This is a genomic window from Duganella sp. SG902, from assembly GCF_013376005.1.
Taxonomy (GTDB): domain Bacteria; phylum Pseudomonadota; class Gammaproteobacteria; order Burkholderiales; family Burkholderiaceae_D; genus Rugamonas.
The window spans coordinates 512,159-568,608 of sequence record NZ_JABMJK010000001.1; the positions used below are offsets into that span (position 1 = coordinate 512,159).

51 protein-coding genes and 1 riboswitch (2 of these 52 running past the window's edge) are annotated in these 56,450 nt (G+C 64.6%); of the genes, 20 read left to right on the top strand and 31 right to left on the bottom strand.

The window, feature by feature from the left end:
- A protein-coding gene (locus FHW83_RS02275; RefSeq protein ID WP_176644720.1) for a LysR family transcriptional regulator crosses the window boundary here: on the top strand, window positions 1-664 show its 3' portion. Its footprint begins 227 nt before the window's first position; only the last 664 of its 891 coding nucleotides appear in the window; the start codon falls outside the window, past its left edge; the stop codon is at window positions 662-664.
- Between the two features lie 10 nt (window positions 665-674).
- On the opposite strand, the gene FHW83_RS02280 is transcribed toward FHW83_RS02275, so the two are convergent.
- The 3 genes from FHW83_RS02280 to FHW83_RS02290 form a co-directional block, all read right to left on the bottom strand.
- Window positions 675-2,543: a flagellar assembly protein A gene (locus FHW83_RS02280; RefSeq protein ID WP_373997155.1), complete on the bottom strand. Its 1,869-nt coding sequence runs from the start codon at window positions 2,541-2,543 to the stop codon at window positions 675-677.
- Between the two features lie 111 nt (window positions 2,544-2,654).
- Window positions 2,655-4,448, bottom strand: coding sequence for a flagellar assembly protein A (locus tag FHW83_RS02285; RefSeq protein WP_229223985.1), 1,794 nt, complete (start codon window positions 4,446-4,448; stop codon window positions 2,655-2,657).
- 302 nt (window positions 4,449-4,750) lie between these two features.
- Window positions 4,751-5,068, bottom strand: coding sequence for a hypothetical protein (locus tag FHW83_RS02290; protein WP_229223986.1), 318 nt, complete (start codon window positions 5,066-5,068; stop codon window positions 4,751-4,753).
- A 236-nt stretch (window positions 5,069-5,304) separates the two neighbouring features.
- On the opposite strand from FHW83_RS02290, the gene ompR reads away from it, so the two are divergent.
- Genes ompR through FHW83_RS02305 form a run of 3 tightly spaced genes read left to right on the top strand, consistent with a single transcriptional unit; the run spans window position 5,305 to window position 8,114 of the window.
- The gene (gene ompR, locus FHW83_RS02295) at window positions 5,305-6,072 is read left to right on the top strand and encodes a two-component system response regulator OmpR (RefSeq protein WP_155465452.1); all 768 of its coding nucleotides are present in this window, start codon (window positions 5,305-5,307) and stop codon (window positions 6,070-6,072) included.
- A 15-nt stretch (window positions 6,073-6,087) separates the two neighbouring features.
- Entirely contained in the window at window positions 6,088-7,437 is a 1,350-nt protein-coding gene (locus tag FHW83_RS02300) for a sensor histidine kinase (protein ID WP_176644723.1), read from the top strand.
- Complete coding sequence (locus FHW83_RS02305; protein WP_176644724.1) at window positions 7,437-8,114, top strand: hypothetical protein; 678 nt, start codon at window positions 7,437-7,439, stop codon at window positions 8,112-8,114. The genes FHW83_RS02300 and FHW83_RS02305 overlap by 1 nt, the downstream gene beginning before the upstream one ends.
- Here the strand turns inward: FHW83_RS02305 and FHW83_RS02310 are convergent.
- Entirely contained in the window at window positions 8,095-8,586 is a 492-nt protein-coding gene (locus tag FHW83_RS02310; protein ID WP_176644725.1) for an Imm26 family immunity protein, read from the bottom strand. The two genes, FHW83_RS02305 and FHW83_RS02310, sit on opposite strands and share 20 nt — an antisense overlap.
- A gap of 184 nt (window positions 8,587-8,770) precedes the next feature.
- Window positions 8,771-8,869: riboswitch (TPP riboswitch) on the top strand.
- 56 nt (window positions 8,870-8,925) lie between these two features.
- On the opposite strand from FHW83_RS02310, the gene FHW83_RS02315 reads away from it, so the two are divergent.
- The gene (locus tag FHW83_RS02315; protein ID WP_176644726.1) at window positions 8,926-11,058 is read left to right on the top strand and encodes a TonB-dependent siderophore receptor; all 2,133 of its coding nucleotides are present in this window, start codon (window positions 8,926-8,928) and stop codon (window positions 11,056-11,058) included.
- Here the strand turns inward: FHW83_RS02315 and FHW83_RS02320 are convergent.
- Both FHW83_RS02320 and pnuC read right to left on the bottom strand, forming a co-directional pair.
- Window positions 11,055-11,570 carry an AAA family ATPase gene (locus tag FHW83_RS02320; protein ID WP_176644727.1) on the bottom strand — a complete coding sequence of 172 codons (516 nt, stop codon included), beginning with the start codon at window positions 11,568-11,570 and terminating at the stop codon, window positions 11,055-11,057. The two genes, FHW83_RS02315 and FHW83_RS02320, sit on opposite strands and share 4 nt — an antisense overlap.
- On the bottom strand, window positions 11,567-12,214 hold the full coding sequence (pnuC, locus tag FHW83_RS02325; protein ID WP_176644728.1) for a nicotinamide riboside transporter PnuC: 648 nt from the start codon (window positions 12,212-12,214) through the stop codon (window positions 11,567-11,569). Before pnuC ends, FHW83_RS02320 begins: the two co-directional genes overlap by 4 nt.
- Window positions 12,215-12,394: 180 nt before the next feature.
- Between pnuC and FHW83_RS02330 the strand changes: the two genes are divergently transcribed.
- Complete coding sequence (locus tag FHW83_RS02330; RefSeq protein ID WP_176644729.1) at window positions 12,395-13,378, top strand: hypothetical protein; 984 nt, start codon at window positions 12,395-12,397, stop codon at window positions 13,376-13,378.
- 57 nt (window positions 13,379-13,435) lie between these two features.
- Here the strand turns inward: FHW83_RS02330 and FHW83_RS02335 are convergent, their stop codons facing one another.
- From FHW83_RS02335 to FHW83_RS02355, 5 genes are all read right to left on the bottom strand, one after another.
- Entirely contained in the window at window positions 13,436-15,571 is a 2,136-nt protein-coding gene (locus FHW83_RS02335; RefSeq protein WP_176644730.1) for a S46 family peptidase, read from the bottom strand.
- A 77-nt stretch (window positions 15,572-15,648) separates the two neighbouring features.
- On the bottom strand, window positions 15,649-17,070 hold the full coding sequence (locus tag FHW83_RS02340; protein ID WP_176644731.1) for an efflux transporter outer membrane subunit: 1,422 nt from the start codon (window positions 17,068-17,070) through the stop codon (window positions 15,649-15,651).
- Entirely contained in the window at window positions 17,067-20,387 is a 3,321-nt protein-coding gene (locus FHW83_RS02345) for an efflux RND transporter permease subunit (protein WP_176644732.1), read from the bottom strand. The genes FHW83_RS02340 and FHW83_RS02345 overlap by 4 nt, the downstream gene beginning before the upstream one ends.
- The gene (locus FHW83_RS02350; protein WP_176644733.1) at window positions 20,384-23,482 is read right to left on the bottom strand and encodes an efflux RND transporter permease subunit; all 3,099 of its coding nucleotides are present in this window, start codon (window positions 23,480-23,482) and stop codon (window positions 20,384-20,386) included. Before FHW83_RS02350 ends, FHW83_RS02345 begins: the two co-directional genes overlap by 4 nt.
- Window positions 23,479-24,876 (bottom strand): efflux RND transporter periplasmic adaptor subunit, encoded by a 1,398-nt coding sequence (locus tag FHW83_RS02355; RefSeq protein WP_176644734.1) that lies wholly within the window; start codon window positions 24,874-24,876, stop codon window positions 23,479-23,481. The genes FHW83_RS02350 and FHW83_RS02355 overlap by 4 nt, the downstream gene beginning before the upstream one ends.
- 243 nt (window positions 24,877-25,119) lie before the next feature.
- Here FHW83_RS02355 and FHW83_RS02360 point away from each other — a divergent pair, with 243 nt between their 5' ends.
- From FHW83_RS02360 to FHW83_RS02370, 3 genes are read left to right on the top strand one after another with little or no spacing between them, the layout of a single operon-like run.
- Window positions 25,120-25,554 (top strand): Spy/CpxP family protein refolding chaperone, encoded by a 435-nt coding sequence (locus FHW83_RS02360; protein WP_176644735.1) that lies wholly within the window; start codon window positions 25,120-25,122, stop codon window positions 25,552-25,554.
- 13 nt (window positions 25,555-25,567) lie between these two features.
- A complete protein-coding gene (locus tag FHW83_RS02365) occupies window positions 25,568-26,296 on the top strand; it encodes a response regulator (protein WP_176644736.1) in 729 nt (242 codons plus the stop codon).
- Window positions 26,296-27,549 carry a HAMP domain-containing sensor histidine kinase gene (locus FHW83_RS02370; RefSeq protein WP_176644737.1) on the top strand — a complete coding sequence of 418 codons (1,254 nt, stop codon included), beginning with the start codon at window positions 26,296-26,298 and terminating at the stop codon, window positions 27,547-27,549. Before FHW83_RS02365 ends, FHW83_RS02370 begins: the two co-directional genes overlap by 1 nt.
- On the opposite strand, the gene sppA is transcribed toward FHW83_RS02370, so the two are convergent.
- The 3 genes from sppA to FHW83_RS02385 are packed head-to-tail and all read right to left on the bottom strand — an operon-like array spanning window position 27,546 to window position 32,167.
- Window positions 27,546-29,432 (bottom strand): signal peptide peptidase SppA, encoded by a 1,887-nt coding sequence (gene sppA / locus FHW83_RS02375; RefSeq protein WP_176644738.1) that lies wholly within the window; start codon window positions 29,430-29,432, stop codon window positions 27,546-27,548. The genes FHW83_RS02370 and sppA overlap by 4 nt on opposite strands.
- A 19-nt stretch (window positions 29,433-29,451) precedes the next feature.
- Window positions 29,452-30,909: a sodium:solute symporter gene (locus tag FHW83_RS02380; RefSeq protein WP_176644739.1), complete on the bottom strand. Its 1,458-nt coding sequence runs from the start codon at window positions 30,907-30,909 to the stop codon at window positions 29,452-29,454.
- Window positions 30,910-30,955: 46 nt separating this feature from the next.
- Entirely contained in the window at window positions 30,956-32,167 is a 1,212-nt protein-coding gene (locus FHW83_RS02385) for an MFS transporter (protein WP_176644740.1), read from the bottom strand.
- Window positions 32,168-32,390: 223 nt separating this feature from the next.
- Between FHW83_RS02385 and FHW83_RS02390 the strand changes: the two genes are divergently transcribed.
- From FHW83_RS02390 to FHW83_RS02400, 3 genes are read left to right on the top strand one after another with little or no spacing between them, the layout of a single operon-like run.
- Window positions 32,391-32,615, top strand: a complete 225-nt coding sequence (locus FHW83_RS02390) for a DUF3820 family protein (RefSeq protein ID WP_176644741.1) — start codon at window positions 32,391-32,393, stop codon at window positions 32,613-32,615.
- A gap of 59 nt (window positions 32,616-32,674) precedes the next feature.
- A complete protein-coding gene (locus FHW83_RS02395; protein ID WP_176644742.1) occupies window positions 32,675-33,700 on the top strand; it encodes a M4 family metallopeptidase in 1,026 nt (341 codons plus the stop codon).
- An 8-nt stretch (window positions 33,701-33,708) separates the two neighbouring features.
- Entirely contained in the window at window positions 33,709-34,014 is a 306-nt protein-coding gene (locus FHW83_RS02400) for a protealysin inhibitor emfourin (RefSeq protein WP_229223987.1), read from the top strand.
- Here FHW83_RS02400 and FHW83_RS02405 read toward each other — a convergent pair.
- The 6 genes from FHW83_RS02405 to FHW83_RS02430 form a co-directional block, all read right to left on the bottom strand.
- The gene (locus FHW83_RS02405) at window positions 34,011-34,400 is read right to left on the bottom strand and encodes a PPC domain-containing DNA-binding protein (RefSeq protein ID WP_176644743.1); all 390 of its coding nucleotides are present in this window, start codon (window positions 34,398-34,400) and stop codon (window positions 34,011-34,013) included. The genes FHW83_RS02400 and FHW83_RS02405 overlap by 4 nt on opposite strands.
- A 2-nt stretch (window positions 34,401-34,402) precedes the next feature.
- Entirely contained in the window at window positions 34,403-34,768 is a 366-nt protein-coding gene (locus tag FHW83_RS02410; RefSeq protein WP_176644744.1) for a glutaredoxin domain-containing protein, read from the bottom strand.
- Window positions 34,769-34,775: 7 nt separating this feature from the next.
- Entirely contained in the window at window positions 34,776-35,363 is a 588-nt protein-coding gene (locus FHW83_RS02415; protein ID WP_176644745.1) for a YSC84-related protein, read from the bottom strand.
- A 271-nt stretch (window positions 35,364-35,634) separates the two neighbouring features.
- Window positions 35,635-37,791, bottom strand: coding sequence for a bifunctional diguanylate cyclase/phosphodiesterase (locus tag FHW83_RS02420; protein ID WP_176644746.1), 2,157 nt, complete (start codon window positions 37,789-37,791; stop codon window positions 35,635-35,637).
- Window positions 37,784-38,770 (bottom strand): EAL and HDOD domain-containing protein, encoded by a 987-nt coding sequence (locus FHW83_RS02425; protein WP_176644747.1) that lies wholly within the window; start codon window positions 38,768-38,770, stop codon window positions 37,784-37,786. The genes FHW83_RS02420 and FHW83_RS02425 overlap by 8 nt, the downstream gene beginning before the upstream one ends.
- 59 nt (window positions 38,771-38,829) lie before the next feature.
- Window positions 38,830-39,759, bottom strand: coding sequence for a LysR substrate-binding domain-containing protein (locus FHW83_RS02430; RefSeq protein WP_176644748.1), 930 nt, complete (start codon window positions 39,757-39,759; stop codon window positions 38,830-38,832).
- Between the two features lie 109 nt (window positions 39,760-39,868).
- Between FHW83_RS02430 and FHW83_RS02435 the strand changes: the two genes are divergently transcribed.
- The 4 genes from FHW83_RS02435 (at window position 39,869) to FHW83_RS02450 (ending at window position 43,880) form a co-directional block, all read left to right on the top strand.
- Entirely contained in the window at window positions 39,869-40,573 is a 705-nt protein-coding gene (locus tag FHW83_RS02435) for a pirin family protein (RefSeq protein ID WP_176644749.1), read from the top strand.
- 132 nt (window positions 40,574-40,705) lie between these two features.
- On the top strand, window positions 40,706-41,359 hold the full coding sequence (gene ribA / locus FHW83_RS02440; protein WP_176644750.1) for a GTP cyclohydrolase II: 654 nt from the start codon (window positions 40,706-40,708) through the stop codon (window positions 41,357-41,359).
- Window positions 41,360-41,382: 23 nt separating this feature from the next.
- Window positions 41,383-42,885, top strand: coding sequence for a serine protease (locus tag FHW83_RS02445; RefSeq protein WP_176644751.1), 1,503 nt, complete (start codon window positions 41,383-41,385; stop codon window positions 42,883-42,885).
- Window positions 42,882-43,880 carry an FHA domain-containing protein gene (locus FHW83_RS02450; RefSeq protein WP_176644752.1) on the top strand — a complete coding sequence of 333 codons (999 nt, stop codon included), beginning with the start codon at window positions 42,882-42,884 and terminating at the stop codon, window positions 43,878-43,880. The genes FHW83_RS02445 and FHW83_RS02450 overlap by 4 nt, the downstream gene beginning before the upstream one ends.
- A 155-nt stretch (window positions 43,881-44,035) precedes the next feature.
- Here the strand turns inward: FHW83_RS02450 and FHW83_RS02455 are convergent, their stop codons facing one another.
- Window positions 44,036-44,632 carry a TetR/AcrR family transcriptional regulator gene (locus FHW83_RS02455; protein WP_176644753.1) on the bottom strand — a complete coding sequence of 199 codons (597 nt, stop codon included), beginning with the start codon at window positions 44,630-44,632 and terminating at the stop codon, window positions 44,036-44,038.
- Between the two features lie 100 nt (window positions 44,633-44,732).
- On the opposite strand from FHW83_RS02455, the gene FHW83_RS02460 reads away from it, so the two are divergent.
- Window positions 44,733-45,965 carry an MFS transporter gene (locus FHW83_RS02460; protein ID WP_176644754.1) on the top strand — a complete coding sequence of 411 codons (1,233 nt, stop codon included), beginning with the start codon at window positions 44,733-44,735 and terminating at the stop codon, window positions 45,963-45,965.
- Here the strand turns inward: FHW83_RS02460 and FHW83_RS02465 are convergent.
- Both FHW83_RS02465 and FHW83_RS02470 read right to left on the bottom strand, forming a co-directional pair.
- Window positions 45,962-46,267 (bottom strand): hypothetical protein, encoded by a 306-nt coding sequence (locus FHW83_RS02465; protein ID WP_229223988.1) that lies wholly within the window; start codon window positions 46,265-46,267, stop codon window positions 45,962-45,964. The genes FHW83_RS02460 and FHW83_RS02465 overlap by 4 nt on opposite strands.
- Before the next feature lie 18 nt (window positions 46,268-46,285).
- Window positions 46,286-47,191, bottom strand: a complete 906-nt coding sequence (locus FHW83_RS02470) for a LysR family transcriptional regulator (RefSeq protein ID WP_176644755.1) — start codon at window positions 47,189-47,191, stop codon at window positions 46,286-46,288.
- A 98-nt stretch (window positions 47,192-47,289) separates the two neighbouring features.
- On the opposite strand from FHW83_RS02470, the gene FHW83_RS02475 reads away from it, so the two are divergent.
- Window positions 47,290-48,150 (top strand): NAD(P)H-binding protein, encoded by an 861-nt coding sequence (locus FHW83_RS02475; protein ID WP_176644756.1) that lies wholly within the window; start codon window positions 47,290-47,292, stop codon window positions 48,148-48,150.
- A gap of 96 nt (window positions 48,151-48,246) precedes the next feature.
- Window positions 48,247-50,145: a M61 family metallopeptidase gene (locus tag FHW83_RS02480; protein WP_176644757.1), complete on the top strand. Its 1,899-nt coding sequence runs from the start codon at window positions 48,247-48,249 to the stop codon at window positions 50,143-50,145.
- 4 nt (window positions 50,146-50,149) lie between these two features.
- On the opposite strand, the gene FHW83_RS02485 is transcribed toward FHW83_RS02480, so the two are convergent.
- Window positions 50,150-50,851: an OBAP family protein gene (locus tag FHW83_RS02485; protein WP_176644758.1), complete on the bottom strand. Its 702-nt coding sequence runs from the start codon at window positions 50,849-50,851 to the stop codon at window positions 50,150-50,152.
- 178 nt (window positions 50,852-51,029) lie between these two features.
- On the opposite strand from FHW83_RS02485, the gene FHW83_RS30430 reads away from it, so the two are divergent.
- Window positions 51,030-51,383: a DUF433 domain-containing protein gene (locus FHW83_RS30430; protein ID WP_218105920.1), complete on the top strand. Its 354-nt coding sequence runs from the start codon at window positions 51,030-51,032 to the stop codon at window positions 51,381-51,383.
- On the opposite strand, the gene ispF is transcribed toward FHW83_RS30430, so the two are convergent.
- The 7 genes in view from ispF to FHW83_RS02525 are tightly spaced (at most 33 nt apart) and all read right to left on the bottom strand, a layout consistent with a single transcriptional unit that may run on beyond the window.
- A complete protein-coding gene (gene ispF, locus FHW83_RS02495; protein ID WP_176644759.1) occupies window positions 51,323-51,811 on the bottom strand; it encodes a 2-C-methyl-D-erythritol 2,4-cyclodiphosphate synthase in 489 nt (162 codons plus the stop codon). The genes FHW83_RS30430 and ispF overlap by 61 nt on opposite strands.
- Window position 51,812: 1 nt before the next feature.
- Entirely contained in the window at window positions 51,813-52,520 is a 708-nt protein-coding gene (gene ispD, locus FHW83_RS02500) for a 2-C-methyl-D-erythritol 4-phosphate cytidylyltransferase (RefSeq protein ID WP_176644760.1), read from the bottom strand.
- Between the two features lie 8 nt (window positions 52,521-52,528).
- Window positions 52,529-53,218, bottom strand: a complete 690-nt coding sequence (locus FHW83_RS02505) for a hypothetical protein (protein WP_176644761.1) — start codon at window positions 53,216-53,218, stop codon at window positions 52,529-52,531.
- Window positions 53,215-53,766: an NUDIX domain-containing protein gene (locus FHW83_RS02510; RefSeq protein ID WP_176644762.1), complete on the bottom strand. Its 552-nt coding sequence runs from the start codon at window positions 53,764-53,766 to the stop codon at window positions 53,215-53,217. Before FHW83_RS02510 ends, FHW83_RS02505 begins: the two co-directional genes overlap by 4 nt.
- A gap of 33 nt (window positions 53,767-53,799) precedes the next feature.
- The gene (locus FHW83_RS02515; protein ID WP_176644763.1) at window positions 53,800-54,105 is read right to left on the bottom strand and encodes a DUF2818 family protein; all 306 of its coding nucleotides are present in this window, start codon (window positions 54,103-54,105) and stop codon (window positions 53,800-53,802) included.
- Entirely contained in the window at window positions 54,105-55,610 is a 1,506-nt protein-coding gene (gene nuoN / locus FHW83_RS02520) for an NADH-quinone oxidoreductase subunit NuoN (RefSeq protein WP_176644764.1), read from the bottom strand. Before nuoN ends, FHW83_RS02515 begins: the two co-directional genes overlap by 1 nt.
- Before the next feature lie 19 nt (window positions 55,611-55,629).
- On the bottom strand, window positions 55,630-56,450 hold the 3' portion of the coding sequence (locus tag FHW83_RS02525) for an NADH-quinone oxidoreductase subunit M (RefSeq protein WP_176644765.1). It continues 679 nt past the right edge of the window; the window shows 821 of its 1,500 coding nt (coding positions 680-1,500); its start codon lies beyond the right edge, outside the window; the stop codon is at window positions 55,630-55,632.

The window sequence follows — 56,450 nt, forward strand, 5'->3', positions numbered from 1 at the left end:
GGTCGACACGATGCACGCCGACCTGGCGCAATTTGCCACCGGCCTCAAAGGCCAGGTGCGCCTGCTGTGCAATACCTCGGCCATCACCGAGTTCCTGCCGGATGCGCTGGCGGGCTTCCTCAAGACGCATCCGCAACTGGGCATCAACCTTGAAGAGCGTTTGAGCCGCGAAATCGCCCCGGCGGTGGCGGACGGCGCTGCCGATATCGGCATCATCTCGGACGCGGTGGACCATGAAGCCTTGCAGACCTTTCCCTTCCGCGACGATCCGCTGGTGCTGGTGATGGCGCGCGCCCATCCGCTGGCGCACGCGCTCGGCCCCAGACGCCGCATGGCGTTTGCCGAAGCGCTGGAGCACGACTTCATCGGCCTGGCCGGCGACAGCGCCTTCCAGCAAAACGCCAACGAACAGGCCGCGCGGCTGGGGCGGCGCGTGCACTGCAAGATCAGGCTACTGAGTTTTGACGCCATCTGCAGGATGGCGGCCAGCGGCGCCGGAGTCGCCCTGCTGCCCGAAGCCGCCGCTCGCCGCAGCGGCGGCGAACTGCGCGTGGTGAAACTGACGGATGAATGGGCAGACCGCAAGCTGCTGATCTGCGTGCGCGACGAGGCGGCCCTCCCCGGCTACGCGCGCGAACTGGTGGCCGCGCTGCGCCGCACCTAGCGCCGGGCGACTAATCCTCGACGTACGGCGCCCAGTTGATCGGCCCAACGTGGCCGCTGTACAGCACCGTCATGCCCGGCGCGGCGGTGCGCACCTTGGCCTTGACCTCCTTGGCCGGCCGGTCGTGGGGTGGCGGCTCGCCCGGCACAAAACTCATGGTCCTCAGCAGCACGTCGCCGGTCAGCAGCTCCACCACGCAGCGCGAGCCGCGCTGCATGGCCTTCTTCTGACGGATCACCTGGTTGACCTCTTCCTGCGCCTGCTCCTGCTGCACCTGCGCCGCCTTCATCGCCAGCGAAATCTTGGCCACCTGCCGCAGCGACGGCCCCACCGCCTCCGCCATCTTGTGGAACAGCGGTTCCTGCTCCGGCGTCAGCGTCACCTCGCGCTTGCGCACGCGGGTGGCCAGCGTCAGGTAATTGCGCACCTCCGTCTGGCTGGTGATCGCGTCCATCTCCGCCTTGCGCACATCGGCTTCGCGCGCGGCGTGCTGCACCCTGGGCTGCAGTTCGGCGATCTTCTTGTCGAACTTCGAGGTATCCGGCACCAGCGCGTACAACAGCATCTCATTCTGCTTGCGCGGACCGGCGTGGACGATCTCGATCTTGCGGGCGGCGATGGCGCAGCCCTCGGCCACCTTGATCACCACCTCCTCCGCCATGATCTCGCAGTTGCTGGCCTCCCCGATCACCACGCGGGTGCCGGAGATGATGCAGCTTTCCGCCCGCGCCAGCGCGACCTCGCCGCGCCTGGCCTGCAGCACCGCGCCGGAGGCCACGCCCCGCACGCGGATCGCGCCGTCGGCATTGGTGGCGGTGCCGCCCATCAGGTTCTTGCTCAACACGATGTCGCCGCCGCGCGACACGATATTCCCGAACACGTCGCCGTGGATGGTGATGTTCCCGCCCTCCACCACGCGCTGCTCCTGCACGTCGCCAAATTCCTCGTACTCGCCGGTCAGCTGCAGGTTGCCAGTGGTGCGCGCGCTGACGCCCTCGCGGCTGATGATCTTGGGGCCGATCGACAGGCGCTTGCTGCCCGGGTCGACGCTGAGGAAGCCCTCCACGGCGGACACCAGGAACTCGCCGCCGCGCAGGTTCTCGATCACGGTGCCCTCGCCGGCCACGCTGGTCAGCTCAATATCCTTGGGAACCGGCGGCTCCAGCACCAAGCCGGATAATTCATAGCCGCGCACACCGGGCGTGCGCGGCACCTTGCGCAGCAGCTTGACGTTCGGCTTCACCTGCGGGAAGCGGTTCTGGAAAGTCTGCAGGTCCAGCCGGCCATCGCCCATCTCCCGGGGCGCGTTGCTGCGATGGATATCCTGCGACACTTCAACGATGGAAGCGTCCTTACCCGGCATCGCGTTCAGGCGCCGCGCCACGATGATGCGCGCCAGCCGCCCGGTGGCGATCACGTCGCGCACCGCCGGTGCATCGATGCCGAAGCGGATGCCCTTGACCCACATGTCGGACACGAATTCGTCGAAGTTCAGGCGCGCCGGTTGCGGCGGCAGGTCCGGCACCTCGAAAAACACCGGCTCGAAGTAGTACTCGGCCTCGCCGTTGATGATCTTGACCGTCTTGTACAGGGCGCGCCGCGCCGCGTGGAAGGGCTCTATGCTGTCGGCGAAGCGCAGCAGCGGCCGGTCGCGCAGGCTTTCGGGCAGGTCGGGACCGACGTTGTACAGCACCTTGCTGAAGACCGCGTAATCGAGGCCGGCGAAGTAGGCGCTGCTGAGGAAGACCTGGCTGACCGCCGACAGGCAAGCCACGGCGGAGGCCTCGGCCGAAAAGTAAATGCCGTCCTCCCGCTTGACGATCGCTGCAGGCAGATCGCCTTCCGCAGTTTGTTCCAGCGCCGTCGCGTCGTCTGACACAGTGCAATCCCCAGGAAGATGTACGTCGGGTTGGCCCGGCAGCGCAGGCGCCCTTCACTTTTTAATGTTAGCCCAAGATTAGCATGTTACGCCGGGCTTGCGCCAGCCGCTTCAAGGGGACGCGAACCGCAGGCGCGGGTTCAGGTGCCAGTCCAGCGAACCGGTGGCATCGGCAAACAACAACTCGCCGCCGCTTGGCGTGCCGCGCAGGCGCGCCTTGAGCTCCTTGGGCTGCAGCGCGCGCAAGGCCGTGGTATCGGCGGCAAACGGCATGGTGCGCACCATGGTCTCGCCACTGACCATGTGCAGGCCGCAGCGGGCGATGCCGGCCGCCTCCACCTTCTGCTCGATCACGCGCAGCAGCCGGTCGTTCAGCAGTTTGTGCTGCGTCTGTCCGGCCTGCAGATCCTGCTGCGACTTCTGCAGCGCCTTCACCTCGTCCGCCACCGCGCCGGCGATCTTTTTCAGATGCTGTCCCTGCTCAGGCGTCAGCACTAGTTCCTGGGTGCGCAGCTTGGCCGCCAGCGCCAGGTAGCGCCGCACGTCCGGCAGCGCGGACAGGCGATCGATCTCCCGCTGGCTGGCCTCATTTGCCTGGGCAAACGCGGCCACACGCTGCTCCAGCTCAGCGATCTCCTGGTCGAACTGGGTCACGTCCTTCACCAGCACGTAGATCACCATCTCGGTGCGGCGGCGCGGGCCGGCGTTCTCCATTTCCACGTTGCGACCGGCCACCGCGCAGCCCTCGGCCACCTCGATGAAGACCTCGTCGCCGATGATTTCGCAGTTGGAGGCCTCCTCCACTTTCACCTTGCCGCCGGAGATGACACAGTTCTCCGCGCGCGCGATGGTGATGGCGCCATTGGCCGCGTAGATCACCGAATTGGACGCCACGCCGGCGATGTTGATGTTCCCGGCCGCGTTATGCACGCTGCCGCTCACCAGATTCTTGTCCAGCACCACGGTGCCGCCGCGCGAGTTGATATTCCCATAGACGTTGCCGTGCACCGTGATGTCGCTGCCGGTGACTTCGCGCTGCTCCTGCACGTCGCCATATTCCTCGTAGGCGCCGGCCAGCTGCAGGTTGCCGGTGGTGCGCCCGCTCACGCCTTCCAGGCTGACGATTTTATCGGTGATGGAAATGCGGTTGGACTTGGCGTCCACACTCAGGAAGCCCTCGCGCGTGGAGACCAGGTACTCGCCGTCCTCGAACATTTTGGCCTCGGTGCCTTCGCCGGCCAGAAAACGCAGGGTCAGATCCTTGGGCGGCTCCGGATCGGTCTTGCGGCCGGCCAGGTCGAAGCCCGGCAGGCCGGGCACCGGCGACAGCTTTTTCAGCAGCCGCATATGGGCCTTGATTTGCGGGAAGCGGTTCTGGAAGCTCTGCAGGTCGATGCGGCCATCGGCGCGCGCCTTGGGCGCATCGCTGCGATGCAGGTCGGAGGACACTTCCACCACGGTGGCGTCCTGCCCCTTCTCGGGCTCCAGGTCGGTGGCGAAGGTGATGCGGTCAGGCTTGGTCGACGCCATGGCCGCCTTCACGGCCGCCACGTCGATGCCAAAGCGTATGCCCTTGTTCCACATGTCGGCGATGAATTCGTCGATATCGAGGTACACCGGACGCTCGGGGATCACGGTGCCGTCGGGCAGCGTCATCTCCTCCTGGTACAGCTGCTGGAAGTAATACTCGGCATAGGAAAGGCTGACCTTGGGCGCCTTGTACAGCGCCAGCCGGTTGCCGTCGAACAGGCGCACATCGTCGGCCACGCGCAAGGCCTGCAGCGCGCCCAGGTCCGGCCCCACGCCATACAGCGCGTTGATCAACGCCGGATAATCGAGGCCGGTGAAATACCAGCCCGACTGGAACACGTGCGTCACCGCCGCCACCAGCGATGGCTTGCTCATGCTCAGATCGATGTAAATGCCGTCCGCTTGCTTACCCAAACCTATAGGCAAGCCGGGACCCGGAGCTTCTGGCTCCCGGTCGGCGGCTAGCGCTGCGGATGCAACGTCTTGAACCACGGTCTTCCTCCAAACGGCACGCTCGGGCCGAAAGGCGTTGCGTGTAATAAATTAATATTACACGCAGACCATGCAAAAGAAAGGATTTTTGATGTCGAAGACTGCACAGCTGTGAATTTATTGATACAAATCAATAATATTCAGCTAATAATCATGCAGTTTTACCAGCTTTAATTGGCTGGCAATTAACGCCGCGGCGGGTTGGCGTACAGGTCCTGCCCCACTTCGTTGATCTGGCGGCGCAGGTCGCGGCGTTCGTCCGGCGTCATGCGGCCGACACGGCGATTGAGTTCCGCGTTGCGGCTGGCCTCCTGCATGGCGCGGCGCTGTTCCTCGGCGCGCGCCTCGTAGCTGCGCGGATCGAGCTGGCGGCTGTCGTAACGCTGTTCGTTGCGCTGGTTCTGTTGATGTTGCGACGGCTCGCGGCGTTGCGGACTATCGCCGCCATCGGCTTGCGCCACGCCGGCGCCCAACGCGCCGCAGCATACCAACGCGGAAGCCAAGACCGATCGAACGCAAAAAGATGCGCTAGCTGCCGCGAATATTTTTTTGTGATCGATGAACATGGCGTTCCCTAAAAAGCTGAATCTATGCCCGCAGTGTATGATGCTTTGACCAAGGGGGTAAGGCGTTTTGGGTAAAGTTTGTAATAATTTGTAATGGGTCGTCCCGCACGCGTTTTCGCAGGACGAATATGACGTTACCATAGCAACATGAATAAGACAAATCTGGCAGCCAAATGACTAGCACAACGACTGAATCCGGCAACAACGCCGCCAACGCGCAAGGCCACGCGGCCAAGATCATGGTGGTCGACGACGACGTTCGGCTGCGCGACCTGCTGCGCCGCTACCTGACCGAGCAAGGCTTCAACGTCTTCACCGCCGAAAGCGCCACCGCCATGAACAAGCTGTGGCTGCGCGAGCGCTACGACCTGCTGGTGCTGGACTTGATGCTGCCTGGCGAAGACGGCCTGTCGATCTGCCGCCGCCTGCGCGGCGCCGGCGACCAGACCCCGATCATCATGCTGACCGCCAAAGGCGAGGACGTGGACCGCATCGTCGGCCTGGAGATGGGCGCCGACGACTACCTGCCCAAGCCATTCAACCCGCGCGAGCTGGTAGCCCGCATCGGCGCCGTGCTGCGCCGCCGCGGCCCGGACGAAATCCCGGGCGCGCCGTCGGAAACCCCGCAAACCTTTGAATTCGGCCAGTTCGTGCTGGATCTGGGCACCCGCACGCTGAAGAAAAACGGCGAGACCGTGCCGCTGACCACCGGCGAATTCTCGGTGCTGAAGGTGTTCGCGCGCCACGCGCGCCAGCCGCTCTCGCGTGAAAAGCTGATGGAACTGGCGCGCGGCCGCGAGTACGAGGTCTTCGACCGCAGCCTGGACGTGCAGATCTCGCGCCTGCGCAAGCTGATCGAACCGGATCCATCGAGCCCGCTGTACATCCAGACCGTGTGGGGCCTGGGCTACGTGTTTATTCCGGAGGGGCAGCCGCGCTAAGCTGCGCGAACACGTATGAAGTTTTCCCTCCGCCTGGCCAGCCTGAAAAGCGGCCTATTCTGGCGCACCTTCTTCCTGCTGGGCGCCCTCACCACCACCAGCATGACGGCGTGGGTCGGCATGATCAGCGTGGTGCAGCACGAGCCGCAGGTGCAGCAGATATCGTCGCAGGTGATCTCGGTGGTCACCATCACCCACGCCGCCCTCACCCACTCGGCGCCGGAACTGCGGCGCGAGCTGCTGTTCGAGCTGGTGTCGAACGAAGGCATCCGCGTATTCCCGCTGGAGGAAGACGACAAGGTCGAACCGCCGGCCAGCAACGCGCTGATGCCGGACATCGAAAAGCTGGTCAAGGCCAAGCTGGGGGCGGACACGCGCTTCTCGTCCAAGGTGAACGGCGTGGCCGGCTTCTGGGTCAGCTTCAACATCGACGACGACCAGTACTGGCTGATGCTGGAGCGCGAGCGCATACGGGGCCTGACCGGCATCCAGTGGCTGGGCTGGGCCAGCGTGGTATCGGTGGTGTCGCTGGTGGGCGCGGCCTTCATCTCCAGCCTGATCAACCTGCCGCTGCGGCGCCTGACGCAGGCCACGCGCGATTTCGCGCAGGGCAAACGCCCGGCACCGTTGCCGGAAAAAGGCCCGCTCGAAATCATGGAGGCCAACCGCAGCTTCAACCAGATGGTCGACGATCTTCAACAAGTTGAATCCGACCGCGCGGTGATCCTGGCCGGCATCTCGCACGACCTGCGCACCCCGCTGGCGCGCATGCAGCTCGAGCTGGAGATGGCCAACCTGTCGCCGGAGGCGCGCGAGGGCATGCAGTCCGACATTGGCCAGATGGACGCCATCATCGGCCAGTTCCTCGACTACGCCAAGCCGACCGAAGCTTCCAGCTTCATCAACGTCGACATCAGCGAGCTGCTGGCCGACACCGCGCATGAAGTCTCGCGCCTGCCGGATGTGCGCATCAACACCGACATCGCGCCGGGCGCCCACGCCATGGGCAACGCCACCGACATCAAGCGCGTCATCAATAACCTGATCGAGAACGCGCGCCGCTACGGCAAGACGCCGGGCGAGGAATACACCGAGATCGACATCAAGTGCAGCGTGAAAGGCATGCACACCTCCAAGCGCGTGACCATCGAGGTGCAGGACCATGGCGCCGGGGTGCCGGCCGACCAGATCGAGCAGCTGCTCAAGCCATTCACCCGGCTGGACACCGCGCGCGGCCAAGCCAATGGCGCCGGGCTGGGACTGGCCATCGTCGAACGCGTGATGAGCCGCCACAACGCCGAGCTGCACGTGCGCAATCGCGATGGCGGCGGGCTGCAAATCCAGATCGTGATGAAGGCGCTGTGATGCGGCGCCTGCTGTTATGCGCGGCGCTGCTGGGCGGCGCGGCCAACGCTGCGCCAGCGGTGCAAACGCGCGAGCCCACCGCCGAGGAACGCGGCTCCTTCGACGCATACTACCGCGAGCAGGTGCCGGCGCGGATCGGCGGCGGGCCTTCGCTGTTCGCCCCCGTGTTCGACATCCAACGCCGTCGCGGCGAGGCGTGGCGGGTGATCGCGCGGGTCGACTCCTCGCCGCGCCACCACACGCCGGAACTGTGCCGCCAGGTGCGCACCAGCTACATCTACGACGCCAAGGCGCCCAAGGGCCAGCGCTGGACGCCGTCCGCCGCCGCGCCGGAATGGTACGTCTGGCTGGCCACGCCCAAGGTAATCTGCACGGCCGCGCGGTACACGGTGCGGATGGCCCCGGCCGTCTCCGGCGACGACGTGGCCGCGCTGCTGCGCCAGCACCGCGCCTTGCTGGAGCGGGCGCGCCTGCTCTTCGCCGGCAATTCGAGCTGCGCGCGCCAGCGGGCGCTGACCTTCCGCCTGAGCGCCATCGAGCCGGCGCCGCCGGCCAACGGCGCGCCGCAAATGGTGGGCATGGTGTTCGAAAGCGACCGCGACACGCGCGTGCGCGTGGCGGTGCGCAAGAGCCGCGGCGAGTACGCGGCGTGGAACGTCAACTGCGCTGCTGATTGATGGGATGATCGGGCGCCTCCAGCAGCTTGGTCAGCAAAAGCTCGGTGGAGCCGTAGCCGTACAGCGAATCGGCCTCCAGCCCTTGTGTATCGTAGGGTACGGACTCCTCGCGCTCCGAACGGCTGGGGTCGGCGTCGGAATAGGTCACGCGCCAGGCGCGCTTGAGCGCGTCGGCGCGGCGCAGGAATTGCGGCACCGGCCACATGGCTGGATCCCAATGATCGATCTCGCCCAGCACGCGCCAATGGCCGCTGGCCAGCGCCATGTCGCCGCAGCGCAGCACCTTGACGGCGTCCTGCGGGCGCAGCGTGTTCAGCTCCTCCACCGAGGGCAGGCGCGGCAGCTTGGGACCGAACAGATACGCGAGCATGATTTTGCTCCCCGGCGACAGGCGGGCCACCAGGCCCCAGCCATAGCCGCCATCCAGCAAAGGCACGGCAAACCAGCTCCCCTCTTGATACGACTGCTTCATTCAACCCCTTTCATAAGCGTCCGGCGACGCAAGTCCGAAGTGTAGCGACGCCGTACAAAACACGGCGCACAACTCCGGGGTCAGGTCCTCCATTTCTACACGAGCTCTGCTGTAGCCGGCCGGCTACAGCAGAGCTCGTGTAGAAATGGAGGACCTGACCCCGGAGTTAACTGTGTTACACTCACGCCTTCGCTAGGGGTCCTGGAACGCTGTGTCCGGGTGAGAGATACCCTTCGTACCTGATCTGGATAATGCCAGCGAAGGAAAGCGCAAATGTGGTTCTCCCCTCCTTTGATGGCTCTCTTCGCCGGCTCCCAGCCGAACACGTAGAGAGCAGATATGTCCACACCAAACTTTGCAGTGTCCGCCATCGCATTGGCGGTTTTACAGATGACGTCCGGCGCCGCCCGCGCGGCAGAGGCCGACCAGGCCATGCAGGAAGTCGTCGTCACGGCCGCCAAGACCCGCGCTGCCTCGGCTTCCGTCGCCGGTTTCTCCAACGCGCCGCTGCTGGAAACCCCGGCCTCGGTCAGCGTGCTGACAGCCCAGCAGATGCTGGACCTGCAAATCCGCTCGACCACCGACGCCGCCAAATTCGACGCCAGCCTGAGCGACTCCTACAACGCGGTCGGCTATGCCGAGCAGTTCTCGATCCGCGGCTTCAAGCTCGATAACGCCTCGAGCTACCGCAAGGACGGCATGGCGATTCCCGGCGACACCCAGATCCCGCTCGAGAACAAGGAACGCCTCGAGGTGCTGAAAGGCCTGTCCGGTCTGCAGGCCGGCGTGTCCGCGCCGGGCGGCATCGTCAACTACGTCACCAAGCGCCCGACCGACACGCCGCTGCGCACCGTGGTGCTGGAAACCCGCGAACGCGGCACGCTGTACGGCGCCCTGGATCTGGGCGGTCGCTTCGACAACAGCGATTTCGGCTACCGCATCAACGCCGCCGCCGAGCGCCTGCGCTCCTACGTCAAGGGCGCGGACGGCAACCGCAAGTTCATCTCGGGCGCTTTCGACTGGCGCATCTCGCCACAGGCGCTGCTGCAGGTCGACGCCGACTATCAGCGCAAGTCGCAGATCACCGCGCCCGGCTATCAACTGCTGAACAATGTCAGCCTGCCGAAGGTCGATCCGGACGTGCTGCTGAACGACCAGCCGTGGAGCCGTCCGGTGGAAACCACCAGCGCCAACGTCGGCGTGCGCTTCGAGTACATCCTCTCGCCGGAGTGGACCGCGACCCTGAGCGCCAACCAGCACCAGTTCAAGCGCGACGACTACACCGCCTTCCCTTACGGCTGCACCGCGCAGGAACTGTATCCGGGCTACTGCGGCAATGGCGATTACGATGTCTACAATTACATCAGCAAGGGTGAGAAGAAGTCGCCGCTGACCGCGCAGGCGCTGCTGCAAGGCAGCTACACGGCGGCCGGCATCAAGCACGAAGTCACCGCCGGCGCGTCGTTCTTCAAGAACAGCGAGAAATGGGGCGACTACCTGTACGACTGGTCGGGCGTCAGCAACATCTACCATCCGGTGGTGGTGCCGCCCGCGCCGGGCGACAGCGGTCCGGTCTCCGAGCGCCGCCGCGACAATGAGCGGGCGCTGTTCGCGCAGGACATCATGAGTCTGAACGCGCAGCTCAAGCTGCATGCCGGCGCGCGCTACGTGCAGGTCAAGCGCGACGAGTACGTAGGCAAGGACGATAACGGCGTGGTGCTGCCTTACGCGCACACCGACATCGGCTTCTGGCTGCCGAACGTGGCGCTGGTCTACAACGTGCGCTCCAACGTGGCGACTTACGCCTCCTGGTCGCAAGGCCTGGAGCATGGCGGCGTGGCGCCGATCGGCACCGAGAACCAGCGCCGCGCGCTGGAGCCGGGCAAATCGAAACAAGTGGAAGTGGGCGTGAAGGCGGACATCCGTCCAGACCTGAGCGCGAGCGTGGCGCTGTTCCAGATCCGCAAAGGCCTGGAGTACACCGACGCCAACAAGTTCTACGTGCGTAATGGCCTGGCCCAGAATCGCGGCCTGGAAGTGGCGCTGAACGGCCGCATCTCAAGCGACCTGACGGTGGGCGTATCGGCCACCGCGCTCAACACCCAGCAGCGCGACACCGGCTCGGCGGAGCTGGATGGCAAGCGCGTGACCGACGTCGCCGCGTTCAAGTCCTCGGTCTATGCGGATTACGCCCTGCCGCAAGTGGCGGGCCTGAAGGTTGGCGCCAACTGGCAATACTCGGGCAAGAAGGCCTTCGACGCGGCCAACACCGTGTTCGTGCCGGGCTATCACGTGGTGAACCTGAGCGCCTCGTATGCCACCCGCATCGGCAGTGTCGGCACGACCTTCCGTGCCGGTATCGACAACGCGTTCGACAAGTTCTACTGGCGCGATGTCACGCCGGATCTGGGCGGCTACCTGATGCCGGGTGCTTCGCGCACCTTCCGCGTATCGGCGCAGTTCGATCTCTAAAGTTTGTTCAGCGCGTCCGCCACCAGCGCGACGCGTTGTTCAATGCCGCCGCCAACCGGCACGTAGGGAATCCCGCGTGCCGCCAGCTCTTTCAGCAGGATGCGGTTGATGGTCTGGCGCACTTCGTCGTTGTCGCGCATCAGGCCATCGGCTTCCCAGGGCATGTCGGGCGTCGCCACCAGCGTCAGGTCGTAATGTCGCGTGTGCGCGGCGGCCAGCACGGCCAGTTGATCGTCGATGCCGCCGAAGTAGTGAATGCTGTAGACCGCCGTCATCAACGGCGTGGTGTCGCAGAACAGGAAACGCCGCGCACGCGGCGCGGCTTCGTTCTCGCGTTCCAGCTGCGTGCGGGCGATGTGGATCTGGTCCGCCGCCACCGGCACGCGCCCCTTCGTATCCACAAACTCCCGCAGATATTCAGGCACCCAAACGGTGCCATAGTGATCCGCCAGCGCCGCGGCCAGCGTGCTTTTGCCGGAAGCCTCCGTGCCGAGGATGGCGACGCGCTTCATTCCAGCGCCAGGCGGCGGCCGCCCGTGCCGGCGTCGCCGCTCCAGGCGCGCAGGCCGATCACCGCCATGCCGACAAACACGGCGTACAGGATCGCGGTCAGCATCAGGTGCTTGTGCAGGTACAGCGCCACGTACAGCACGTCGACAATAATCCAGACGTGCCAGTTCTCGATCTTTTTACGCGACAGCAGCACTTGCCCCAGCAAGCTGCCAGCGGTCAGAAAAGCGTCCGTGCGCGGCACGTCCGTATCGGTACAGCTGGAGAGAAACCACCACAACGCCGCATAAGCCGCGCCCCATCCCAGCAATGACCAGAACCAGCCTTGGCGATTCAACTGCGTCACAGGCAATTCCTGTGCATCGGCCAGCCCCGGACGCAACCACTGATACCAGCCCCACACCGATACCGAGATAAATACCAGCTGCAACCCCATGTCGCCGTAAAGACGTGAAGCGTAGAACACGACCGCATACACCGCCGACGACAGGATCGCAAACAACCATGCCCAATGCCGCTGATAGATATTCAGCAGGACGGTCAGCACAGCCAGCACAAAGCCCGCCAGCTCCAGCGGCGTGGTAGGCAAACCGAATAAGGTCAGCGGGCTATTAGCAAAACCAGACAGTGTGAAAATTTCGTTCATGGATCGTGGCGGTGATGCGAAGTAGCGCGGGAGTATGCGAGTTTTCAGCTGAATACGCAAGCGGCGACTAACGGGACAGTTACCCAATAAAGTTATCAATTCATAATGGTTATTGACTTTATAATTTCTTGGCGTCACCATAGGGGTGCAGCACACCCTATCCCTTTTTTGGAGTCTCGAATGCGTAAAGCCTTATTCATCGCAGCGGCCATGTTGCTGGCCGGTTCCGCCCATGCCGACTTTATTCCACAAGTTATTTCAGGTACCAATTCGGTTATCCTCAGCGCCAATAATAGCTCGCTGCCTTACAGCGAGAATCGCGCCGCCAACGGTCCGTTGGGCGCGCTGATCGTCGATGCCCAGAATGTCCCATATCAGATCCAATACGCGCTGAACACCGCCGTCGCCAATGCCGTGAATTCGCAAGGTGCGCGCTTTGGCAGCGGCACCCTCACCGGCCTGCCGACCATCACCTTGCGCCCCTCCTCCAGCGGCGTCATTTACGTCACGCTGAGCGGTTTGAGCTATCGCTTCAATGCTTCGTACAGTGGCACCAAGGCCGGCATCATCAATTTCAGCTGCACCAACACGACCTACTACAACAACATTACCATCACCGCGCAGCTGGGCAGCGCCGACGGCGCGCTCCCGCCAAATAAAATCGGCATCAACGGCAACCTGTCGACGTCGACCGACTGCGACTCGAATCTGACCTGGATGCTGCCTGTTCTGGGTAGTATCCTGGTCAACAAAGCAGAAGGCGCAGTGGACTCAGCGATCGCCAACAGCATTCAGAACGGCCTGTCCAGCGTAACCCAAAAATTCTTCTTCTTACGCGATCAGAACTGGCAAGTTGGTCTGCAACGTCTGATCCCCGCCGACAAAGTGGTAGGGGGCTTCGCTATCGGCCAATATATCCAAAATAATCTGGCCTATCTCATATCCAACAGTCAGATCTCGATGACGGTGGGTGGCGGAGCAGACATGAAACCAGTGGTTGGCACCAACGAGCCGCCACGCCTGCTCGGCGGCGATGCCATCTCGCTTACCTTGACCTCTCCTGGTCTGAGCTTCTCCGTCAAGCTGCACGAGGAAGTCAACGTGTTCTGGAAGTGGAAATGCAGCGTTGCCAATCCCGCCTTGAATTGCGCTGATCCGCGCTAAATAAAAAAGCGGCGGCCTTTGCGGCCGCCGCTCTTCATATCCAAACAAAACGCACGTTTATTTGCGCGGATACTGAATGGTCATTTCCCTCAGCAGATTGTCGGCATGGTCAACTTCCTGCATCACCCACAGCATATACCGGATGTCCATGTGGATGGCGCGGGTGATGTCGCTGTCGAAGTACCAGTCTTTGGTGATGGACTCATAGGTCGAATCGAAATTCAGACCGACCAGCTCACCATGCTTGTTCATCACCGCCGAACCCGAATTGCCGCCGGTGGTGTCGGCGCTGGTCAGGAAGTTGACCGGCACCGTGCCGAGAACCGGATCCTTGAACTGCCCGTAGCGCCTGGCCTTGATGGCTTCCAGCAGATTGGCCGGCGCATTGAATGGCTCCTTGCCGGTGTTCTTCTCGACGATCCCCTCAATCGTGGTGAACGGACCCTTGGTGATGCCATCCTTCGGTGAATACGGCGACACGGTGCCATAGGTCACGCGCAGGGTCGAATTCGCGTCCGGGTACACCGGCTTGCCCTGCGACTTCTTCCACGCGATCACGGCCGCCATGTATTGCGGAATCACGCGTTCCAGGTTGCCATCGAGTTCCTTGCGGCGCTCCTTCAGCGCCTGCGTCACGCCGTCGATCTTCACCGCCAGCTGGAGGAAGGCATCGTCCGAGGCGCCGATGGCGGCGGCATCCTTGCCCACCCACGCCAGGCGCCGCGCGGTATCGCCCAGTTGCGATTGCGCGTACAGCGCCGGCACCGCGTCCACCGCCGGCAGCAGCGCGTCCAGGTCGGTCACGTGCATCGACTTCGGCAACGCCGCGTAGCGCCGCAGAGCCGCGATGAAGCGCGCTTGATCGACGCTACCCACGTACGATTGTTCCAGGCGATTCAGACGCGCCTTGATGAAGGTCAGGTCGCGCTGCTGGTAGCCGGTTTCACGTTCAGCGTCCGGCTTGGCGCTCTCCAGCGCCAGGCGGTACAGGATGGTGCCGGTTTTCAGCAAGTCCCCGGTGGTGGCCACGCTGTAGCCGAATTCCTCGTCGCTCAGGGCGATATCGGCGGCGATCAGTTTATCCAGTTCGGGCAACAGCGTTTTGGAGGCGTTGGCCTGCTTGCCGTACCACGCGCGGAACTCGGCGTCCTGCACGTCCTTGATGGCGGCGATGTCCTTGCGAGCAAAGCCGTCCATCAGGCCGCGCGTTTTCTTCATCACGTTGTTCAGGCTTTTGACCACGCTGGCGTAGCGCACGGCGTCCGCCTCGCTGTCCTTGGTGCTGGCGGCGATGACGTCGAGGTCCGACTGGATCTCGGCGGCCTTGGCCGGATAGGCGGCATCGCGCGCGTAGCGGATTTCCGACGGCAGCTTGTAGCGGCTGGTGCGGCCCGGATAACCGGCCAGCAGCACCGGGTCGCCATTCTTCAGGCCCGCCGCCGATACCACCAGGAAGTCTTTCGAGTGATACGGCACGTTGTCCGGCGACGGATCGGCCGGACGGCCGTCCTTGCCCACGTAGGCGCGCAGGAAGGAATAGTCGCCAACGTGGCGCGGCCATTCGTAGTTGTCGATATCGCCGCCAAAGTCGCCCAGCGAATTGGCCGGCGCGTACACCAGGCGCACGTCGCGGATCATCATCTGGCGTATGCGGTAGTACTCAAGGCCGCGATGAAACGCTGGCACCGAGCAGCGATAAAACTTGTCGCTCTCGCATTCCGCGATCAGCGCCTTGATGGCCTTGTCCACGGCCGCGCTGCGCTGCTTGCCGCTCATGGATGGGGTAACGCCCTTCAGCACGCGGCCGGTGACGTTTTCCACCTTGTCGGTCACGTACACCAGCGTGTTCGGACCACCCGGCAGTTCCTGCGCGCGGGTCTTGGCGAGGAAGCCGTTGGCGATGTAGTTGTGTTCCGGCGTCGAGTTGCGCTGGATGGCGCCATAGGCGCAGTGGTGGTTGGTGACCACCAGGCCGGCGTCCGACACGAACGACGCCGAGCAGCCACCGAGCGACACGATGGCGCTCATCGGATGTTTGGACAGGTCGGCAAGCTTTTCCGCCGGGATGGCGATGCCCACCCGTTTCAGTTCGGATTTCAATTGCGGCAGCTGGTATGGCTGCCATTGGCCTTCGTCGGCATGTGCGCTTGTGGCGCACAGCACTGCGGCTGGAATGACTAGGTATTTTAACAAGATAAAGGCCCGGGTTGGATAACGGCGCCAGTATTATAAAACGAAGCTCATCTCCAGCCTATCGCCAGCGCCCAGCCCTAGTTGCTGGCCGCGTGCCAGCCGCCGCCGAGCGACTGGATCAGCGCGATCGCCGTGGTCTGGCGGTCGGACTGCGCCTGCACCAGCGCGCGGCGCGCGGTCAGCGCGGTCTGCTGCGCGGTCACCACGTCGCTATAGCTGACCTGACCCGCGCGGTAGCGGTTCAGCATCTGCACCTCAACCTGGTCGGCAGCCTCCGATGCCGCCTTGCGCAAGTCCTGCTGCTGCGCCAGCGTGCGGGTGGCGGCCAGCTGGTTCTCGACGTCGGCGAAGGCGGTCAACACGGTCTGGCGATAGTTGGCGATGGCCTGGTCGCGCGCCGCCTCGGCGCCGCTGACGCGGGCCTTGGTGGCGCCGGCGTCGAACAGCGTCTGCGCCGCCGACAGTCCCAGCGACCACAGGTTATTGGAGGCGTTGAACAAGCCGCCGGCCGACGCCGCGCCGTAGCCATACGACCCGGTCAGGTTCAAGCTCGGGAAGTAGGCGCTGCGGGCGATGCCGATTTGCTCGTTGGCGGCGGCCACGCGGCGCTCGGCGGCGGCGATGTCGGGACGGCGCTGCAACAGCGTCGAGGGCACGCCGGTTGGAATGTCCGGCACCACCACCTTCCATTCGGCCGGCGCCAGCGTGAAGTCGCTGGCGGCCTTGCCCAGCAGGACGGCGATGGCGTGTTCCAGCGTGGCGCGCTGGCGCACCAGCGTGATCTGGTCGATGCGCGCGCTGGCCAGCTGGGTTTGCGCCTGCAGCAGGTCGGACTTGGCGGCGATGCCGGCATCGAAGCGGTTCTGCGTGATCTGCAGCACGCGCTCGTAGCCTTCCACGGTGGCGTCCAGCAGCGCTTTTTCGGCGTCGGTCTGGCGCAGCGAGAAGTAGTTGGTGGCCAGCTCGCCCTGCGCCGACAGGCGCGCGGCGGCTAGGTCGGCGGCGCTGGCCTGCAGGCTGGCGTTGGCGTTGCCGACGCTGGCGCGCAGCTTGCCCCACACGTCCGGTTCCCAGCTGGCGCCAATGTTGGCGCGATACTGGCTGGTGGTAGGCGTGTTGCCGCCACCGCCGGAGCGGGTGGCGCTGCCGTTCAGGTCCACACTCGGGAACAGCGACGCGCGCTGCTCGGCCACCAGCGCCCTTGCCTGCGCATACGAGGCCACGGCGGCGGCCACGTTCTGGTTATTGACTTCGATGGTTTCGGCCAGCTGGTTCAGGATCGGATCGCCAAACAGCTGCCACCAGGGGCCGCGTTCCAACGTGTCTGCCGGCGCGGCGGCGGTCCAGCCGGCGGCCGCCTTGTCGGCGTCGCTCGCGGCTTCCTTGTAGGCCGCGGGCTGCGGCGTGTCCGGCGTCTTGTAGGTCGGCGTGACCGAGCATGCCGTCAGCAGCGCCAGCGCTATCAGGGAGTAACGGGGATGTGGTGCGTATTTGCTCATGATGTTATCGGCGATTCGTCGCTATGAATGCGGCTCAGTTGTTGTTCGGACGGGCTGCGGCGGCGCAGCTTGTCCATCAGGATGTAGACGACGGGAGTGGTCAGCAGCGTCAGGCACTGGCTGGCGATCAAGCCGCCGATGATGGCCACGCCCAGCGGCTGGCGCAGCTCCGAGCCCTCGCCGAAGCCGATCGCCAGCGGCAGCGCGCCCAGCGCGGCGGCCACGGTGGTCATCAGGATGGGACGGAAGCGCAGCAGGCAGGCCTCGCGCACCGCCTCGAGCGGCGGCAGCCCGCGCGCGCGTTCGGCTTCCAGCGCGAAGTCGATGATCAGGATGGCGTTCTTCTTGACGATACCGATCAGCAGGAAGATGCCGATCAGCGCGATGGTCGAGAATTCCATCTTGAAGACCAGCAGCGCCAGCACAGCGCCCACACCCGCCGATGGCAATGTGGTCAGCACGGTGACCGGATGTACCAGGCTTTCATACAGGATGCCCAGCACGATGTAGATCACCACGATGGCGGCCAGGATCAGCAGCGGCAAGGACTTGTTGCTGTCCTGCGCCGCCTTGGCGGAACCGGCGAAGCTGCCGCGCACATTGTTCGGCATGGCGATTTCCGCTTCCGCCGCCTTGATCTGCTCCGCCGCGTCGGACAGGCTGTAGCCCTCGGCCAGGTTGAAGGCGATGGTGGTGGCCAGTTCGCCGTCCTGGTGATTGATCGAGGTGGCGGCCGAGCTTTCGGCAAACGAAGCGATGGTGGACAGCGGCACCATGGTGGTGGCCGTGGTGCTCAGCGCCGAACCGGACGAGGCATCCCTCACCGCCGGCGCAGCCACGTTGGCGGCGGTGGCGGTGGCACTGGCGGCGCTGGTACTGGCGCTGGTAGTGCCACCGCCCGCCGTGCCGGTGGCGGTGGTGGTGGCGGGTGTCGTCACCGTCGGCGCACCGGTCGGATTGGCGGCCGTCGGGGACGGCAGCCCCTTGGACGGCACATAGACGTCGTTCAGCGCCTCCGGACTCCTGGCGAACGAGCGCGGTACCTCCATGATGACGTGATACTGATTCAACTCGCCATAAATCGTGGCGACCTGGCGCTGGCCAAAGCTGTTATACAGCGCGTTGTCGATGTCCTTGGTGGATATGCCCAGCCGCGCGGCGCTTTGCTTGTCGATGGTGACGAAAGTCTCGACGCCATTGTCGGCCTGGTCGGAATCGACGTCGATCAGCGCCTTCTGGCTCTTCATCGCCTCGGCCAGACGGGTTGCCCATTTTTTCAGATCGGCCTGATTATCGCTCTTCAGCGTGTACTGGAAGTTGGCGTTGGCGGCGCGTCCACCCGAGCGCAGATCCTGCACAGGGCTGAGGAACAGGCTCACGCCGGTGACCTTGGCCAGCTTGGGCCGCAGGCGCGCGATCACAGCCTGCCCCGCCACCTTGCGCTCATTGGCCGGCTTCAGGTTGATGAACATGAAGCCGCCGCCGGCGCGCCGGCCGCCGGTAAAGCCCACCACCGTGGCCACATCCGGGTCTTCCCTGATGATGTTGACCAGTTGGCGCAGCTTGCCCTGCATGGCCTGGAACGAGATACTCTGGTCGGCGCGGATGCCGCCGTTGATCTGGCCCGTGTCCTGTTGCGGGAAGCCGCCCTTGGGAATCTTCGCGAACAGGTAGAAATTCAGGCCGATCACAAACACAAGGCTCAGCATCACCAGCCACACGCTGTGCAGCGCCCAGTCCAGGCTGTGCTCATAGCCTTTCAGGACGGCGTCGAAACCGCGCTCGAAGAAGCGCGCCACGCGGCCCGGCGGCTTGGCGTGATGGGCGCCCGGCGACAGCAGCCACGCGCACATCATTGGCGTGGTGGTGAGCGAGATCACCAGCGAAATCATCACCGCCGCCGACAACGTGATGGCGAACTCCTTGAACAGCGCGCCGAACTGGCCGCCCATGAACAACAGCGGAATGAACACGGCGATCAGCGAAAGGCTGATCGACAGCACCGTGAAGCCCACCTCGCGCGCGCCCAGCAGCGCCGCCTTGAAGCGGTCCATGCCGGCCTCGATATGGCGCGTGGTGTTTTCCAGCACCACGATGGCGTCATCGACCACGAAGCCGGTGGCCACGGTCAGCGCCATCAGCGACAGGTTATTCAGGCTGAACCCCAGCAGGTACATCACGCCGAAAGTGCCCAGCAGCGAAACGATGGTGGCCACGGTCGGCACGATGGTGGCGCGCACGTTGCGCAGGAAGACGCTCACCACCAGCACCACCAGAAGAATCGAGATAATCAGCGTGACCTCGATTTCATGCAGCGAGGAGCGGATCGAGTTGGTGCTGTCGCTGGCCACCTGGATCCTCACGTCCGGCGGCAGCTGCGCCTGCAGGGTTGGCAGCTGCGCACGCACGCTGTCCACCGTTTCGATCACGTTGGCGCCCGCCTGCGCGCGCAGGATCACGATGATGGCCGGCCCGCCGTTGAACAGTCCAAGGTTGTTCTGGTCCTCGACCCCGTCCACCACTTCCGCCACGTCCTTCAGGCGGATCGGCGTGCCGTTGCGGAAGCCGACGATCAGGTTCTGGTAGTCCGAGGCGCTGCGGCCGCCAATGGCGTTGGCGGATTCCGAATAAATCTGCAGGCGCCGGCCCTCGCCCTGTATCGCGCCACGCGGGCGATTGGCGTTGGTGGCCTGGATGGCGGCGCGCACGTCCTCCATCGACAGTCCCTGCCGGTTCAGCGCATACGGATTCAATTCCACGCGCACCGCCGGCAGCGAGCTGCCGCCCAGCTCCACGTCCCCGACGCCGGTCACCTGGGACAGGCGTTGCAGCACGATGTTGGAGACCGAATCATAGATCTGGCCCGGCGCGCGGGTCTTCGAGGTCAACGCCAGGATCATCGCCGGCGCGCCCGAGGTATTGGCCTTGCGGTAGGTCGGGTTGCTGCGCAGCGTGGCCGGCAGGTCGACCCGGCTGGCGTTGATCGCCGCCTGCACCTCGCGCGCCACCGAGTCCACATTGCGGTTCAAGTCGAACTGCAAGGTGACGTTGGAAGTGCTGGTGCTGGACTGCGAGGTCATCTCGTTGACGCCGGCGATGGTGCCGAGGTGGCGCTCCAGAGGCGTCGAGACGCCGGTGGCCATGGTGTCCGGGCTGGCGCCGGGCAGCGTGGCGTTCACCGTGATGATCGGGAAGTCCACCTGCGGCAGCGGCGCCACCGGCAGCACGAAGAACGCGCCAATGCCGGCCAGCGCCACGCCGATCGTCAACAGGACGGTGGCGATCGGGCGCTTGACGAATGGCGACGACAGGTTCACAGCGCACCGCCTTCGGTTTGTGCCACCGGCTTGCGGCGGAAGCGGCGCGCCAGGCTGTCGAAGCCGAGGTAGATCACCGGCGTGGTGTACAGCGTCAGCATCTGGCTGACGATCAGGCCACCGAAGATGGCCAGGCCCAGCGGACGGCGCAGCTCAGCGCCCTCGCCCCAGCCGAACATCAGCGGCACGGCGGCGAACAGCGCGGCCAGCGTGGTCATGAGAATCGGGCGGAAACGCAGCAGCGCCGCCTGATGGATCGCTTCGCGCGGCGGCTTGCCCTCATCGCGCTCCGCCTCGATGGCGAAGTCGATCATCATGATGGCGTTCTTCTTGACGATACCGATCAGCAGGATGATGCCGATGATGCCGATCACGCCCAGCCCCTGCCCCGTGACCAGCAACGCCAGCAAGGCGCCCACGCCGGCCGACGGCAGCGTCGACAGGATGGTCAGTGGATGGATATAGCTTTCATACAGCACGCCCAGTACGATGTACACGCAGATCACGGCGGCCAGGATCAGCCACAGCTGGTTCGACAGCGAGTTCTGGTAAGCCCCGGCCGCGCCGAGGAAGGTCATGGTCACCGACGGCGGGAACTTGATCTCGGCGGCGGCTTCGCGGATGCTGTCCACCGCCGTGCCGAGCGAAACGCCCGGCGCGGTGTCGAAGCCCAGCGTGGTGGCCGGATACTGCGCCACGTGCGTGATCTGCAGCGGCGCCGGACGCTCGGTCACGGTGGCCACGGCCGACAACGGGGTCGGCTTGCCTGAACCGGTCTTCAGCTGCAGGTTGGCCAGGTCGGCCGGCGTGGTGATGTCGTCGCGGCGCGCCTCAAGAATCACGCGGTATTGATTGGTCTCGGTGAAGATGGTCGAGACGATGCGCTGGCCGAACGCGCTGTAAAGCGCGTCATCGATGGAGGCGGCGGTGACCGACAGGCGCGAGGCCGTGTCGCGGTCCACCGTCACGTAGGCCGCGTTGGCGCTGGCGCCCACGTCCGACACCACGTTGCGCACCTGGCTCTTGGTGCGCATCTGCGCCGCCAGCTTGGTGGCCCACTCGTTGACGGTGGCGTTGTCCGCCCCCTCGATCGACACCCGGAACTGGGTCGGGCCGGTTTCGGCGTCGATGGTCAAGTCCTGCGTCGGCTGCAGATACAGCGTCAGTCCCGGAATCTCGGCCACGCGCGCGCGCAGGCGGTCCATGGTCTGCTGCTGGCTGCCGGTGCGCTTCTGTTTCAGGTTGATCAGCATGCTGCCGGTGTGCAGCATGGTGTTATTGGCCGCGTCCACGCCGACCACGGAGCTCAGATTGTTCACATCCGGATCGTCGAGAATCACTTTGGCCGCCTGCTGCTGCAGGGCCGCCATCTTGTCGTACGAGACTGCCTTGCCGGTTTCCAGGCGCGCCTGCAACTGGCCCGTGTCCTGCGTCGGGAACAGCCCTTTCGGGATGAAAATGTACAACACTGCCGTCAACACCAGCGTGCCAAGCGCCACCAGCAGCGTCAGGCCGTTATGCTTGATGACCCAGGTCAGCGTGGTGTCGTAGTGGCCGATCACCCAGTCGAAGAACCGCTGGAAGCGCTGCGCGAAACGGGTCGGCTTTTCGTCGGCGTGGCTCTTCAGCCAGCGCGCCGACATCATCGGCACCAGCGTCAGCGACACCACGGCGGAAATCAGGATGGTGATCGCCAGCGAGATCGCGAATTCGCGGAACAGGCGCCCCACCACGTCGCCCATGAACAGCAGTGGAATCAGCACCGCGATCAGCGACACCGTCAGCGAGATGATGGTGAAGCCGATCTGCTTGGCGCCCTTCAGCGCGGCGGCCATCGGCGTTTCGCCCTCTTCGATGTAGCGGGCGATGTTCTCGATCATGACGATGGCGTCATCGACCACGAAACCGGTGGCGATGGTCAGCGCCATCAGCGACAGGTTGTTCAGGCTATAGCCAAGCAGGTACATCACGCCGCAGGTGCCGATCAGCGAAATCGGCACCGACAGGCTGGCGATCACGGTGGCGCGCAGGCTATGCAGGAAGGCGAAAATCACCAGCACCACCAGCACGACGGCCAGCACCAGTTCCATCTCGACGTGTTCCACCGAGGCGCGGATGCCGTTGGTGCGGTCGCTCAGCACTTCCACGTGCATGGCGCTCGGCAGGCCGGCTTGCAGTTCCGGCAGGCGCGCCTTGATGCCGTCCACCGTCGCGATGACGTTGGCGCCGGGCTGGCGCTGCACGTTGAGGATGATGGCCTGCTTGGTGCCGGACCAGGCGCCCAGCTCCACGTTCTCCGCGCTGTCCACCACTTGCGCCACGTCGGTCAGGCGCACCGGGGCGCCGTTCTTGTAGGCCAGGATCAGTTCCTTGTAATCCTTGGCGGTGACCAATTGGTCGTTGGCGTTGATGCTGTAGGCGCGGGTCGGGCCATCGAAGCTGCCCTTGGCGCCATTGGCGTTGGCGGCCGTGATGGCGGTGCGCAGCGTGTCGAGGCCCAGGCCGTAGGACGCCAGCGCATTGGTGTCGGCCTGGATGCGCACGGCCGGACGCTGGCCGCCGCTCAGCGTCACCAGGCCCACACCGGACACCTGGCTGATCTTCAGCGCCAGGCGCGTGTTGACGATGTTCTGCACCTCGGTCAGCGGCATCGTGTCGGAGGTGATCGCCAGCGTCATCACCGGCGCGTCGGCCGGATTGACCTTGGCGTAGATCGGCGGCGCCGGCAGGTCGGTCGGCAGCAGCGAGTTGCCGGCGTTGATGGCGGCCTGCACCTCCTGCTCGGCCACGTCCAGCGACTGGCCCAGCGAGAACTGCAGGGTGATGATGGACACCCCGGCGGCGCTGGTGGAACTCATGCGCTCCAGGCCCGCCATCTGGCCGAACTGGCGTTCCAGCGGCGCGGTGACGGTCTGGCCCATCACTTCAGGGCTGCCGCCCGGGTACAGCGTCTGCACCTGTATGGTCGGGAAGTCCACCTGCGGCAGCGCCGACAACGGCAGGAACTTGAAGCCGACGATACCCGCCAGGACGATCGCCAGCATCAGCAGCGACGTCGCTACCGGGCGCTGGATGAATGGTGCGGATGGACTCATTGTTGTGCCGCGCCTTCCTTGTTGCGGCGGCGATGTTCACCCGACGGCGCCTCGCCAGCCGGCGCGGAGGCTCCGGCGGCCGCGCCATCGGCCGCCGCGCCGCCATGACGCCTGCCTTTCCAGCCGCCGTGTTCACCCTTGCCCGCGCCCTGCCCGCCGGCGCCCGGCAGCGTCACCTTCGCGCCCTCCTTCAGACGGTCGGCGCCTTCGGTGATCACCTGCTCTCCCACTTGCAGGCCTTCGCTGATCTGCACCTTGTCCACGGTGGCCGCGCCACGCTTGACCGGACGCACGGTGACAGTCTTGTCTTCCTTGAGCACGTAGACGAAGTCGCCGTTGTTACCATGGCGCAGAGCCGTGACAGGCACCATGATGGCGTCCTTGATAGTGCGCAGCTCCAGCCGCACGTTCACGAACTGGCTCGGGAACAGCGAGAACTTGGCGTTGGCGAAGCGCGCCTTGGCCTTGACGGTGCCGGTCTGCGTATCGATCTGGTTGTCCAGCGCGTAGAACTTGCCGGTGTCCAGCGTGTTGGTGCGGGTGCGGTCCAGCGCCAGCGCGGGCAGCACGGCGCCGTCGTTGGCGCGCTGCGCCACATCGGGGACGCTGTCCTGCGGGATCGAGAACTCGACATCGATCGGCGACAGCTGGGTAATGGTGGCGAGGCCGTTGGCATCGCTGGAGCTCACCAGGTTGCCGATATCGACCGCGCGCAGGCCCACCCGGCCGGAGATCGGCGCCACCACCTTGGTGTAGCCGAGATTCAGCTTGGCCGTGCCCTCGGCCGCCTTGTCGGTCATGACCGTGCCCTCCAGCTGCTTGACCAGCGCCGCCTGCGTGTCCACGTCCTGGCGGGCGATCGAGTCCTGGCTCAACAGGGTGCGGTAGCGGTTCAACGTCAGCCTGGCGTTTTCCAGCTGCGCCTCATCGCGCTGGCGATTGCCGGTGGCCTGCATCAGCGCCATCTCGAACTGGCGCGGATCGATCTGCGCCAGCACCTGACCAGCCTTGACCATCTGCCCCTCCTTGAACAGCACACTTTGCAGGATGCCCGAGACCTGCGCGCGCACCGTGGTGGTGGCCGCCGCAGTGACGGTGCCCAGCGCCTCCAGCGTGACCGGAATATCGGCCTTCTCGGCCGCCGCCACGCCCACCGTGGTGGCCGGCGCGCGGCGGCCGCCGCCGGGTCCACCAGGCCCGCCAGGACCGCCGGGACCAGGACCGCCCGGGCCTTGCGCGCTGGCGCCGCCGCCAGGCGCCGCCGGCTGATGGGTCAGATACCAGGCCAAACCACCCAGCCCCGCCATGGCGGCAACGGCAATCACGCTGCCCAGTATCTTGCGGCTGCGCTTAGGTGGGTTGGCGTTCAAAGTAGGCTTGGCTTGCGAGTCCATCGTTATCCTTTTTGTAGGCGTGCGTGCCCATGGCAACCACGCCATGGCATCAATGCGTGGACTCTAGCATAAGCATTTGGCGGTGTCTGTGGGCGACGCCACGGCGATACAAACTCGCTACAAATCAAGGACTTTGCTCACTTTTCGTTAATCTGGCTTTACATATCTTTACCACCGCGACATCGCCGCTCAACGTGGGCCGCGCATACTGGCCTCACTACCAACCGACCGAGGAATCACATCATGAGCATCTTCAACCGCCAGACCATCGCCGCCTTCCTGCTGGGTTCCACGCTGGCCGTGGGCATCGGCACCTACGCCGTCGACCGCCACCAGGACGGCCACCGCTCGCACATCGGCCGCCTGTACGCCGAGGTGCAAGCCACCGACGCGCAAAAGGCCAAGATCGATCCACTGGTGAAAGCCGCCATGGACGACCTCAAGCCCCTGCACGAGCAGCTGCACGCATTGCATAAAAAGCTACTTGAGCAAGCCAGCGCGCCGACCATCGACCGCGCCGCGCTGGAAGCCACGCGCCAGCAAGGCCTGGCGCTGGCCGACAAAGCCTCCAAACGCCTGATCCAGTTGGTGGCCGACGTCGGCGACGCGCTGACGCCGGAACAGCGCAAGAAACTGGCCGAGCATCTGAGCCACGGACGCCGGTTCCGCGGCATGTAATAAAATAAACCGCATGAATACTGTAGACCGCATACTGTTAGTTGAAGACGACCCCCGCCTGGCAGAGATGCTCACCGAGTATCTGACCCAGGCGGGTTTTCGCGTGACGCACGCCCCCACCGGCGGCGTCGCGATGGAGCGCATCGCCGCCGCCGAAATCGACGCCGTGATCCTCGACCTGATGCTGCCGGACATGGATGGCTTGGACGTGTGCCGCAAGCTGCGAACCACCTCCGACGTGCCGGTGCTGATGCTGACCGCGCGCGGCGACGCCATCGACCGCATCGTCGGGTTGGAGATCGGCGCCGACGACTATCTGCCCAAACCCTTCGAGCCGCGCGAACTGCTGGCCCGCCTGCGCGCCATCCTGCGCCGCCGCGTCGACCCGCGCCCGCCCGATGCGCCGCGCGGCGCCGCCACGCCAGCCAGCGACGAATTCCTGCGCTTCGGCCGCCTGGAGGTCGATCCCGCCGCGCACGCGGCCAGGCTGGATGGCGTTCCGTGCGAGCTGACCGCCTACCAGTTCGACCTGCTGCTGGTCCTGGCCAAACACGCCGGCCGCGTACTCTCGCGCGACGCCCTGATGGACCTGTTGAAAGGCGAACCGCTGGAAGCGTTCGACCGCTCGATCGACGTCCACATGTCGCGCATCCGCGCCGCCGTCGAAGACGATCCGAAAAAGCCGCGCCGTATCATCACCGTGCGCGGCGCCGGCTACCTGTTCGCCAAGGTGCAAGACTGATGGCGCGCTTCAGCATGGGCCTGCCGCGCCTCTACTTCCGCTTCTACGTGGCGCTGCTGTTCATCCTGGTGCTGTTCGCGTTCGCGGTGGTGATGATCTGGAACCGCACCGGCAGCCCGCTGGAGCGCTCCAACAACACGCTGGCGCAGGTGATGCAGAACGTGCTGGCGCCGGCCGACGCGCCGCCGGAAGAACAGCAGGCCGCGCTGGCGCGCGTGGCGCAAGGCCTCAACGCCCACATGACGCTCTACACGCGCGACTGGCGGCCGCTGGCCGTGGTGGGGGAACAGATCCCGGCGCGCCACTGGCGCCGCCAGGGCATGACCGGGCCGCCGCCGGAATCCTTCGTGCGCCTGCCCGACGGCCGCAAGCTGCTGTCCAGCGAACCGCTGGGCTTCACGCGGCCGAAAGCCATGCTGCACAACGCCCTGTTGCTGCTGGCGCTGGGCCTGGGCATCGCCGCCTTCCCGCTGGTGCGCCACCTGACCAAGCGGCTGGAGCGTTTGCAGATGGGCGTGGAAAAGCTGGGCGCGGGCGACCTGACCGCGCGCGTGCCGGTGGAAGGCAAGGACGAAGTGGCGCGGCTGGCGCAAAGCTTCAACCGCGCCGCCGACCAGATCGAACAACTGGTGGGCGCCCACAAGACGCTGCTGGCCAACGCCTCGCACGAGCTGCGCACGCCGTTGGCGCGCATCCGTCTGGCGCTGGAGCTGATCCCCGACGGCATCGACCCCAAACGCCGCGCCGGGCTGGAACAGGACATCGCGGAACTGAACCACCTGCTCGACGAAATCCTGCTGGCCAGCCGTCTCGGCGCGATCCCGGAAAACACCGACACCGAAGAACTGGACCTGCTGGCGCTGGCGGCGGAGGAATGCGCGCGCTACGACGACGCCCAGCTGGACGGTGAATCGGCCGTCATGCGGGGCGACCCGCGCCTGCTGCGCCGGCTGCTGCGCAACCTGCTGGAGAACGCGCATCGCCACGGCGTGCCGCCGGCCAGTGTGCAGATCAGCTGCGCCAACGGCATGGCGACCTTGCGGGTATGGGACAAGGGACCGGGCGTGCCGGATCCGGAATTCGAGCGCGTGTTCGAGCCCTTCTTCCGCCGGCGCGGTACGCTGGATAACAACGGCGCCGGATTAGGTCTGGCACTGGTGCGGCAGATCGCCCACCGCCATGGTGGCGAAGCGCGCTGCGCCCTGATGAAAGATGGGCGCAGCTGCTTCGAGGTGACGCTGCCGCTGCTTTAAGGCGATTCGCAGAGGCAGTGGGTGATGGCGGTGAACGGCTTCTTCTGCGCCGTGATCTGGGACAGCCAGCCCAGATCATTGGCGATACCGGTCGCCGCGCTTGGCGGCAGGCCGGTGGTGGCGGCTGCGCCCAGCTTCAGTTGCGCGGCCACCGCCTGCGACACCGACTGCACCAGCGCCTGCGCCGTGCCGCCGCCCATCATCTCGATCAGGCGATCGAACTTGCTGATCTCGCGCTCCACATACACCACACGATAATCGGCCGGCAGCTTGGCGCGCGCGGCGGCGGACTTCAGCGCATCGCCAAAGCTGCCCAGACGGTCGACCAGGCCACGGTCCTTGGCCTGCGCGCCGGTCCACACGCGGCCCTGCGCCACCTCATCAATCTTCTCCGGCGTGGTCTTGCGCGCGGCAGCCGCCTTGGTGGTGAACTCCGCATAAATATGATTGATGCTGCCCTGGATCACCTGGCCCAGACGCGGATCCAGAGGGCGCAGCGGATTGCCCGCGTCGCCCAGCCAGGTGGTCGGCTGGCCGGCGGTGTGGATGCCCAGCTTGTCGATCACCTTGTCGGCGGTCGGCAGGATGGCGAACACGCCGATCGAACCGGTGATGGTGTTCGGCTCCGCGATCACCTCATCGGATGACATCGAAATCCAGTAGCCGCCGGATGCCGCCACGTTGCCCATCGAGACCACCACCGGTTTGCCGGCGGCGCGCGTCAGCTCCAGCTCGCGGCGGATCAGCTCCGAGGCGAACGCGCTGCCGCCCGGCGAATCAATGCGCAGCACAACAGCCTTGATGCTATCGTCCTCACGCGCCATGCGAATCAGCTTGGAGGTCGAGTCGCCGCCGATGGAGCCGGGACCGGCGCTGCCGTCGCTGATTTCGCCCTGCGCCACGATCACGCCGATGGCGTCGCCGGTCAGCTTGCGCGGCACGCGGGACAGATACTCGTCAAAGCTGACCTGGCGGAAGCTCTTGCCCTCGGCATCCGGGGCGCCGCGCTTGATCATCATCTGGCGCAGTTCATCCTTGGTTTTCAGGCCATCCACGAACTTGGTCGACAGCGACAGCTTGGCCAGGTCGCCATTCACCGCCGCCACTTGCGTCGGCAGGTCGTTGATGGTCTTCATGATCTGGCCTTGCGGCAGCTTGCGCGCCTTCTCCACGTTGTCCGTGTACGAAGCCCACAGCGCGCTGTTCAGATACGATTCCGCCTCGCTGGCGGCCTGCGAAGGGCCGTTGGCGATATAGGGTTCCGCGAAGCTCTTGTAAGTGCCAACGCGCAGCAGGTTGACGGTGACGCCCAGCTTGTCGAGCGCGTCGCGGTAGTAATTGCGATAGCGGCCGAAGCCCTCGATCAGCACCATGCCCATCGGGTGCATATAAACCTCGTTGGCATGCGCGGCCAGCAGGTACTGGCGCTGGTCGTAGCTGGAGCCCCAGGCCACCACCTGCTTGCCGGAGGCCTTGAAGCGATCGATGGCGCCGGCCACCTCGCGCAGCGAGGCCTGGCCGGCGCCCTGCAGCTCATCGGTCAGCAGCACGACGGCGCCCACGTCAGGGTCCTTGGCGGCTTGATCCAGCACCGCCAGCACGTCGCGCAACTGAATCATCTTGTGCACTTCGCCGCCGCGCAGATTGGTGACCAGCGCATCGCGCGCGTTGACGCTCGATTGTTCAACCAACTGCCCCTTCAGATCCAGCACCAGCGTGGTCTTGGGCTGCAGCGGCTTGGCGCCGCCGCCGAAGATCGCATACAGCAGCATCAGCACCAGCACCAGGAAGATCAGGTTGAGGACCGTGCGCCGGCTGGTATCCAGCGCGCGCCAGAAAAAGGCGAAGCCCCTGCGGACATAAGAAAACGGTGATTGGCTCATCAACACTCCAGTGGTTGCGTTATTTGCAAGGATGATACTGCTTTTTCGAGATCAGCAATAGGCCGGCAAAAACCAGCAGGCCATTCAAGATTAGCAGTTCGAGACCCATGCGGTAGGTCCCGAACAGAGTTTCCTGATTGCAATCAATGACATAGCAGATGACGGGGCCGGCCAGGGCCACCGCCGGCGCCCAGCGGTCGCGCAGCGCGCGCCGGGTCAGGATGCCGAAGGCGAACAGGCCAAGCAGCGGGCCATAGGTATAGCCGGTCAGCTTGAGCACCAGTCCGACCATGCTGGCGTTGTCCACCCACTTGAACACCAGCACCAGCGCCAGGAAGATCGCGCAAAAGGCCAGATGCACGCGGTGGCGCAAGCGTATCCTGGCCTGCTCCGTCAGGTCGGTGCGGCGCTGCACGCCGAGAATGTCGATGCTGAATGAGGACGTCAGCGCGGTCATGGCGCCGTCGGCGCTGGGAAACAGCGCGGAGATCAAGCCAATGAAGAAAATCAGTTGCAGTACAGCGGGCATGTGCGCCATCACTACAGTGGGGAAGAGCTTGTCGCCGGTGGCCGTTACACCCACCGTGGGGGCGTACAGGTACAGCAACCCGCCAAGGTACATGAACAGTACCAGTACAGCTGTCAGTACAGCGGTCAGCAGCAGCATATTCTTTTGCGAATCGCGCAGCGTTTCGACCGAAATATTCTTCTGCATGGTTTCCTGGTCCATGCCGGTCATGGCCAGCACGATGAAGAAGCCGGCCAGCACCTGCTTCCAGAAGTACGCGGGACTGTCGGCCGAGGTGGTGACCACGCGCGTCAAGCCGTGCGCCTGCATCTGCGCGAGGCTGTCCAGCGGGCTGAGATTCATCGCATGCAGCAGCCAGCCGGCGCAGATGACGAGGCCCAGCACCATGCCGGTGGTTTGCAGCGTGTCGGTCCAGACGATGGTCTTCACGCCGCCCTCGTAGGTGTACAGCAGGATCATGGCGAGAATCACGGCGGTGGTGAGCCAGAACGGCACGCCCATGCCATCGAGGATGGCGAGCTGCAGGATATTCACCACCAGATAAAGCCGCGCCGATGCGCTCAGCGTGCGCGAAATGATGAAAAACGCCGCGCCGCTCTGGTAGGAGCGCGGGCCAAGGCGCTGCTCAAGATAGGTGTAGATGGAGGTAAGCTTGAGGCGGTAGTACAGCGGCAGCAGGATATAGGCGACGGCGATGTAGCCGAGCACATAGCCCAGTATCACCTGCAGATAGCCGAAGCCATCGCGGCCGACCGCGCCCGGCACGCTGATGAAGGTCACGCCGCTGAGCGTCGTGCCCACCATCCCGAACGCCACCAGCACCCAGTTACTGCGCTTGTTACCGATGAAGAAGCTATCGTTATTGGCGTTGCGGGAGGTGCGCCACGCCACCGCGAGGAGCAAGGCGAAATAGGCGAAGACGAGGGAAAACAGAGAGACTGCGGACATGGAATATTGGCGGCGAATGAATCGAATCGCCGCCAATATACCTCAATCAGTGGGCCGCGGCGTGGATCGACCTGGCGCCGCCAACGCTGGCCGGGCGTGGATTCAGACGGTCCAGGCGTCCGCTCAACGCCGTCAGGCCGAAGGCGCCCAGCACCACCAGCGCGCCGATCCAGCCCGTATGCACCAGGCCCAGATGCTCAACGATCAGGCCACCTCCCCATGCGCCGCCGGCGATGCCGAGGTTGAAGGCGGCGATATTCAGGCCCGACGCCACGTCCACGGCGCGCGGCGTAAAGTGCTCCGCCTGCTGCACCACATACACCTGCAAGCCGGCGACGTTACCGAAGGCCACCGCGCCCCACACCAGTACAGTTGCCAGCACCAGCCATTTGTACGGCGCGGTGAAAGTCAGCACCAACAGAACAGCGGCCAGGCCGAGGAAAATAATCTTCAACGCGCCCACCGGGCCGCGTCGATCGGCCAGCTTGCCGCCCCAGATATTCCCCACCGCGACCGACACGCCGTAGACCAGCATCACCAGGCCGACGGCGTTCACGCTAAAGCCGGTGATATCGGTCAGAATCGGCGCCAGGAAAGTGAACGCCGTGAACGAGCCGCCGTAGCCGATGGCGGTCATGGCATATACCAGCAGCAGGCGCGGCTCCGCCAGCACCCTCACCTGCTGCATCAGCGAGGCCGGCTTGTTATGCTGGATGGTCGACGGCACGAAGATCGCGCTGCCGAGGATGGCGAGCACGCCCAGCGCCGACACGGCCAGGAAAGTCTCGCGCCAGCCGAAGTGCTGGCCGATGAAGGTCCCGAGCGGCACGCCGGTCACCAGCGCCACGGTCAGGCCGGTGAACATAATGGCGATCGCGCTGGCCGCCTTCTCCTTCGGCACCAGCGAGGTGGCGATGGTCGAGCCGATCGAGAAAAACACCCCGTGCGCCAGGCCGGTGAGAACGCGCGCGATCACCAGCGACTCATAGCTGGGCGCCTTCCAGGCCAGCAGATTGCCGAGGGTGAACAGCACCATCAGCGACACCAGCAACAGCTTGCGCGGCACCTTGCCGGTCAACGCCGTCAACACCGGCGCGCCGACGGCCACGCCCATGGCGTACAAGCTGACCAGCAAGCCGGCGGACGGCAAATTCACGCCCAGATCGGCGGCGATAGTCGGCAGCAAGCCAACGATAACAAACTCGGTAGTCCCGATAGCAAACGCGCTGATGGTCAGCGCAAGCAGTGCAATAGGCATGACTTCACTCCTGAAAAGTTGACGCATGCAGTATCGCGATTAAGCCGAGTGAGAAAAAGCCTCCATAGTCCAAAACATCTTTGCCCGCCGCGCAACGATCCCAATTCGGGGTCAGCTCTGGCAATCGGACACGCACAAACACTCTTTGAGGAAGATCAACGCATTTTTTAAATGTCCGATTGCCAGAGCTGACCCCAAATTGCTTAGGCGCTAGAATTCGGTCATGAACGCTGACAAACTCGCCCTGCTGCTGACGCGGGATATGCCTTACGGGAAGTACAAGGGTCGCAAGATCGCCGATTTGCCGGGCCATTATCTCGGCTGGTTCGCCCGCGAGGGCTTTCCAGCCGGCGAACTCGGCGCCCTCATCGCGCTGATGTACGAAATCGACCATAACAATCTGCGCAGCCTGCTCGATCCGCTAAGGCAGGCCCATCGGCAATTGTGACATCCCGGCCATGCAAATCCGTGTATAAATACACTATTGCATTGTTTAGGAGAACCGTCATGGCCGCGCATCCACAGGATTGCACTTGTTTCATCGTCCCGCCCAAGATGCTGCGCAAGCTGGCGCAAGCCACGCCCGATGCCTGTGAGCGCGATTGTCTGCTCGACCAGGCGGAGATCTCCGCCCATCTGCGCGGCCAGCGCTCGGTCGCGCCGGTCGTGATGGGGCTGGCGGTGGTGGCCGGCGAGAAGCGCCGCTCGGTCTACGACGCCCAGAATAAATCGGTCCTGCCCGGCAAGCTGGTGCGCGGCGAGGACGGCAAGCCGTCCACCGACCTGGCGGTCAACCAGGCCTACGACGGCGCCGGCGCCACCTACGATTTCTTCCGCGAGGTGCTGAAGCGCAATTCCATCGACGGCAAGGGCTTGCGTCTGGATTCCACCGTGCACTATCAGGTCAAGTTCAACAACGCGTTCTGGAATGGCCAGCAGATGGTCTACGGCGATGGCGACGGCAAGCTGTTCCTCGGCTTCACCGGCGCCATCGATGTGATCGCCCACGAGCTCACCCATGGCGTCACGCAATACGCGGTGCCGGGCGGGCTGGTGTATGCCGACCAGAGCGGCGCGCTCAATGAATCGATCTCGGACGTGTTCGGCAGCGTGGTCAAGCAGTGGACGCTCAAGCAGAACGTCGAGCAGGCCGACTGGCTGATCGGCGCCGGCATCATGACGGCCGAGGTCGGCAAGGCGCTGCGCTCGATGGCCGATCCCGGCAACAAGGAGCTCACCTGGTCGGGCGACGATCAACCGAAAACCATGGCAGGATATGTGGAAAACGGCGACGTCCACACCAATTCCGGCATCCCCAACCATGCTTTTTACGCGGCCGCCATCGCGCTCAAGGGCAATTCCTGGGACAAGGCCGCGCCGATCTGGTACAAGGCGCTGTCGCTGCTGACGCCGAACGCCACCTTTGCCGACATGGCCAAGGCCACGTCGGAATCGGCGGCCCTGCTGTACGGTGTGGATTCGCCGGAACAGCACGCCGTGCAGGCGGCCTGGAAAGTGGTGGGCGTGGCTTAGGAGGCATCATGCGTTTGACGTTGACATGCACAGGTGGCTTCACCGGACCGGCCGGCGCGCAAAAGCGCACGGTCGACCTGGCGCAGCTGCCGGCGCAGCAGGCCAGCGAGCTGGAGCACTTGCTGCGCGCCAGCGATTTCTTCGCGCTGCAGCCCAAGCTGGTGAAGGAGGCGCCCAAGTCCTGGGACTTCCAGTACGATCTGGAGGTGGACGATGACGGCCAGTCCCACTGCGTGCGCTACCACCTGGACGAGGCGCCGCCCCCGCTCAAGCAGCTGACCGAAAAGCTCAACGATGAGGTCGCGCCGGACTAACGGATCTTCAGTTCCGGATAGCCGGTCCGCAAGTCATGCTCGCGCGTGAAGCGCTGCCCGGGCAGCAGCGCCAGCAGCAGTTCCGCCGTGGTGCGCACGATGCAGCCCGCGCCCACATGGCCACCCCACACCCTGCCCCGCGCATCGGACACCGACATGTGCAAGTGCGCCCCGTCCGGCGACAGCGAGCCGGCCAGCGTCAGGATTTCCAGGTCGCCGCGCAGTTCGGCCGTGGCAGGCTGGCCCGCGTAACGCAACTGCGCCACGCTCAGGCTGCCGATGCCTTGCAGCACGAAGCCGGCCTCCTGGCCGCTGGCCAGAAAAGCCTCCACCACCGCCGCGCGCAGGTCGTCGCCCGGATGCAGTCGCAGCGGCAGCGCTTGCATGCTCAGCCCAGCAAACGCGCCAGCTCGCCGCTGGCGATCATTTTCTGCAGGTCGCCTGCCCCGCCAATCAAGGTGCCGTTCACGAAAATCATCGGGAAGGTCGGCCAGCCGCTCCACAGCTTCAGCGCCAGACGCGGCCGCCACGACGAGAAGTAGTTGCCATAGCTGAGGTATTGGTACTGGATGCCCTGCGCATCGAGCAGCTTGCGCGCCTTGGCCGGGAACGGATTCAAGCCCATGCCGACCACCACCACCTTGTTGGCGGCGATGGCGGCCTCCACCTCGGCGATCAGGTCGCGGTGATAGCTGCCGATCTGCGCCAGTGCGGCAGGATGGATGCGGGCTTGGTCCAGGATATGACGGGTCATTGTTGCCTTATAAATTGAGTTTGGTGATTTTGGTGCCTTCGAGGTTCAGGTTGGCCATCAGGCCGGCGTTGGTCAGCACAAACGCCTGCACCGGATTGTTGGCGGTGGTGGTGTCGATCTCGCCGTTGGCGCCGACCTTGATCAGCGCCACCGAGCCATCCACGCCCGCCGTCCAGCCCTTGCCGTTGCGGAATTTGTCCAGCGCCTCGCGGCTCATGAACAACAGTACCACCGCCTTGGACTGGGCGCCAGCCTGGAAGCCGACCGACAGCGAGGCCACGCTGTAGTAATCGGCGGTCTGGCCGCCGGTGCGCAGCACGCCTTTGCCATACTCGCCGCCCACCACCAGCCCGGCCGCCACCACGTTCGGGAACACCAGCACGCCATTGGCCTTGCGCACCAGTTCACGCGATCCCTTGACCTCCTTGTACAGGCGCTCGAGCGTATTGTAAGCGCCCTGCTCGATCTCGGTCTTGACGGCGGCGTCGCTCGGCTTGGCCGCGCCGGTGGTGGTGGTGCAGCCGCTCAACGCGGCGGTGCCGCAGGCCAGCGCCAGCGCGGTGGCGGCGCGCGCCAGGAAAATACGTTTGTTCATGGCAGTCTCCAGAAGAAAAAGGCCGCTACGGCGGCGGACATCGAAGGGAAGCAATGCTTAGTCAATTATAAACTCGACGCGCCCTTCGTCCCTGCACCGCTGAGCGCTGTGCCCCGCCTCTTCAAATGCCGAACACATGCGGTTGCCCTGCGGGTCTTCCAATCGCGGACGGAGCAGGTTGAACGGTTTGCCGGCCGCCTTCCCCGGCGCCGGCACCGACAGCGCGTGGATGCGCGCGCCGCTCTGCCAAAAGCGGGTGTGGATCTTCACCTCAGCGGGTATTGAAGGCGAGACGCTTGCCCTCGCGCAGCATGGCCGCGAACTCGGCCGCCGGCACCGGCTGGCTGAACAGATAGCCCTGCAGCTGGTCGCAGCCGAGCTCGCGCAGAAAGGCCATTTGCTCGGCCGTCTCCACGCCCTCGGCCACGATTTCCTGGCGCAGTTGCTGCGCCATGGTGACGATGGCGCGCGCGATCGCGCAATCGTTTTCTTCGTACGGCAAGCCGATCACGAACGCGCGGTCGATCTTCAGGGTGCTGATCGGGAACTTCTTCAGATAGGCCAGGCTGGAGTAGCCGGTGCCGAAGTCGTCCAGCGCCAGCGCCATGCCCATCGCCACCAGCTGGTTCATGATGGCGATCACCTTGTCGGTGCCGCGCACCAGCAGGCTCTCGGTGATTTCCAGGTTGATCTGGTCCGGCTGCACGCGGTGCTTCTCCAGCACCGCCGCGATGCGCTTGGGCAGCTCGTGGTCGAACTGGCGCGCCGACAGGTTGACCGCGATCGGTGGCGTGATCAGGTTGGTGTCGCGCCACTCGCGCACCTGGCGGCACGCCTCCTCCAGCACCCAGGTGCCCAGATCGAGGATCAAGCCGGTCTCCTCGGCCACCGGGATGAACACGCCGGGCGACACCAGCCCGCGCACCGGATGGCGCCAGCGCAGCAGCGCCTCGGCGCCGACGATGCGGCCGCTGCGCAAGCTCACCTTGGGCTGGTAGTACAGCTGCAGCTCGTTGTTGCGCAAGGCTTGCCGCAGCTCGCTCTCGATGCGCAGGTGTTCCTTGGCGCGCTGGTTCATCTCCTCGCTGTAGAACAGGAAGTTGGATTCGATGCTTTGCGCCGCCTTGGCCACCGCCACGTCGGCGCAGCGGATCAGCGTCGCCACGTCCAGCCCATCCTCGCTGTAGGAGGTGATGCCGATGTGCGCCCCCACCTGCAGGCTGTGGGAGGCGATCGCGATCGGCGAGGACAGGGCCGCCAGCAGCTTCTGCGCCACGATGCCGGCGTGCTCGCGCTTTTCCACGTGCAGCAGCGCGATGGCGAAGCGGTGGCCGTCGAGCCGCGCCAGCACGTCGCCCTCGCGCAGCGAGGCGCGGAAGATGCGGCCGATCTCGCACAGCAACTCGTTGCCGATCTCGTGGCCCAGCGTGTCGCTGATGGCGCCGACGCGGGTGATCTCGATCACCAGGATCGCGCCCTGCTCGCCGGTGCGCTTGGTTTCGGTCAGCGCCTGCCCCACCAGTTGCGACAGCAGGCACAGGTTGGGCAGGCCGGTCAACGGATCGTAGTTGGCCATGCGCTGCATGCGCGCCTCGGCGTCCTTGTGCACGCTGATGTCGGAGAACAGCGAGAACGTGTGGCTGATCTTGCCGCTCTGGTCGCGCACCGCGCTGATGGTGACCGACTGCGGGAACAATTCGCCGTTCTTGCGCTTGCCGACGATCTCGCCGCGCCACGGTCCGCCGCCCTGCATGGCCGCGCGCACCTTGGCGCGGAAGTCGGCGTCGTGCACGCCGGAGCGCAGCAGGTCCGGCGTCTTGCCGATCGATTCGGCCGGGGTGTAGCCGGTGATGCGGGTGAACGAGGAATTGATGGAGACGATGCGTTCATGGGCGTCGGTGATCAGCACGCCCTGCTCGCTGTCCTCGATGATGCGCGCGTGCAGGTTGACCTTGTCCAGGTCCGACAGCGCCTGGTTGGCCTGCGACAGCCGCACCAGCATGCCGACCGGCTCGCCGTCCTCGTGGCGCAGCTCGATGTCGAGATGGACCCAGATGATCTCGCCGCTCTTCTTGCGCCGGCGCACCTCGGTGCGGGCGGCCGCCTCGCCCGGATTGTGTTCGAAAAACAGTTCGGCGATATTGCCGTCGTCATCGTCCTCGGCGTACAGGAACAGCACGTGCTGGCCGACCACCTCGGCCGCCGTGTAGCCGAACATCAGTTCCGCGCCCGGGCTCCACGCGGTCACGTAGCCGGCCGGGTCCAGCGCGAAGGTGGTGTCCAGCGCCGTCATGTCGGCGGGTTTCAGGGATGATTGAACTTCGATCAGCGCCGCCTCCAGTGCGGTCAACGTCTGCGCCAGCGCTTCGCCTTGTTCACTCCGGGCTTGGCGGCTCAGGGCGAGACAACGCTCGATCGCTTCACGCATGGGGGCTACCCGCCTTACCCGCCGTCACGCTTTGCATCCATAAATGGGCGTCGACGGCGATGCGGTTGTAGGTGTCGGTATCGACCTGCAGCGCCCGCAGGCTGCCGGCCAGGGCCGCGTGGTCGGCCTGCTCGGCGGCTTCGACCACGCACAGCAACTGTCCCAGCTCGCCCTGCCGCGACAACAGGGCCAGTTGCACGGCTTCGCTGATGGTCAGCGGTTTCAGCACCTCGTCCAGCGGCATGCCGAACAGCACGCCCAGCAGGGAGAACATGCCGACCATGAAGGCCTGCTCCTGGTGGTGCTTGTCGTGGCCGCAGGCCTTGGACAGCAGCTCCATCGAGCGCGCGCGCACCGCCACCCGCGCCAGCAGCATGGCCGAGCGCGGATCGCCCTCGCGCGACGAGAACAGCATCAGGTTCAGCCAGCGCCGCAGTTGCGAACGGCCGAGGATCAGGATGGCCTGCGAAAAACTGGTGACGCGGCGGCCGGTGCCCATGCCCAGCGAGTTCACCAGCCGCAGCAGGTGGTAGGACAGGGTCGGATCCTGGCGCAGCAGCGCTTCGATCTCGTGGGTATCGGCGTCGGCCGACACCAGTTGCACCAGCTGCAGCGCCAGCGCGCGCGAGGCCGCCTGCGTGCCGACCGCCTTGGCCGGCGGCGCCAGGAACCAGTCGCCCGCTATCCATTGCACCGAGGGCGGCAAGTCCCTGGGCAGCGCGTCGCCGGCGCGCTGGAACTTGTCGTCCAGCAGCACTTTCCAGCCGGCCTGCGCCAGCGCCTGGTTGAGCTCCTGGCTGGCGCCCGCGCGGTAATAGCAACCCATGCCGCCGCTGGCCAATTCTTCAAGCAGATTCATCGGCGGTTGCGCGGCGCCCGCCGGCAGGAGCGCGGCGTCAAACAGCAATGCCGCCGGACTGCCGTTGCGGTCGGCCAGGGGATGCAGAAAAACAGGTGGCGTGGCAGTCGATACAGTCATGGAAAGGTTCCAGCGGAAGACGGCGATTATCCCGCTATGGTACTCCGAAACTATTGGCCTTAGTCAATATTATGATGCGGCAGATGGCTGAGCAAACGTTCGAACAGGCCCGGCTGGCGCATGCGGTTCAGCCACCAATTGAGCGCGGCGCCGTTTTCGCCGCTGCGCCAGGCCAGGTAGAAGGTCTCGGCCGGCTTGGGCTCCTCCACCTGCTTCTCGACCAGCAGGCCGGCCGCGATGGCGGCGCGCGCGCATGGCTCGGGCAGGAAGCCGAAACCCATGCCGGCCAGCTGGTACTGGAATTTGGTGTGCATGTCGGGCACGGTCAGCGTGTCTTGGCCCAGCAACAACCCAACCGTGCGCGGCGCCATCTGGCGCGCGGAATCGGCCACGCTGATGGCGCGGTGATGCTGAAGATGGGTGCGCCCCAACTTGTCCTGAACATCGGCGAGCGGATGCGAAGGCGCCACCGCGAACACGAAATTGACCTTGCCGATCGGCTCCGATATATAGCCGCCCCCGGCCGGGCCGTCGCCGGCCGCGCCCACCAGCAGGTCGGCGCGGCGGTCCAGCAGGGCCTCCCAGGTGCCGGACAGCGCTTCCTGCACGATGCGCAGGCGGGTTTGCTTGGCCACCTCGTAAAAGGCCGGCACGTCGGCGTGGAACAGGCAGGGCGAGAACATGGAATCCATCGCCACCGCCAGCTCGGTCTCCCAGCCGGAGGCCACGCGGCGCACCCGGTGCTCGAGGTCCTGCGCCGCTTTCAGCAGGTAACGGCCCTCCTTCAGCAACTCGGCGCCGGCGGCGGTCAGTTCCACGCGCGGGCCGTTGCGCTCGAACACCTGCACGCCGAGATCGTCCTCCAGCTTGCTGACGGTGTAGGAAATCGTCGATGGCACGCGGTGCAGCTCCTTGCCGGCGGCGGAGAAGGAACCGCGCCGGTCGATGGCGTCCACGATTTGCAGGGCTTCCAGGCTTAATCTGAGCATTCGAATTTTTCGATAGTAGAGGGGTAATTTTTCCGTTTTTTTATTTTGAAACGACGGCCTACAATGTGTCCATCGCTTTCAAAATTATCGCACATTAAAGGAGCCCACCATGTTACAAGTACGTCATTCCGATTCCCGCGGCAAAGCCAACCACGGCTGGCTGGATTCCAAACACAGCTTCTCCTTCGGCCACTATCACGATCCCGAGCACGTCGGCTTCGGCCCGCTGCTGGTGATCAACGAGGACAAGGTCATGGGCGGCCAGGGCTTCGGCACCCACGGCCACCGCGACATGGAGATCATCTCCTACGTGCTGAGCGGCGCGCTGGAACACAAGGACAGCATGGGCACCGGCTCGGTGCTGCACTACGGCGACGTCCAGCGCATGAGCGCCGGCACCGGCGTGCGTCACAGCGAGTTCAACGGCGACCGCACGGAGCAGGTGCACTTCCTGCAAATCTGGATCCAGCCCAACCAGATCGGCATCCCGCCCAGCTATGAGGAGAAACACTTCACGCCGGAGAGCAAACAAGGCAAGCTGGCCCTGATCGCCTCGAACGACGGCCGCAACGGTTCGGTGCTGATCCACCAGAATGCCGAGATCTACGCCACCATCATGGCCGAGGGCGACCGCCTGACCCATGAGCTGAAAGCGGGCCGCATCTCGTATGTGCACCTGATCCGGGGCGCGGTGACGGTCAACGGCGTGCACCTGAAAGCCGGCGACGCCCTGAAAATCACCGACGAAGCGCTGGTGACGCTGGAACAGGCGGAAGACGCCGAACTGCTGGTGTTCGACCTGCCCCGGCAGTAAGGCTTGAAAAGCTAGAGGCTGGCCCAAAATAAATTTCTGCCAGTTTTGGTATCATGAAGGGCGCGCCGGGTCTGTTGGAACAGCCCGGCGCGCCTTTTTTACCTAGTTATGAACAGAATAAAGAGCAAAACCATGTCGCACAGCGCAGAAATCACCTCCCCGGACGAACTCAACTACGTCACCTCCTGCGCCTTGCCGACCCCATGGGCCCAGTTCACCCTGCACGCCTTCGTCGAGAAGGCCACCGGCAAGGAACACCTGGCCATGGTGCTGGGCGACATCGGCAATGGCGCGCCGGTGCTGGCGCGCGTGCACTCGGAATGCCTGACCGGCGACGTGCTGTTCTCGCAACGTTGCGACTGCGGCGCCCAGCTCGAAGGCGCGCTCAAGAAGATCGCCGACGAGGGCCGCGGCGTGCTGCTGTACCTGCGCCAAGAAGGCCGCGGCATCGGCCTGGTCAACAAGATCCGCGCGTACCGCCTGCAGGAGGCCGGCGCCGACACGGTGCAGGCCAACGAACAGCTGGGCTTCAAGCCCGACCAGCGCACCTACGGGCTGGTGAAACCGATGCTGCAACAATTCGGCGTGAAAAGCTTACGCCTGATGACCAATAATCCGCGTAAGATCGATGCCATGACCAAATTGGGCGTCGAAGTGGCCGAGCGGGTTCCGCTGCTGGTCAACCGCAACGCCTTCAACCAGTATTATCTGGATACCAAAGCCGCCAAGCTGGGCCACATGATGACGCCGCTCACCCCGGCGCCGGTGGAGGATGGCGCGCTGTAAGGTAGTAACGTTTTAAGGACTGCATGAAAGTCATCAAGCTCGCTCGCATTCTTGCTGTAACCTGGGCCTGCGCCGCCGGCGCGGCCTCCGCCGCGGATCCGGCCGCCACGCAGCCGGCGGCGGCCCCCGCCCCTGTCCCACATGGCGCCAAGCCGGCGGCCAAGGCCGCGCCGCCAGCGACCGCGCCGAACAGCGCCCACACCACGACACCCGCCGCGACCGCGCCGGCCGCCGGCCCGGCCGCTGGCGCCGAGGCCGCCGCCAACGCCGACAGCGCGCCGCTGCCGCCGCCGTCGAGCGCGGCCCAGCACCTGTACGCGTCCGCCAAGCACGACATCCTGCAAGTGCGCTCGCTGCTGAAAAGCGGCCGCACCCAGTCCTCGGTCGGTTCCGGCTTCCTGATCGGCACCAGCAACCTGGTGGTCACCAACTACCATGTGGTGTCACAATTCGCGCTCGATCCCGACACCTACGTCGGCGAATGGGTCGACACCAGCGGCCAGCGCGGCAATGTCGAGCTGCTGGCGGTGGACGTGCTGCACGACCTGGCCGTGCTGCGCGTCAACCGCAACGGCACCGGCTTCTTCAAGATGCCCGAACAATTGGCGCGCCTGACCCAGGGCCAATACCTGTACTCGATGGGCAACCCGCTCGACCTCGGCTTCGCCATTTCCGAGGGCGCCTACAACGGCGTCATCGCGCGCAGCTTCTACGACCAGCTGATGTTCACCGGCCCGATCAACTCCGGCATGAGCGGCGGCCCCAGCGTGACGGCCGACGGTTCGGTGGCCGGGGTCAACGTCTCCAAGCGCCTGGACGGCGAACTGGTCAGCTTCCTGGTGCCGGCCCGCTACGCCCAGGACCTGCTGAAAAAAGTCGAAGCCCAGCAGAAAGCGCCGAGCGACTTCACCGCGGTGGTGGCCGGCCAGTTGCTGGCCCACCAGTCCGCGATGGTCAACCAGTTGCTGGCCAGCCCGCTGAGCCTGAAGCCGATGGGCCCGTACCAGGTGCCGGTGCGCGAATCCGAGCAGATGCGCTGCTGGGGCCGTTCCAACGTCAAGGCCGACAAACCGTTCACGGTGGACGACGCCAGCTGCGCGATGGAATCGGCGATCTTCGTCAGCGGCTCGCTGCAGACCGGGCAGATCAGCATCCGCCACCAGTTCCTGCGCAGCACCGGCCTCGACAAGCTGCGCTTCGCACAACTGTCGAGCGCCTCGTTCAAGAACGAACACTTCGGCAGCAACAAGGACACGCGCCTGACCGGCCCCAACTGCACGGAAGACTTCGTCAAGAACAAAGACCTGCCGCTGCGCGCCGTGCTGTGCGTGCGCGCCTACCGCAAATTCGCCGGCCTGTACGACTTCGCGCTGCTGACCGCCAGCACCGACCAGGGCTTGATGAGCCTGCAAAGCCGGCTCGACGCGCGCGGCGTCTCGTATGAAAACGGCCTGCGCCTGTCGCGCGTGTTCCTCGAATCGCTGTCGCTGGCGCAGCAGAAGCCGAAGAAAGGAGGCGCAAAATGAAGGCCCCCTACTTCGTCGAAATCCTGGCCCGAAACGGCGACGTGCTGCACCGTCACAAGGTGACGCAACTGCCGATCCGCATCGGTCGCAGCTACGACAACGAAGTCATCCTCGACGACGCGCACAGCGCGGCCAGCCACGCGGTGGTCGAGCTGGACGAGCACAACCAAGTGGTGCTACGCGACCTCGGCAGCAAGAACGGCAGCGTCTACAAGGGCCGCCGCCAGAGCACCATCACGCTGGACGGCAACACCGTGGTGCGCCTCGGCCACACGCGGCTGCGGGTGCGGCCGTACGACTTCCCGGTGGCGCCGGAGATCGCCGACACCACCATGCACGGCTGGGAAGGCGCGACGCCGGCCACCATCGGCCTAGTGCTGATCGCCGTGTTCTCCTGCCTGGAGACGTGGCTGTCGGACGTCGAACCGTTCGCCCTGATCCGCTACCTGCTGGTGCTGGCCTCCAGCCTGGCGGCCGGCTTGCTGTGGGCGGGCGTGTGGGCGCTGGCCAACCGCCTGTTCGGCAGCCATGCGCGCATGGGGCGGCACCTGTTCATCCTCGGCAGCGCGCTGGCGGCGGTGGGCTTGTGGCGTGCCGGCAGCTCGGTGCTGGCCTACGCCTGGTCGGCCGAATCGCTGACGCGCTACGGCAACCTGGTGACGCTGGCGATTGCCTGCGGCATGGTGTTCTTCCACCTGCTCACCATCAAACCGCACCACCCGCGCCGCTTCCTGATCACGGCCACCGTCATGCTGCTGGCGGGCTCGGGCTTGATGGTATTGGCCAACCTGCAAAGCACCGGCCGCGCGGCGGACGAGCTGTACATGTCGGTGCTGCTGCCGCCGGAAGTACGGCACAGCGAAGACCGCAGCGTCGACCAATTCATGGGTAACGCCGGCAAACTGAAAGCGGCGGTGGACACCGCCCGCACCCAAACCATCAAAGCCGGCGCCGCCGACACCGAAGACGACGACGACGACGGCACCACCGACTAATCCGAGGTTAAGAGCCGTCATTCCCGCGCAGGCGGGAATCCATGCTGAACTGATGACCACGCGCCCTATGGATTCCCGCCTGCGCGGGAATGACGGTTCATCAGTTTGCGGTCAAAAAGGCCTTAACTTAGCGGCATTAGGACCTGACCCCGGAGTTATGTTGGCCAGCCACGCAGGACTTGGTCGACCACTTCCTGCAACTGCTGGCGCGTGGCGCCGGCCGCCGCTTGCACCGCCATGCCGTTGGAGACGGTCATAACGTAACGCGCCATCTGGCTGGCGCAGAAGTCGGCCGGCAGATCGCCCTCTTGTTTCGCCCGCTCGAAACGCTCGCGCAGCCGCACCTCGGCCGCCGCCCGGCGTTCAATCAGGGAGTTGCGGATCGGCAGCGCATCGTCGCTGCACGCCAGCGCGCCGTTGATCACCAGGCAGCCGTGCGGCGCCTCTTCCTCGGTCTGGGCGTTGGCGTTGCCGCGCAAGAAATGCTCGACCACCTCGCGCGCGGTCTTTTTCTCCAGCGCGGCGTCAAACAGCGGATCGTGGGTGGCGCCGTAACGCTCCAGCGCCAGCCGGAACAGGTTTTCCTTGTTGCCGAACACGGCGTACAGGCTGGGCCGGTTCATGCCCATGGCCTCGGTCAGCTCGGGCAGCGAACTGCCTTCGTACCCTTTCTCCCAGAAAACTTTCATGGCCTTTTCCAGCGCATTGTCCGCATCGAAGGTGCGCGGGCGGCCGATTTTTCTCTCTTTCATACCGTTCGGTTAAAAATTCATTGACAAAGCATCTCGCAGGCCACATTATGAACCGATCAGTAAAAAACTCAAGCATTTTTACCGCTACAAGGATTCCGTCATGCAAAACAACACCAATACCCAGGCTGTCGAGCCGGTTGAACTACCGGCCGCAGCGCCACGCGCCTCCTGGCCCGGCGTACTCTCCATCGCCATTGGCGCCTTCGCCCTGGTGACTACCGAATTCCTGCCAGTCGGCCTGCTGCCCGCCATCGCCGCCGAGCTGGGCGTGACCGAGGGCGTGGCCGGTATGATGGTCACCGTGCCCGGTCTGGTGGCCGCCCTGGCCGCCATCCTGGTCACGGTCGGCATTGGCCGCGCCGACCGCCGCTTCGTGCTGTGGGGCCTGACCGGCACCATGCTGCTGTCCAACCTGATCGTCGCGTTCTCGCATTCCTTCCCGCTGGTGCTGTTCGGCCGCGCCCTGCTGGGCGTCGGCGTGGGCGGCTTCTGGGCCTTGGGCCCGGCGCTCAGCACGCGCCTGGTGCCGCAAGGCATGGAGCCGAAAGCGCTGTCGATGATTTTCGCCGGCGTTTCAATCGGCACCGTGGCCGGCGTGCCGGCCGGCGCGCTGGTCGGTGAATTGTTCGGCTGGCGCGTCGCCTTTCACGCCGGCGCGCTGGTGGCGCTGCTGGTGGTGCTGACGCAAATGCGCCTGCTGCCATCGCTGCCGGCGAAGGAATCGATCAAATTCAGCCAGCTGCCCGAGCTGCTGCGCGTACCGAAGGCGCGGCTGGGCATCTTCATCACCCTGCTGATTTTTATCGGCCAGTTCGCGGCGTACACCTATATCACGCCCTTCCTTGCGCAGGTCGCGCATCTGGATGCCAAGACCATCAGCATCCTGCTGCTGGTGTACGGCGCGGCCGGTCTGGCCGGCAACGTCATCGCCGGCAAAATCCTGGCGCGCAGCGTGCGCGCCGGCTTGATCGCCACTGGGGTGGTGATGGGCATCTCCACCCTCGCCCTGCCCTTGCTGGGCACCGGCTTGATCGGCGCCGCGCTGCTGGTGGTGGTCTGGGGGATCGCGTTTGGCATGATGCCGATGTCGGTGCAGACCTGGATCTTCCAGGCCGCACCGCATGCCATGGAAAGCGGCGGCGCAGTCTTCGTCACCACCGCGCAGATCGGCCTGTCCAGCGGCGCGCTGGTAGGCGGCCTGGCGGTCGATCATCTGGGCGTATCGAGCGCGATGGTGGTGGGCGGCGTGCTGGCGGCGGTGATGGCGGCCATCGCAATGCTGTGGGCGCGCGACGGCGAGAAGCCCGCCGTCAAACTACACGCTGTGCATTAAAGCCGCACGCGCCGGTAAGCGCCGAGGAACACCTCGGCTTCGCTGTCCGACAGGACCTTGATGTCATCGCCGTGCCAGACGTACAGGTACTGCGGCCCGCCAAGGCGGTCGGTCAGCTTGGCGTTGACCAGAAAGATGGTGCCCAACGGGTAGACGCTGGTATCGCTCATGCGGCGCGAGCATTGCACGTTCAGGTCGGTCGCATAGGCCTGGCCGGAAACCGGATGGATCTCCACTTTGCCATTCCACTCAGTGGACTCCACCGCGACCTGCCGGTATGCGTAGCTGTCACGCGCCATCATTCTGCTCCTTGAAAGCCGTCATGGTAGCAGAGACTGGACGAACTCCAGGAAGGCCAGCGTCTTGGCTGGCGGGTGGTGGCGCGATGGGTAATACGCGTACAAGGGAAAGCGCTCGTCCGGCCACGCGGTCAGCACCGGCACCAGCGCGCCGCTGCGCAGCATCGGCTCCACCGCGATGTCGATCACCTGCGCCAGCCCGTAGCCCGACATCAGCACACTCTCCATCAGGCCCGCCTCGTTCAGCGTGACCTGACTGCGCGGATGGACGATGGTGACCTTGCCGCCGCGATGGAACTCCCAATCGAACGGCCGGCCGGTTGCCGGATTGCGGAAGTGGATGCAGGTGTGTCCTGGGCTTTCCAGATCCGCTGGTTTCTTCGGCGTGCCGTGCTTGCGCAGGTAACCCGGCGTAGCGACGGTCAGCACGCGCGTATCCATCAATTTGCGGGCGATCAGCGACGAGCTTTGCGGCTGGCCGAGACGGATCGCCAAGTCAAAGCCGTCCCCCACTAGATCACCCAGGTGGTCGCGCGCGACCAGATCCAGCTCCAGTTCCGGATGGCGTTTGAGGAAGCTGCCCAGCCTGGGACCGAGCAGCAGCCGCGCCCACAGTGGGTCGACATTCACGCGCAGGCGTCCACGCACTTTCACGGCACCCTCGCCAGCCGAGGCCACCGCCTCCTCCAACCCGGCCAGCAGCGGCCCAATTTGCGCATAAAAGCGGCGGCCCTCGTCGGTCAGCGCGACCTTGCGCGTGGTGCGGTCGAACAGGCGGATATTCAGCCGCGCCTCCAGCCGGGCGATGGCGCGGCTGACGCCGGACTGCGACATCTCGAGCACCTCCGCCGCCCGCACGAAGCTGCCGCTGTCCACAATCGCGGCCAGCACGCGCATGCCGTTCACTGCTCTTTCATCGAAAGCCATATATGCCGTTTAGTCATTAATGATATGTATCCCATGCTATCGGAGTATAGGCCGTTTTCCCGGAAAATTCAGGGCATCAAACTTTCAAGGAGAACATCATGTATGCAATTACGGGTATCACCGGGCAGGTCGGCTCGGCGCTGGGCAAACAGCTGCTGGCGGCAGGCTTGCCGATTCGCGCCGTGGTGCGCGATGCGGCCAAAGGCGCGGCATGGGCGGCGCGCGGCGCCGAAGTGGCGCTGGCGGATCTGAACGATGCCGCCGCCCTCACCCGCGCATTCACTGGCGCGGAAGCCGTGTTCGTGCTGCTGCCGCCGACGTTCGATCCGACCGAAGGCTTTCCCGAAGCGCGCCGCACCATCGCCGCGTTGCGCGAGGCGCTGGCTGCCGCACAGCCGGCGCGCGTGGTCGTGCTGTCGACCATCGGCGCTCAGGCTATGCGGCCTAACCTGCTGAATCAGCTGGGCATCATGGAACGCGAGTTTGGCACCCTGGATCTGCCGGTGACCTATCTGCGTGCCGCCTGGTTCATCGAAAACAGCCTGTGGGATGTGGTCTCGGCGCGCGAAAGCGGCACCATCGCCAGCTTCCTGCAGCCGCTCGACAGCCCGGTCGCCATGGTGGCCTGCGCCGACATCTCGGCAGTGGCGGCCGAGCTATTGCAGCAAACATGGAACGGCCATCGCGTGGTCGAACTGGAGGGGCCAGTGCGCATCAGTCCCGCCGATATCGCGGCCAGCTTCAGCCGCCAGTTGGGCAGGCAGGTGACCGCGCACGCGCTGCCGCGTGACACATGGGCGACGCTGTTCGCATCGCAGGGCATGCGGAATCCAATACCCCGCATGCAGATGTTGGACGGCTTCAACCAGGGCTGGATCGAATTCGAAGGCCAGCCACGCAAAGGCACAACCACGCTGGACGCCGCCATCGCCGGCCTGCTGGCGCGCGTGCCCGCATAAGCGGACGTCCGCGTGACCGCTGGTGGTCACGCGGACACCCGCACAGCCTTGAAATCAGGGGCTTATCATATGGCATACATATTGCAGAATAGCTTTATGATGAAAACCACACTACTCCCCCTTGTCGCCGCGGCGTTCATCGCCCCGGCATTTTCCAGCGTCGGACCACAGCCTGCGCCAGCCACGCCTGCCATCGCCGCACCGCGAGACATACCGTTCAAAGGCGAGATCAGACTGCAGGTCGATGCCACCGACAGCATTCACAAAATCCTCCGCGTGCGCGAGATCATTCCGGTGCAAAAAGCCGGCAGCATGGTGTTGCTGTACCCCCAGTGGGAAACCGGCAGCCACTCGCCCACGCAGGAAGCCGCGCCCCTGGCCGGCCTGACGATCAAGGCTGGCGCGAAGCAGCTCGCATGGCGCCGCGATGTCGTCAATCCCTACGCTTTCCACATCGACGTGCCGGTTGGCGTGCGCGAACTGGATATCTCCTTCCAGTATCTGCCCGCCGCCATTGGCCCCAAGCTGATGTCGCGCGATATGCTGATGCTGCCCTGGCAAAAGGTAGCGCTCTACCCTGCCGGCTGGTTTATCCGCAATATCAAGGTGCAGGCCGAGTTGACGATGCCGGATGGCTTCCGCTTTGCGACCTCGCTGGAAACGGCAGAGGCAAGCGGCAACCGCGTGCAATTCAAATCCACAAACTTTGAAGATCTGGTCGATGCGCCAGTCTACGCCGGCCGCTACACGAGGAGCATCGATCTGGCCACGTCGGTGCGGCTCAATATGTTTGGCGACAACGAAGCGGCCTTGAACCTGCCGCCCGAACTGATCGCCAAATTCAGCGCGATGGCGACGGCAGTGCCACAGCTATTCCGCTCACAGCACTACCGGCATTTCGACTTCCTGATGTCGCTGTCGGACGTGATGATTTCCGGCGGCGGCGTCGAGCACCAGGAATCGACCGAAATCAACGTCTCCGCCAACTATGCGCAGGACGCGGGCGAACAGGCGCTGATGGCCAATCTGGTGGCTCACGAATTCATCCACTCATGGAACGGTCGTACGCGCCAGCCTGCGGACCTTTGGACGCCAAACCTGAACCTACCGATGCGCGGCAGCCTGCTGTGGGTCTACGAGGGCCAAACCGAATTCTGGGCGCACGTGATGACGCCGCAGCTCGGCCTGCGCACCGCGCAGCAGGCGCTGGACGCACTGGCGGTCGATGCATCGCTGATGGCCAATCGGCCGGGTCGCGCGTGGAAGTCGCTGCAGGACAGCACCGTCGACGCGCTGTACATGCCGGCCAAGCCAGTGCACTGGCGCGACTGGCAGCGCCGCGAGGACTACTACGCGGAAGGTGTGATGCTATGGCTGGACGTTGACATGCTGCTGCGCGAGCTCACCAGCGATCGCAAAAACATGCAGGACTTCGCCGCAGTGTTCTTCGGCGCTGGGAATAATGCACGCACCATCAGCACCTACACATTTGAAGATGTCTGCAAGACGCTGAATAACATCGCGCCTTATGATTGGGCCGGCTACTTCAACCAGCGCCTGGACACGCACGACGACGCTCACCTGCTGGATGGCTTGAAACGCGGCGGCTATCGCCTGGTCTACACCGATCAGCCGACCGACTATTTCATCCAGTACGAGAAAGACCTCGGCGGCACCGACCTTTCCACCTCGGTGGGTCTGGTCATTGGCAGGAAAGGCGCCGTCAAGAGCGTGGCATGGGAAGGTCCGGCCTTCAAGGCTGGCATCAGCCTGGGCGCCAGGCTTACGGCCATTGGAGGCCAAGCCTATTCGGACGAGGCGCTGAAGCAAGCCATCCGCGACGCGGCTGTCAGCAGGCGCGCTATCGAACTGACCATCGAGGCTGATGGCGCGACACGCAATGTCAGCGTTCCGTACCTTGGCTCGCTGCGCTATCCCCGGCTGGAACGGATACCCGGCACCGAGGATCGCTTGCGCAGTCTTTTAACGCCGTAAGCGGCTATTTGCTCGTCACACCAGGGATGTCGCTCGTGGGGCGAGCAAATTTACCCTTCAAATCATCCACGCCCGATTGCGGCCTGGCCAGGGCTTGAAGATCGCTGCGCTGCTGGCGCGTTAGCGCAGTGTTGAGCTTCATCTTGCGGTCGCGGCTTTCGACCAGGCCGGGCATGGCCTCGCCGTCGCGGTTGAACGACCAGGCCAACATCGGCGGACCTAGCGGCAGCGCATCGCTGGTGGTATTCCAGAGGTGCCAGGTTTTGCCGTAGCTATTCATCTTGGTCTTCATCAGCGCTTTCTCGGCGGCCTTGGGAATACCGGGCGCGATCAGCTGACCGCTGAGAATCTCGCCGTTGTGCGGATGCCAGAACTGCCGCTCTTCCGCCGGCAGCGTCTCGAACAGCTTTTCCGAAATGATGTATTCCACGCCGTGCAGATTGGCCGCCCGCGAATTGCCGTCAAACAGCACGCACTGCGCGAAGTCCTCATTCATCTGATGGCAGTAGTGATGCGCCTCGAACTGCTGCTCGGGATGCTCCTTCATCGGATGAAAGCCGACCAGATAAATATCGAAACCGGCGACTGGACGATTCCGCTGCAACACCTTCGCGCCGGCCTCAAGCGCACGGGTCGTCGCAGTCTTCTCCGCCCCCGGCGGTGTCACCAAAGCCAGCCCGACAGCAACTCCGAATAGTTTCCACATCACCGCCTCCCCCGTCGCATCCACCGACAATAAAGGAAGCCGCCAACCACTGTCGCCAGCTTGAACCGTCCCCTACACAGACGATCAATGCTGAGCTTCTGCCATTTCAGTTTGCTTGAAGAATATCCTCAAGCGCTTACACTCAAAATGACACTGTATTCACGAAGACAGTCCGCCCTTGGAGTCGGGATTTTACATAAATCCGGTTCGCCGCTTTAACGGCCGCATTATCGAACCACGCAACTCGCCGCTGGCGCCTGTTCCGGCAGATATTCTGAATTTCATCAAATCGCATGTACCGCAGATCGACATGGATGAAGGCACACCGGTGTTCGAACACACCAAAGTGCCAATTAAGCGGATGTTTGATTTTTTGCTCGCTGGCCATCCGCTTGATGATTTCTTGCGTAAATTCCCCTCTGTGCCACGCGCTACCGCTATCGCGGTGTTGGAAAACGAAGCGACTCTGTTTTACGAGGATATCAGCATCGCGATGGATTCGGCGGCGATGCCCTCTTCGCGGCCGAGGTAGCCCAGCTTTTCGTTGGTCTTGGCTTTGACGTTGACCTGGCTGATGTCCACGCCCAGATCCTCGGCAATGTTGGCGCGCATGGTCATGATGTGCGGCGCCATCTTCGGGCGCTGGGCGATGATGGTGCAATCAACGTTGCCGATGCTGTAGCCGGTCGCCACCACACGCTTGGCGGCCTCGCGCAGCAGCTTGCGCGAGTCGGCGCCCTTGAATTCGGGATCGGTGTCGGGGAAGTGCTTGCCGATGTCGCCCAGCGCTGCCGCGCCCAGGATGGAATCGGTGATGGCGTGCAGCAGCACGTCGGCGTCCGAATGGCCCAGCAAACCAACGTGATGCGGGATGTCGACGCCGCCGATGATCAGCTTGCGGCCTTCGACAAGCGCATGGCAATCATAGCCTTGGCCGATGCGGAATGGGAGTTTGTTCATATTATTCGTCCTTGTTGGCCAGGTACATTTCCGCGATGCGGATGTCGGCTGGCAGCGTTACTTTCAGGTTGCGTGGATGGCCTTCGATCAGGCGCGGCGCGTAGCCCAGCATTTCCACCGCGCTGGCGTCATCGGTGATGGCGTTGGCGTCCGGCGCGCTGCCCAGCGCGCGCAGCAGCAGCGCGTAGCTGAACATTTGCGGCGTCTGCGCCGACCACAGGCCGTTGCGCGGCACCGTGGCCGCGCTGACGCTGACACCATCGGCGCCAGGCGCGCCGCGCTTCATGGTGTCGACCACCGGCAAGGCCAGCAGGCCGCCGGCCGGATCATCGCCCACGCCGTCGATCAGCCGGGCGATCAAGGCCGGCGTCAGGCCCGGACGCGCAGCGTCGTGAACCATGACCATATCGTCGGCGCCAAGCTGGCCATCCAGCGCGCGCAGACCGTTCAGCACCGAGTCCATGCGCGTGGCGCCGCCGCAGCGCAGGACGGTCACGCCGTCCAGCTCAGCCGGCAGCACGGAGTCGATCACGCCATCATCAGGACTGACCACGACGTAGGTGTGCGCGACCAGCGGCGAGGCGCGGAACGCGTCCACCGCATGGCGCAGCATCGGCTTGCCGCCCACGGTCAGATATTGTTTCGGCCCGTTTGCCGCCATGCGCGCGCCAACGCCGGCCGCCGGCAGCAATGCAAAATATTTCGTCATAACTTTCTTTATCTACGGCGGCGCGCGAGGATCGCGGCAATCTCGCCGTTACATGCCTTGCCCAGGCGGGCATATTCCTCCGGCGAGTCGATCTTTTCCTGCTCGACCTTGCCTTTGTCAAATTCAGCGCGGATGAAGTTGAACCAGGTGCTGTTCACCTCATGCTGCAACGCCGACAGCGCCGTGCCCGATGGCGCGTACAGCGGCTGTCCGCCAAAGCGCTTGTTCAATGCTTCACGCACCACCTTCTGCACCCGCTCCAGGTTGTCCATGTGCGCCTTCAGGTGCCGCATCTCGTGCGCCAGGATTTCCTTGTAGGCGCAGGTGCTCGGCGCAAACTCGTTGCCGACGTACACCCGCACCGGCGAGTAGTACAGCTGAATCTCCACCTTGGGCGCGATGCACTCGTAGCCGCTGGCCGCGTCCTGCAGCACCGGCCCGCTGTCCACGCGGGCCTTGTGCATGCCTTGCGTCACCGTCAAGCCCAGCGTTTCCATATTGCGATCCAGGCTGCCGGTGCGCGCGGTGAGCGCGCGGTACGGCAACTGGTTGTTGATGGTGTAGCCATCCTGCTTGGCCGACAGCACCGAGATCGACTTGGCGATGGTGTCCTCGCAGCGAATCTGGAACGGTGTGCGCTCCGCCGCCTGCGCGCCGCCAACGGCGAGCAGGCCTGCGAGAGCCCACGCGAATTTCATAGCTTCCAGTCGCCGGCGCGCAGTTTGTCGAGCCAGAACACGCCGATCACGGTTTTCACGTCGGTGATTTTGCCTTCGCGCACCCATTGCAGCAGTTCATCGATGGTGGCGGTGAAGGTCTCCAGGAACTCGCCCTCGTCCAACTTGGCGGCGCCGGCTTTCAGGCCGCGCGCCAGGTACAGGTCGAGGTGCTCGTCCGAATAGGCGATCGCATTGTGGATCTTGGTGACGAACTGCCACTCGCCGCCGGTGTAGCCGGTTTCCTCCTCCAGCTCGCGCTTGGCCGCGACCAGCGGATCCTCGCCCTTGTCGATCTTGCCAGCCGGGAATTCGATGAACACGTCGCGCAGCGGATAGCGGTACTGGCGCTCCATCAACACCGTGCCATCGTCCAGCAGCGGCAAAATCACCACCGCGCCGGGATGCAGGATGTATTCGCGCGCGGTGCGCTTGCCGTCGGGAAGTTGGATGGTGTCGCGTTGGACTTTGAGGAAATGGCCGTTATAGACCAGTTCACCGTCGACATGCGATTCTTTGAGATTGTCCATTGCTGCTCCACATCGTTGAAGAACGATAGTGTATCAGCCGTGAGCCTTGCGCAGGTAGCGGAGGATGAAACCGGGAAAGCCGAGGACGAGGAACATGCAGCCGGAGATCGCGTAGAACTCCCAGCCTTGGGGGAAACGTGCGCCGATCTGGGTTTCGAGCGCGAAGCCCACCGCGCCAACGACAAGATAGAGCGCCGTCATTTCCAGCAGCCGGATGAACAGCGGCTTGGCCGCCCATTTGGCCGGCACGACGGCGAACAGCTTGTCGTTGAAGAACGGCAGGTTGGCGGCCGCGATAGCGATCGCGATCACCAACCAGCCGGCGGTGGAGATATCCATCAGGTGGCCAGGGTGACCTTGATGGCCGACAGGCAAGCTGCCAGCAGCGGGCCAGGCAGCACGCCCAGCACGACGACGGCCAGGCCGTTCAGGCTCAGCACCAGCTTGACGTCGCCGTAGGCGGCCAGCGGCGCGTTGTCTTCCGGCTCGTCGAACCACATGTGCTTGATCACGCGCAGGTAGTAGAACGCGCCGATCAGCGAGAACATCACGGCGAACACGGTCAGCCAGATCTGGCCGGTGCCCAGCACCGAGTTCAGCACGGCGAACTTGGCGGCGAAGCCCATCATCGGCGGCACGCCGGCCAGCGAGAACAGCAGGATGGTCATCACCACCGCGAACCAGCCGCTACGCTTGCTCAGGCCCTTGAAGTCGCTGATGTTGTCGGCGTCGAAACCGGCGCGCGACAGCAGCATCAAGGTGCCGAAGGTGCCGACGGTGGTCAGCACGTAGGTGATCACGTAGTACATGGCGCCGCTGTAGGCCGCCGCGATGCCGGTACGGTCGGTGGTGCCGGCCACGCCCGACAGCAGGCCCAGCAGCACGAAGCCGATTTGCGCGATGGTCGAGTAAGCCAGCATACGCTTGATATTGGTTTGCGCGATCGCGGTCAGGTTGCCGATGGCCAGCGACAGCACGGCCAGCACCAGCAGCATTTGCTGCCAGTCGAACGCCATTGGCAGCAGGCCTTCCACCAGCAGGCGGATGCAGATGGCGAAGGTGGCGATCTTCGGCGCGCCACCCAGCAGCAGGGTCACGGCGGTAGGCGAACCGTCGTAGACGTCCGGCACCCACATGTGGAATGGCACGGCGCCCAGTTTGAAGGCCAGGCCAGCCACCAGGAACACGATGCCGAACACCAGGATGGTCGGCTTGATGGTGCCGGCGGCAACAGCGGCCGAAACGCCACGGATGTCCAGCGTGCCGGTCGCGCCGTACAGCATCGACATGCCATACAGCAGGAAACCGGAAGCCAGCGCGCCCAGCACGAAGTATTTCATCGCCGCTTCGGTCGCACGCACGTTATCGCGGCGCATCGCCACCAGCGCGTACAGCGACAGCGACATCAGTTCCACGCCCAGATAGATGGACAGGAAGTTCGAGCCCGAGATCATGATCAGCTGGCCCAGCATGGCGAACAGCGCCAGCACGTAGAACTCGCCGCCCAGGTTACCGCTCAGCATGCCGCGGTCATCGGCGTACTGGCGCGAATACACCAGGGTCATGCCCACGGTCAGGTAGGTGAACAGCTTCAGCAGGTTGGCCATCGGATCGGCCACGAACATACCGTGGAAGGTATAGGTCGTCGCGCCCGAGGCGAAGTCGGCGTAGCTGATGCCGGCGCAGACCACCAGGGTCAGCAGGGACAGCACGTAGGTGATCGAACGCTGCGCCTTGGACAGGAACATGTCGATCAACAGGATGGCGGAAGCGCCGATCATCACCGCGACCTCGGCATACGCCGGGACCAGGTTGATCGCCTCTTGTGGAATAGGTGTAGTCATTTATGTGTTTCCGTTCTACTTAAGGCAGCTTGCTGTGTGCTACGTGCGCCAGCAGGTCAGCGACCGAGGTTTGCATCGTGTCGGTGAATGGGGCTGGGTACAGGCCCATGTACAGCGTGGCGACGGCCAGAATGCCCAGCATGAAGAATTCACGGCCGTTCAGGTCGACCAGCTCGGCCACGTGGTGGTTCGCCACTTTGCCGAAGATGACGCGCTTGGCCATCCACAGCGAGTACGCCGCGCCGAAGATCAGGGCGGTGGCGGCCAGCAGGCCGATCCAGAAGTTGTACTGGGTGGCGCCCAGGATCACCATGAACTCGCCCACGAAACCGGAGGTCGCCGGCAGGCCGCAGTTGGCCATCGAGAACAGGATGAAGAAGGCGGCAAACTTCGGCATCTTGTTGACCACGCCACCGTAGTCGGCGATCTGGCGCGAGTGCGCCTGGTCATACAGCACGCCGATGCACAGGAACATGGCGCCCGACACGAAACCGTGCGAGATCATCTGCATGATGGCGCCCTGCACCGCCATGTTGTTGAACACGAAGAAGCCCAGGGTGACGAAGCCCATGTGCGCGATCGACGAGTAGGCGACCAGCTTTTTCATGTCCTTCTGCACCAGCGCCACCAGGCCGACGTAGATCACGGCGATCAGCGACAGCGTGATCACGAAGCCCGACAGGTAGTGCGAGGCGTCCGGGGTGATCGGCAGCGAGAAACGGATGAAGCCGTAAGCGCCCAGTTTCAGCATGATCGCGGCCAGCACGGCGGAACCGCCGGTCGGCGCTTCCACGTGGACGTCCGGCAGCCAGGTGTGGACCGGGAACATCGGCACCTTGA

Excerpts from the sequence above, each read along its gene's own strand:
- FHW83_RS02285 (WP_229223985.1), bottom strand. The coding sequence starts at position 4,448 with ATGAGCAAGCCATCGCTGGTGGCGGCGGTGACGCACGTGTTCCAGTCG.
- ompR (WP_155465452.1), top strand. The coding sequence starts at position 5,305 with ATGACTAGCACAACGACTGAATCCGGCAACAACGCCGCCAACGCGCAA.
- FHW83_RS02300 (WP_176644723.1), top strand. The coding sequence starts at position 6,088 with ATGAAGTTTTCCCTCCGCCTGGCCAGCCTGAAAAGCGGCCTATTCTGG.
- FHW83_RS02305 (WP_176644724.1), top strand. The coding sequence starts at position 7,437 with ATGCGGCGCCTGCTGTTATGCGCGGCGCTGCTGGGCGGCGCGGCCAAC.
- FHW83_RS02310 (WP_176644725.1), bottom strand. The coding sequence starts at position 8,586 with ATGAAGCAGTCGTATCAAGAGGGGAGCTGGTTTGCCGTGCCTTTGCTG.
- FHW83_RS02315 (WP_176644726.1), top strand. The coding sequence starts at position 8,926 with ATGTCCACACCAAACTTTGCAGTGTCCGCCATCGCATTGGCGGTTTTA.
- FHW83_RS02320 (WP_176644727.1), bottom strand. The coding sequence starts at position 11,570 with ATGAAGCGCGTCGCCATCCTCGGCACGGAGGCTTCCGGCAAAAGCACG.
- pnuC (WP_176644728.1), bottom strand. The coding sequence starts at position 12,214 with ATGAACGAAATTTTCACACTGTCTGGTTTTGCTAATAGCCCGCTGACC.
- FHW83_RS02330 (WP_176644729.1), top strand. The coding sequence starts at position 12,395 with ATGCGTAAAGCCTTATTCATCGCAGCGGCCATGTTGCTGGCCGGTTCC.
- FHW83_RS02340 (WP_176644731.1), bottom strand. The coding sequence starts at position 17,070 with ATGAGCAAATACGCACCACATCCCCGTTACTCCCTGATAGCGCTGGCG.
- FHW83_RS02350 (WP_176644733.1), bottom strand. The coding sequence starts at position 23,482 with ATGAGTCCATCCGCACCATTCATCCAGCGCCCGGTAGCGACGTCGCTG.
- FHW83_RS02355 (WP_176644734.1), bottom strand. The coding sequence starts at position 24,876 with ATGGACTCGCAAGCCAAGCCTACTTTGAACGCCAACCCACCTAAGCGC.
- FHW83_RS02360 (WP_176644735.1), top strand. The coding sequence starts at position 25,120 with ATGAGCATCTTCAACCGCCAGACCATCGCCGCCTTCCTGCTGGGTTCC.
- FHW83_RS02365 (WP_176644736.1), top strand. The coding sequence starts at position 25,568 with ATGAATACTGTAGACCGCATACTGTTAGTTGAAGACGACCCCCGCCTG.
- FHW83_RS02370 (WP_176644737.1), top strand. The coding sequence starts at position 26,296 with ATGGCGCGCTTCAGCATGGGCCTGCCGCGCCTCTACTTCCGCTTCTAC.
- sppA (WP_176644738.1), bottom strand. The coding sequence starts at position 29,432 with ATGAGCCAATCACCGTTTTCTTATGTCCGCAGGGGCTTCGCCTTTTTC.
- FHW83_RS02380 (WP_176644739.1), bottom strand. The coding sequence starts at position 30,909 with ATGTCCGCAGTCTCTCTGTTTTCCCTCGTCTTCGCCTATTTCGCCTTG.
- FHW83_RS02385 (WP_176644740.1), bottom strand. The coding sequence starts at position 32,167 with ATGCCTATTGCACTGCTTGCGCTGACCATCAGCGCGTTTGCTATCGGG.
- FHW83_RS02390 (WP_176644741.1), top strand. The coding sequence starts at position 32,391 with ATGAACGCTGACAAACTCGCCCTGCTGCTGACGCGGGATATGCCTTAC.
- FHW83_RS02395 (WP_176644742.1), top strand. The coding sequence starts at position 32,675 with ATGGCCGCGCATCCACAGGATTGCACTTGTTTCATCGTCCCGCCCAAG.
- FHW83_RS02400 (WP_229223987.1), top strand. The coding sequence starts at position 33,709 with ATGCGTTTGACGTTGACATGCACAGGTGGCTTCACCGGACCGGCCGGC.
- FHW83_RS02405 (WP_176644743.1), bottom strand. The coding sequence starts at position 34,400 with ATGCAAGCGCTGCCGCTGCGACTGCATCCGGGCGACGACCTGCGCGCG.
- FHW83_RS02410 (WP_176644744.1), bottom strand. The coding sequence starts at position 34,768 with ATGACCCGTCATATCCTGGACCAAGCCCGCATCCATCCTGCCGCACTG.
- FHW83_RS02415 (WP_176644745.1), bottom strand. The coding sequence starts at position 35,363 with ATGAACAAACGTATTTTCCTGGCGCGCGCCGCCACCGCGCTGGCGCTG.
- FHW83_RS02420 (WP_176644746.1), bottom strand. The coding sequence starts at position 37,791 with ATGCGTGAAGCGATCGAGCGTTGTCTCGCCCTGAGCCGCCAAGCCCGG.
- FHW83_RS02425 (WP_176644747.1), bottom strand. The coding sequence starts at position 38,770 with ATGACTGTATCGACTGCCACGCCACCTGTTTTTCTGCATCCCCTGGCC.
- FHW83_RS02430 (WP_176644748.1), bottom strand. The coding sequence starts at position 39,759 with ATGCTCAGATTAAGCCTGGAAGCCCTGCAAATCGTGGACGCCATCGAC.
- FHW83_RS02435 (WP_176644749.1), top strand. The coding sequence starts at position 39,869 with ATGTTACAAGTACGTCATTCCGATTCCCGCGGCAAAGCCAACCACGGC.
- ribA (WP_176644750.1), top strand. The coding sequence starts at position 40,706 with ATGTCGCACAGCGCAGAAATCACCTCCCCGGACGAACTCAACTACGTC.
- FHW83_RS02445 (WP_176644751.1), top strand. The coding sequence starts at position 41,383 with ATGAAAGTCATCAAGCTCGCTCGCATTCTTGCTGTAACCTGGGCCTGC.
- FHW83_RS02450 (WP_176644752.1), top strand. The coding sequence starts at position 42,882 with ATGAAGGCCCCCTACTTCGTCGAAATCCTGGCCCGAAACGGCGACGTG.
- FHW83_RS02455 (WP_176644753.1), bottom strand. The coding sequence starts at position 44,632 with ATGAAAGAGAGAAAAATCGGCCGCCCGCGCACCTTCGATGCGGACAAT.
- FHW83_RS02460 (WP_176644754.1), top strand. The coding sequence starts at position 44,733 with ATGCAAAACAACACCAATACCCAGGCTGTCGAGCCGGTTGAACTACCG.
- FHW83_RS02465 (WP_229223988.1), bottom strand. The coding sequence starts at position 46,267 with ATGATGGCGCGTGACAGCTACGCATACCGGCAGGTCGCGGTGGAGTCC.
- FHW83_RS02470 (WP_176644755.1), bottom strand. The coding sequence starts at position 47,191 with ATGGCTTTCGATGAAAGAGCAGTGAACGGCATGCGCGTGCTGGCCGCG.
- FHW83_RS02475 (WP_176644756.1), top strand. The coding sequence starts at position 47,290 with ATGTATGCAATTACGGGTATCACCGGGCAGGTCGGCTCGGCGCTGGGC.
- FHW83_RS02480 (WP_176644757.1), top strand. The coding sequence starts at position 48,247 with ATGATGAAAACCACACTACTCCCCCTTGTCGCCGCGGCGTTCATCGCC.
- FHW83_RS02485 (WP_176644758.1), bottom strand. The coding sequence starts at position 50,851 with ATGTGGAAACTATTCGGAGTTGCTGTCGGGCTGGCTTTGGTGACACCG.
- ispF (WP_176644759.1), bottom strand. The coding sequence starts at position 51,811 with ATGAACAAACTCCCATTCCGCATCGGCCAAGGCTATGATTGCCATGCG.
- ispD (WP_176644760.1), bottom strand. The coding sequence starts at position 52,520 with ATGACGAAATATTTTGCATTGCTGCCGGCGGCCGGCGTTGGCGCGCGC.
- FHW83_RS02505 (WP_176644761.1), bottom strand. The coding sequence starts at position 53,218 with ATGAAATTCGCGTGGGCTCTCGCAGGCCTGCTCGCCGTTGGCGGCGCG.
- FHW83_RS02510 (WP_176644762.1), bottom strand. The coding sequence starts at position 53,766 with ATGGACAATCTCAAAGAATCGCATGTCGACGGTGAACTGGTCTATAAC.
- FHW83_RS02515 (WP_176644763.1), bottom strand. The coding sequence starts at position 54,105 with ATGGATATCTCCACCGCCGGCTGGTTGGTGATCGCGATCGCTATCGCG.
- nuoN (WP_176644764.1), bottom strand. The coding sequence starts at position 55,610 with ATGACTACACCTATTCCACAAGAGGCGATCAACCTGGTCCCGGCGTAT.